A 56,272-nucleotide genomic window follows, 5' to 3' on the forward strand; every position below is an offset into this window, starting at 1 on the left:
GCGCGCGGTGAGGTGCTTCTCCAGGATCCGGGCCATCGTCACGTACTGGGTGAAGACCAGCACCGAACCGCCCTCGGCCAGGATCGTGTCGAGCAACTCGTCCAGCAGCGCGAGCTTGCCCGAGCGGTGCGCGATCCGGGACGGCCCCTGCGTCACGTCCTCCTTCGGGCCGTGCTCCTTCAAGTACTGCGCCGGGTGGTTGCAGATCTGCTTGAGCGATGCCAGCAGCTTCATGATCATGCCGCGTCGCTCGATGCCCTCGCTCGCCTCGATCACGGCCATCGCCTCGTCCACCGCGGCCTGGTAGAGCGAGGCCTGCTCCCGGGTGAGGGAGACGGGGTGGTCGGTCTCGGTCTTCGGCGGCAGCTCGGGCGCGATCCCCGGGTCGGACTTCTTGCGCCGCAGCAGGAACGGCCGTACCAGCGCGGACAGCCGGGCGACCGCCGCCTCATTGCCCCCGTCCTCCTCCTGCTGGTGCTCCACCGGGCGGGCGTGGCGGGCCCGGAACGCGGTGAGCGGTCCGAGCAGCCCCGGCGTGGTCCAGTCGAGGAGGGCCCACAGCTCGGAGAGGTTGTTCTCCACCGGGGTACCCGTCAGCGCCACCCTGGCCGGCGCGGGGATGGTGCGCAGCGCCTTGGCGGTCGCCGAGTACGGGTTCTTCACGTGCTGGGCCTCATCCGCCACGACCATGCCCCAGCTCTGCTCCGCGAGCCGGGCGGCCGCCGCCCGCATGGTCCCGTACGTGGTGAGGACGAAGCCCCCCGCCAGGCCCTCCAGGCTGCGGCCCGCGCCGTGGAACCGGCGCACGGGCGTGCCGGGCGCGAACCGCTCGATCTCCCGCTGCCAGTTCCCCAGCAGGGACGCCGGGCACACGACGAGGGTCGGCTCGGGGCGGTCCCGATGCAGGTGGAGCGCGATCAGCGTGACCGTCTTGCCCAGGCCCATGTCATCGGCGAGGCAGCCGCCGAGGCCGAGCGAGGTCATCAGGTCCAGCCAGGCCAGACCCCGCGCCTGGTAGTCGCGCAGGGTGGCCTTCAGGCCGGCCGGCTGCGGCAGCGGTGCCAGCTCCCCCGTCAGCCGCTCGCGAAGGGCGGCCAGCGCCCCCACCGCAACCGCCTCCACCGGCTCGCCCTCGACCTCGGCCGTCCCGGTCAGTACGGCGGCCAGCGCGTCCACCGGGTCCAGGAGGCCCAGCTCCCGCTTGCGCGCCTTGCGCACCAGCTCCGGATCGACCCGCACCCACTGGTCACGCAGCCGCACCACGGGGCGGTGGGCCTGCGCGAGCGCGTCCATCTCCCCCGGGGTGAGGCGGTCGCCGCCCAGCGCCAGCTCCCAGGAGAAGGCGAAGAGCTGCTCGGCGTCGAAGAAGGCGGTGCCGTCGGTGGCGGAACCGGGTGCGGTGGACCGTACGACGGCGGTCGCCGAGAGCGTACGGGCCAGCTCGCGCGGCCAGTGGACCAGCACCCCGGCCGCGGCCAGCCGGGGCACGGCCGCGCCCAGCAGGTCCTCCAGCTCCGGGTCCGACAGGGCCAGAACATCGGGAACGGGCTGGTCCAGCAGGCGCAGCAGCGGCGGCCAGACGCGCGCGGCCCGGCGCAGCGCGAGCACGGCGTCGATCCGGGCACGCGGCCCGAACCCGGCGGCGGCCGCCCCCGCCCACAGCTGACCGGCGTCCGTGACCAGCGTCGGGTCGGCGAGGCTGTGCACCTGGACGACGGCCGCGCCGGCCCGGTGGGTGTCCTCGTCCTCCGCCTCGTCGAAGAGGCGCAGGGCGGAGAGGTCGAGCCGCAGCGAGATCCCGACCCCGGTGTCGGCTCCGGCGGCCACCTGCGCGGCCCAGTCCTGTATCCCGGGGACGCGCTGCGGCTCCTGCGCGGCGAACGGCAGCCCGGCCGCGAAGGGCGCCGCCGGGGTACGGGGCAGGCTGTCGGCGACGGCGTCGAGGAACGCCCGGACCAGCGCCTCCGGTTCGGGCAGCTGGAGCGGGCGGCGGCCGGCGAGCGGGGTGGCGTACCCCTCGTACGGAAGCGCGGCGGCGACCGCCCGGAGGTGGCCCACGTCCTGGGCGTCGAGCGGCCCGGCCCGCCAGGCGTCGATGCCGTCGGGGGTCAGCCCGGGAAGGAGCCGGCCGCGTGCGACGAGGGAGAGCGCCTGGATCGCGGTGGTGCCCCAGGCACGGGTGGCGGGGTGCGCGGCGGCGCTGCGCGCGGCCCGGACGAGCAGCGGCAGGGCGGCGGTCACGGTCAGGGTGACGGCGGGGACGGTCCGGCTGCGGACGCCGCCGCCGGAGCCGTGCGGGCGTACGACGGTCAGCGGTGCCGGTGTCCCGGCGGCGGGAAGCGGATCGTCGTCGGGAGCCCAGAAGGCGACGCGCCCCTCGCGGGGCACGGCGGCGGGGAGGAACACGGCGGCGTGCCGCAGCAGCGCCTGCTCGGACGGCTGCGCGAGCGCTTGTGCGGACGCTCGCGGTTGGGCTGTCATGGTCTCTCCCCCTCCCCCGGTTGATACGGATCCCCTCCGCCCCGAGTTTAGGCGCGGCCACTGACAGCGCCGCCCACCTGCGAAAACACCGGGGCCGGCACCCTCGCGCTCCGACCGGTCAGCGGGCCCAGCGGCCCTGTTCCGTCGCGTAGCCGTAGACGGGACGGTTCGTCGCGGCGCTCGTGCGCAGCGGACGGCCCCCGTCGTCGATGCGCAGGGTGCCGGAGCCTGCCGGTCCGCTCCAGCGCAGGTCGAGGGACCAGTCGCAGTCGCAGCCCGTCGTGACGGCCTCCACCCGCAGCACCACCGGCTCCGCCGCCGAGACCCGCAGCGGGAAGGCAGGGGCCGGGACCGGGTCCCCGGCGTCGTTTCCGGCGACGGGCCTGGCCAGCGGGCGCGGCGCGTCGAGGTTGACGGCGAAACCGGCCGGGGTGAGGCCCCCGCCGCAGCCCTGCGACATCTGGTAGACGTTCCAGGCCGGCGGGGTCCTGCGCGCGGCGACCCGCACCTCCAGGTCCTGGAGGACCACGCTGCCGGCGCCCGTGCCGTGCAGGGTCACCTCCACGATCTGCGTCCCGGCGTGCACGGCCGCGCGCGCTGCCGCCCAGGCCGGTGCGTCCGCCTCCACGGGCGGCGCGGGGACGGCCCGGGGGTCCTGTGCGGAGAGGTAGGCGTGGTCGCAGCCCGCGGTCCACACGTGCGTACGTACAGCCACCCGGAGCGGTACCGCCGCGGGCGCCGAGGACGCCGGCGGCGCGGACGCCCCCGGACCCGGACCCGGACCCGGACCCGGACCCGGACCCGGACCCGGACCCGCGCCAGGTTCCGCCCCCGGGTTCGACGCCGATGCCGTCGCGCCCGGCGGCGCGGTCCCCGGCGCGGTGCCCGTCCCCGGCCCCGTCGCACCCGCCGCCGGCCCCCCGGGCTGCGCGGACGCCGTCGGGCTCGCCCCCGGCCCGGCCGTCGCGGTGTGGCGCCCCGGCCCGGCCGCGGCCAGTACCGCCACCGCTACGGCGCCCGCCGTCAGCCCCGCCGCGGCGACCACGGCCTCGCGCCGCCGGTACCAGGGCCGCCGGGGCGCCGGCTCCCGGCCCGGCGCGGCGGGTCCGGCGACCGGCTCCACCTCCGCCTCCGCCACCGCCACCGGCGGCAGCGCCCGCGCCAGGGCCCGCCGCCGCGCGTCCGCGAGCAGCCACGCCCGGTGCAGCTCCACCGCCTCCTCCGGCGAGGCACCGCAGGCCCGGGCGAAGCGGTCCACGGCCGCGAACTCCGTCGGCACCGCCTCCCCGCTGCAGTAGCGGTGCAGGGTCGACGTACTCGTGTGCAGCCGGCGCGCGAGCGTCCCGTAACTCAGCCCCGCCCGTTCCTTCAGCTCCCGCATCTGCCGCGCGAACCCCTGCGTCTCCGTCGACCGCTCCGCCTCGCCCACGGCGTTCCCCCGTCCCGTGATTGCGTCCCATGCAGGGGGTGTTCCCCCAGGTGACAGCACGTACGGCCGTTCCAGTGTCCCGAATCCGCCGCAATCCGCGGTCCGACACCCCGGACCCGGGAAGGCTCTTCATGTGCACCGAATGCACCGAATGCACCGACCGCACCGACACCAACGGGGAGTACCGACCATGTTCCGACGCACCACCACCGCCACCACCACCACGGCCTTCGCCGCCCTCGCGGCGGCCGCCGCCCTCCTGCTCACCTCCGGGGCGGCCGCCACGGCCGCGAGCGCCCCCGGGTTCATCAACGGAACGGATCTGCCGCCGCACCCCACCTCGCCCTGGTACCCGGGCAAGGTCACCCAGGGCCTGCCCGAGTCCGCCCCGTTCTGCCTGGACGGCGTACTGCCGGCGCAGGGCAGCTGGCACCGCGCCTTCGGCACCGAGTACGACACCGGCGCCGTCCAGATCTCGGTGCGCGCCGCCTCCCCCGCGGCCGCCGCCAAGCTGGCCACCGCGCTGGAGCGCAAGGTCGCGGGCTGCGCCGCCGACTGGCTGCGCACGACCCCGGGCGGCACCGCCTCCTGGCAGGACTACGGCAGGCTCCCCGTCGAGGAGGGCGCGCACGTCTACGGGGTGCACACCTCGATCCCGGAATCCGAGCCCGGTGTCCACCTGTACGGAATCGGACGCGACGGCTCCACCGTGACCGTCGTGCAGTGGGGCCAGATGGGCAACCTCGCCGACGCCCCCGTCCCCGCGTTCAAGAAGACGACCACCACGGCCGTGAACAAGCTCAACCCGTAGCCCGCACGCCGGTGGGACCATGGACATGAGGCGAGCCGAGGCGAGGCGATGTCCATGCGTTCGGGAAACGAGCCGGTGACCGCCCGCAGTCCGCTGCGGCTGCGGTTCTGGCTGAGCCTGTGGGGGCTGATCTGGGCTGCCGCCGGGGCGGCCGCGTTCTCGCTGGTCGGCCGGCCCGGATGGGCCGCCGCCTGCGGGGCGCTCGCGCTGCTGGCGGCCGCGGACCTGGCCGTCGTACTCCGCCACATCCACCAGGGCCCGCACTACCAGCCCGGCCGCGACATCCCCCCGTACGAGCCTCCGCGCCGCGGCTAGGGGGTGCCGGGCGTCGCGACGCCACGGACATCCGTCAGACACCCCCTAGTGCCGCGGTGGGCGGTCAGTCGGCCGGGCCGTCAGTCCTCGAAGCGGGCCGCGGCCAGGTACTCCGGCTGGGGGTCCAGGGCGGCCGCCAGCCGGAAGTGCCTGCGCGCCTGGTCGGGCCGCCCCGAGCGCTCATGGGTACGGGCCAGTGCGAAGTGGGCGAACGCGTTGTCCGGCTCCCGCTCCAGTACGAGCTCGAACTCCAGCGCCGCCGGCCGCAGTTGGGCCGCGGCGAAGAAGGCGCGGGCCCGCAGCAGCCGGGCCGCCGTGTTCTCGGGATGCGCGGCTATGACCGAGTCGAGCAGTTTCACCGCGCCCCGCGGGTCGCGGGCGGCGAGCAGCTGCTCGGCGGCCCGGAAGTCGATGACGTGCGTCTCGGGGCTCGCGGAGCCGGACGGCCGGCCTTGCGGCGGGGGCGTGGTGTCGGACACGGTCTGTTCCTTCCCTCTACAGGCGCGTTCAACGCCCCTCACCCGGCCCGCTATTCCATGTGCACGTCAGCCCCCGGCGGCCCCCTGGGCACGCGCACGCTCCGTGAGCTCCGCCCACACCTTGCGCACCTGGGGTTCCAGCGCCGCCAGCGGCCCGTCGTTGTCGATCACGACCGTGGCCACTGCCAGTCGCTGCTCCCGCGTGGCCTGCGCGGCCATCCGGGCCCGCGCCTCCTCCTCGGCCATGCCGCGCAGGGCCGTGAGCCGTGCCAGCTGGGTCTCGGGGGCCGCGTCCACCACGACCACGAGGTCGTAGAGCGGCGCCAGCCCGTTCTCGGCGAGCAGCGGTACGTCGTGCACCACGATCGCCCCGGCCCCGGCGGCCGCCTCCAGCTCGGCGGAGCGGGCCCCGACCAGCGGGTGCACGATCGCGTTGAGGGTCTGGAGCTTCGCCGGGTCGGTGAAGACCACGGATCCCAGCTTCGGCCGGTCCAGCGTCCCCTCCGGGGTCAGCACGGACTCGCCGAAGGCCTCCACGACCGCCGCCAGCCCGGGCGTGCCCGGCTCCACGACCTCCCGCGCGATGCGGTCGGCGTCCACGACCACCGCTCCGTACCCGGCCAGCAGCCGCGAGACCTCGCTCTTGCCGGCACCGATTCCGCCTGTCAGGCCCACTTTCAGCATGGCCCGCAGCCTAGTGCTATCAACAGAAGGGTTCACAGCACCCGACGGGGAACGCTCAGCCCTCGCCCTCGCGCTCCGCCAGGAACCGCTCGAACTCGCGGCCGATCTCATCCGCCGAGGGAATCTCCGCGGGCTCCGCGATCATGTTGCCCCGGGTCTCGGCACCGGCCGCGGCGTCGTACTGGTGCTCCAGCCCCTGCACCAGGCTGACGAGCTCCTCGTCGCCCTCGCGGATCTGCCGGTCGATCTCCGTCTGGGTCCGGTGCGCCTCGGTCCGCAGCGCGTGCGCCACGGCCGGCAGGACCAGCCCGGTCGCCGCGGTGATCGCCTCCAGCACGGTCAGCGCCGCGTCCGGGTACGGCGAGCGGGCCACGTAGTGCGGTACGTGCGCGGCGACGCCCAGCACGTCGTGCCCGGCCTGGCCGAGGCGGAACTCGACCAGCGACTCCGCACTGCCCGGGACCTGCGCCTCGTCGAAGGGGCTGCGGTGGCCCGGCATGAGGTCGGTCCGGTTGCCGTGCGGGGTGATCCCGACGGGCCGGGTGTGCGGGACGCCCATCGGGATGCCGTGGAAGTTGACCGAGAGCCGGACGCCGAGGCGCTCGACGATCTGCCGGACGGCGACGGCGAAGCGCTCCCACTCCACGTCCGGCTCGGGGCCGGACAGCAGCAGGAAGGGCGCTCCGGTGGCGTCCTGTACGAGGCGCACCTCCAGGAGGGGCTCCTCGAACTCGGTCCAGTGGTCGCGCTGGAAGGTCAGCAGCGGGCGCCGGGCCCGGTAGTCCACGAGCCGGTCCGCGTCGAAACGGGCCACGACCTGGTGGGGCAGCGTGTCGAGCAGCCGCTCGACGATCTGCTCCCCGGCCTCACCTGCGTCGATGTACCCCTCGAAGTGGTAGAGCATGACCAGACCGGCCGAGTCCTGGGCCAGCGCCAGGTCGGCCACCGCCAGGCCCTTGGCGTCCCATTCGTACAAACCCTGTGGATCAAGCACCGTCACCACTCCTCCTCGCCGCGTTCTCTGCGAAGAACGTCCAAGACGGCGCCACCATTCCCCAGTTGGCGGCTTTCACCGGAACGCGATGACGGGAGCGGCCCCCGACAGCGCGGCCGGCGGCCCGGAGAACGCGGTAAAGCCCGCCCCCCGAAGGGGACGGGCCTTACCGTTCAACTCAGCTCAGCTCGGCTCACACCGGAGTGTGATGCGCGCTGCGATCAGCTCTGGCCGCCGGCCAGCTTCTCGCGGAGCGCAGCCAGGGCCTCGTCCGACGCCAGGGCGCCGGAGGTCTCGTCCGACTCCGAGGAGTACGAACCACCCGAGATGCCCGCACCGGCGTTGCCACCGGCGGCCGGGGCGGCAGCACCCTCGGCGGCAGCGGCCTCGTCGGCCTCGCGGCTCTTGATGACCTGCGCCTGGTGCTGCTCGAAGCGCTGCTGCGCCTCGGCGTACTGGGTCTCCCAGGCCTCGCGCTGCTTGTCGAAGCCCTCGAGCCAGTCGTTGGTCTCGGGGTCGAAGCCCTCGGGGTAGATGTAGTTGCCCTGGTCGTCGTAGGACGCGGCCATGCCGTACAGGGTCGGGTCGAACTCGACCGACGCCGGGTCGGCACCGAAGGACTCGTTGGCCTGCTTCAGCGACAGCGAGATCCGGCGACGCTCGAGGTCGATGTCGATGACCTTGACGAAGATCTCGTCGTTGACCTGGACGACCTGCTCCGGGATCTCCACGTGGCGCTCGGCCAGCTCGGAGATGTGGACCAGACCCTCGATGCCCTCGTCCACGCGGACGAACGCACCGAACGGAACCAGCTTGGTGACCTTACCCGGGACGACCTGACCGATCTGGTGGGTCCGGGCGAACTGCTGCCACGGGTCCTCCTGCGTCGCCTTCAGCGACAGGGAGACGCGCTCGCGGTCCATGTCAACGTCGAGAACCTCGACGGTGACCTCCTGGCCGACCTCGACAACCTCGGACGGGTGGTCGATGTGCTTCCAGGACAGCTCGGAGACGTGGACGAGACCGTCGACGCCACCCAGGTCCACGAAGGCACCGAAGTTGACGATCGAGGAAACGACGCCGGAGCGGACCTGACCCTTCTGCAGGGTGGTGAGGAACGTCTGGCGAACCTCGGACTGGGTCTGCTCGAGCCAGGCGCGGCGGGACAGGACCACGTTGTTGCGGTTCTTGTCCAGCTCGATGATCTTCGCCTCGAGCTCCTTGCCCACGTAGGGCTGGAGGTCGCGGACGCGACGCATCTCGACGAGAGAGGCCGGCAGGAAGCCACGGAGGCCGATGTCGAGGATGAGACCACCCTTGACGACCTCGATGACGGTACCGGTGACGATGCCGTCCTCTTCCTTGATCTTCTCGATGGTGCCCCAGGCACGCTCGTACTGAGCGCGCTTCTTCGAGAGGATCAGGCGGCCTTCCTTGTCCTCCTTCTGGAGAACCAGGGCCTCGATCTCGTCGCCGACCTTGACGACCTCGTTCGGGTCGACGTCGTGCTTGATCGAGAGCTCGCGGCTGGGGATGACGCCTTCGGTCTTGTAACCGATGTCGAGGAGAACCTCGTCCCGGTCAACCTTGACGATGACGCCGTCGACGATGTCGCCATCGTTGAAGTACTTGATCGTCTCGTCGATCGCCGCGAGGAACGCGTCCGCGTCGCCGATGTCGTTGACCGCAACCTGCGGGGTGGTGGCGGTGGTCTCGGTGCTGCTCGTCATGTGGGAAAGGGCTCCGGTTACGGACAGAAAGTCGTAGGTACTGCTACGCCGGGAGCCCTTATCGGCATCCACCGAAGACCGGACAGCCAAGGAGGCCCCCATCCGCGCAACGCAGAGGGGCCTCGAAAACCGAGGGGACATCAACAGATGCAAGCGCAGCCTGCTAGGTCTGAGGAGCACAGGCTCGCAGCGCAACTTGTAGCATACGGGGGCAGCCGGACAGGGTCAATGCGCGAAGGCGCACACCCCGGGCGGATCTCCGCATACCCGGCACAATTCGTGGGCGGGGAAGCCTTGATGGCCCCTCCAGCCCACTTCCGCAGACTTTCGCCAGACATTCGCAGACTACGACGACGGGCCCCATGAACCAAGAGGACTACGCCCCCGAAGACGCGTACGAAGCCGCAGGTGCCGCCGCGGACGACGCCGAGGCCACGCGGCGTGACGCGGGGGAAGCGGAGAGCAGCCGCGCCAGCCGGGGCTGGTGGGACCGCAACGCCGACGAGTACCAGAGCGAGCACGGCGCCTTCCTCGGCGACGACCGCTTCGTGTGGGGCCCCGAGGGCCTGGACGAGGAGGACGCGGCCCTCCTCGGCCCCGCCGCCTCGCTCAAGGACAAGGACGTCCTGGAAATCGGCGCCGGCGCCGCCCAGTGCTCGCGCTGGCTGGCGGCCCGGGGCGCCCGCCCCGTGGCCCTGGACCTCTCCCACCGCCAGCTCCAGCACGCCCTGCGCATCGGCGGCAGCGATGTGCCGAGGGCCCGGCTGGTCGAGGCCGACGCCGGCCGGCTGCCCTTCCGCGACGGCTCCTTCGACCTCGCCTGCTCCGCGTACGGCGCCGTCCCCTTCGTCTCCGACCCGGTCAACGTCATGCGCGAGGTGCACCGCGTGCTGCGTCCCGGCGGCCGCTGGGTCTTCTCCGTCACCCACCCCATCCGCTGGGCCTTCCCCGACGAGCCCGGTCCCGAGGGGCTGTCCGTCGCCGCTTCCTACTTCGACCGCACCCCGTACGTGGAGCAGGACGAGCAGGGCCGCGCGGTCTACGTCGAGCACCACCGCACCCTCGGCGACCGGGTCCGCGACGTGGTGGCCGGCGGTTTCCGCCTGCTCGACCTGGTCGAGCCGGAATGGCCCGAGTGGAACAGCCAGGAGTGGGGCGGCTGGTCCCCGCTGCGCGGCAACCTGATCCCCGGCACCGCGATCTTCGTCTGCGAGAGGGACTGAGCCCTTGATCCGACAGGCCGCCCTCGACGCCCTCCCCGTACGGGAAGCCGTGCCCGCGCTGGTCACGGCACTGGACGGGCACGGCACCGCGGTGCTGTGCGCACCGCCCGGCACCGGCAAGACCACACTGGTGCCGCTGGTGCTGGCGGGGCTGGTGGGCGGCGGGCCGCGCCGCCGGGTCGTCGTCGCCGAGCCCCGGCGGATCGCCGCCCGGGCCGCGGCGCGGCGGATGGCCTGGCTGCTGGGCGAGCAGGTCGGCGCCTCGGTGGGCTTCACCGTGCGCGGGGAGCGGGTGGCGGGCCCCGGCACGGTCGTGGAGGTGGTCACCACCGGTGTCCTGCTGCAGCGGCTCCAGCGCGACCAGGAGCTCGCCGGCGTGGACGTGGTGGTCCTGGACGAGTGCCACGAGCGGCACCTCGACGCCGACACGGTGGCCGCCTTCCTGCTGGACGTACGGGAGACCCTGCGCCCGGAGCTGCGCCTGGTGGCCGCTTCGGCGACGACCGACGCCGCCGGATGGGCGCGGGTCCTGGGCGGCGCGCCGGTGGTGGAGGCCGCGGGGGTCTCGTACCCGGTGGAGACCGTCTGGGCTCCGCCGGCCCGGCCGGTGCGGCCCCCGCACGGCATGCGGGTGGATCCGGCGCAGCTGGCGCACGTGGCGTCGGTGGTGCGGCGGGCGCTGGCGGAACGTTCCGGCGACGTCCTGTGCTTCCTGCCCGGGGTGGGCGAGATCGCCCGCGTCGCCGGGCAGCTGGGCGGGACGGACGCGGAGGTGCTCCAGGTGCACGGCCGGGCTCCGGCCGCCGTGCAGGACGCCGCGCTGGCCGCGGCCCCGCACCGGCGGGTGATCCTGGCGACGGCCGTCGCGGAGTCGAGCCTGACCGTGCCGGGCGTACGGGTCGTCGTGGACTCGGGGCTGGCGCGCGAACCCCGGATCGACCACGGCCGGGGGCTCGGTGCGCTCGCGACCGTACGGGCGTCCCGCGCGGCCGGACGCCAGCGGGCCGGGCGCGCCGGGCGCGAGGCGCCGGGGGCGGTGTACCGCTGCTGGAGCGAGGCCGAGGACCAGCGGCTGCCCGCCTTCCCCTCCCCGGAGATCCGCATGGCCGACCTGGCCCAGTTCGCGCTCCAGGCCGCCTGCTGGGGCGACCCGGACGCGGCCGGGCTGGCGCTGCTCGACCCGCCGCCGGCCGGGGCGATGGCCGCCGCCCGGGAGGTGCTGGTGGCCGTCGGCGCGGTCGACCCGTCCGGCCGGCCCACCCCGCGCGGCCTGCGCATGGCCCGGCTCGGGCTGCACCCGCGGCTGGCGCGTGCGCTGCTGGACGGCGCCGAAGCGCTGGGCGCGCGCCGGGCGGCCGAGGTGGTGGCCCTGCTGAGCGAGGAGCCGCCGCGGGAGTACGGCGACGACCTGGCCGCGGCCTGGCGCGCGGCCCGCCGCGGCGGCGACGGCTACGCCCCGCGCTGGCGCGCGGAAGCCCGCCGCCTGGAACGCGCGGCCACCGCCCCGGACCCCAGCGCCTCGAACGCCGGCGGGGCTGAGATTGCCGATGACCTCGCCGCCGGGCTCGTCGCCGCGCTCGCGTTCCCGGAGCGGGTGGCCAGGGCCAAGAGCGAGACGGCCTTCCTCATGGCCTCCGGGACCGCGGCCGAACTCCCCGAGGGGTCGCCGCTGCGCCGCGCGCCGTGGCTGGCCGTGGCCGTGGCCGACAGGCCCCCGCACTCCGCCTCCGCGAGGATCCGGCTGGCCTGCGCCATCGACGAGGACACCGCCCTGGCGGCAGCCGCCCACCTGCGGAGCCGGGGCGAAGAGGTGCACTGGGAGGACGGGGACCTCGTCGCCCGCTCCGTGGAGCGCCTGGGGGCCGTCGAGCTCGCCGTGCGCCCGCTGCGCGACCCCGACCCGGCGATGGTCCGGGCCGCCCTGCTCGACGGCCTGCTCGCGGAGGGGCTCGGCCTGCTGCGCTGGTCCCCCGATGCGCAGGCGCTGCGGGCCCGGCTGGGGTTCCTGCACCGCACGCTGGGCGGCGCGTGGCCCGACGTACAGGACGACCGGGCGCTGGTGGAGCGCGCGGACGACTGGCTGGAGCCCGAGCTGTCGCGGGCCCGGCGCCGCGGCGACCTCGGGCGGATCGATGCCGGGCAGGCCCTGAACCGGCTGCTGCCCTGGGCCACCGGCGAGGCCGCCCGCCTCGACGAGCTGGCTCCGGAGCGGCTGGAGGTGCCCAGCGGCTCCCGGATCAGGGTGGACTACACCGCCGACCAGCCGGTGCTCGCGGTGAAGCTGCAGGAGCTGTTCGGGCTGGCCGAGACCCCGCGGGTGGCGGGGGTGCCCGTACTCGTGCACCTGCTGTCGCCCGCCGGGCGGCCCGCTGCCGTCACCGCGGACCTCGCCTCCTTCTGGCAGGGCGGCTACCGCGCGGTGCGGGCCGAGCTGCGCGGCCGCTACCCCAAGCACCCGTGGCCGGAGGACCCGGCGACCGCCGAGCCCACCCGGCACACCAACGCCAGGCTCAGGCGCTGAGCGCCGGCCCGCCCTCGCCGGGGGCGGGCCGGCGGCCGCGCGCTTCCAGCCACAGCGCGAGGCCGAGGAGCACGAGCCCGCCGGCGGCGAGGCCGATCGGCGCGTAGGTGTGCAGCGCGAGGACCTTCGTACGGTTCGACCTGACCAGGTCGAGGGTGTATTCGGCGTAGTCCTCGCGCATCTTCACGTGCCCGGCGAAGACGGTGAGCTTGCCGTCGGGTCCCCCGGCGGCGATTCCGCCGCGCATCTCCTGATGGATGACCTGCTCGGCGTTGACGGGCGCCCCCGTCACCGGGTCGACCCAGAACATCGCCTTGACCGTGTACCAGAGGCTGGTGCCGGTGCTCTGCTCGAAGGTCTTCGCGTCGATGCCCTCGATCGGCATCTTCTTGGGCAGCGAGACCTTGGTCCAGGGGACGGTCTGCTCGAAGTAGTAGACCTCCATGTCCTTGAAGTCGCGCGGCCCCACGAAGTGGATGGGCAGGGAGGTGCGGGTCTGCGCGTCGAAGTAGAGGTAGTCGCGCGGCTCGGTGAAGAACGGCCACTTGAACTCGATGCCCTCGCGCTTGACCGGGTCCCCGTCCACCATTTCGCCGGTGGCGTGCACCGGGTCCTGGGTGTGGGCGTCGAAGATGTAGCGCTCGGGTATCTGGGAGACCATCTTCCCGTCGGGCCCCATGATGTGGGACAGCGTGTCCCAGACGACGACGTCCTTGCCGGCGCTGGCCTCGATCTCCTTCGACGCCTCGACGTTGCCCTTGAGCGTCTGGACGATGGTGACCTTGTCGACCTTCTTCGGCTCCATGCCGGCGGTGTAGTCGAGGAGGGTCGCGTCCTTGGCCTCCAGGACCATCTCCTGGTACTGGCTCGGCGGGATCTTCGCCAGTCGCGGGTACGCGTACCAGCGCAGCAGCGGTGCGAGGGCTGCGCAGAACACGGCTGCGGCAAGCAGGACGAGGCTCGCTCTGCGTCGCATGGCCGGGCCTCCTCTACTTTCCGGGCGCGGCGGGCGCGGTGGTGAGCAGTGGCTTGGGGGAGGTCTTGCCTTCCGGCACCCCGAACGCCGTGATGGCGAAGACGAGGGCCAGCGCGGCGGCCAGCCCGATGGCGGCGGCGACGAGTGCGCGCATGCCGGGGCCTCCGATATCTGATGGGGTGTCAGGGAGGAGGCACCGTAGCAACGCGCGGGTGAGATGAGAACCGTTTGACTACGGGGTTTCCGCGGCCGGGGACGGGGAGGCGGAGGTGGAGGGCCGGATGCCCGCCGAGGCCGAGCCCGAGGGGGTGGGCTCGGCGGTGGGTGTGGGGGTCGGGCTGGGCGTGGGGGTCGCGGTCGGGCTGGGCGTGGGGGTCGCAGTCGGGCTGGGCGTGGCGGTCGGGCTGGGCGTGGCGGTCGGGGTCGGCTCGGGGGTCGGGCTCGGCGTCGGCGTCGGCGTCGGCGTCGGCGTCGGCGTCGGCGTCGGCGTGGGAGTCGGCGTGGGAGTCGGCGTCGGCTCGGGCGAAGGGGCCGGGGTCGGCGTCGGCGTCGGCTCCGGGGTGGGGGCCGGCTTCGCGGGCGCCGCCGCCGGGGCGCCCGTGCCGCCGCCGTCCGGGACCTCGTACGTCCCCTTCAGGTAGTACGTGAACCAGGCCCGCACCGTCCTCAGGTACGGGCCGGACCGGTTGTACGACAGCACGGCCCGGTCCAGGTCCGCGTCCACCCGCAGGTCGCGGCTGCCCGCGCAGAGGTACCGGCCGGCGGCGAGCGCCGCGTCGTGCACGTTGTTCGGGTCGCGCCGGCCGTCGCCGTTCCCGTCCTGGCCCCAGGCCGCCCACGTGGACGGGATGAACTGCATCGGCCCGACCGCCCGGTCGTACCTGGCGTCGCCGTCGTAGGCGCCGCCGTCGGTGTCCGCGATGTTCGCGAAGCCGTTCCCGTCGAGTACGGGTCCCAGGATCGGCCGCAGCGTGGCGCCCGCGGCGTCCACCCGGCCGCCGCGGGCCTGCCCGGACTCGACCCGGCCGATCGCCGCGAGCAGTTGCCAGCGCAGCCCGCATCCCGGGTCGCTCGCCCCGACCGTCCGCTCGGCCCGGCGGTAGGCCGCAAGGACGCTCGCCGGTATGCCCTGCGCTCCCTCCGGCGAGCCCATGGCCACGGGCTCGTTGCCCGCCGCCGGACCGGTGGCGGCCTCGGCGGCGGCCTGTGCCGACTGCTGCGGCGGCGGCTCGGGACTGGCCAGCGGCGGAAGCGCGGCGAAGTAGGAGGAGTCCCCTCCGGACCCTCCGGACGCCCCGGACCCCCCGGGCGGGGTCGGCACGACGGTCGGCCCGGACCGCGCGCCGCCCTCGCCGGCCGCCGACAGCCGTTCCCCGCGTCCGCCGCCGGGCCCCTGCGAGGCGCCCGCCGCCGCGACCACCAGGGCCGACAGCAGGGCGACCGCCCCGCCCTTGCGCAACCCGCGTCCGATCCGTCCAGGTATCCGTGCCGTTGTACGAGCCGACATGGGTCGGGCCCCTCCCCCTCGACGTCCGCGTGACCCTACGTCAGCTCCCTGCGCACCACACCGACCGCGCCGCGGAATTCACCACTTCCGCACGTCCTGCGCAGGTCACGCATACTGGGCCCGCACGCAGAGCGAGGAGACCGACCATGCCGTTCACACTGAGCCACGCGGCCGCCGTGCTGCCCGGGATCCGGCGCACCGGCCGCGGCCGCGGGGCGCTGGTGGCCTCGGCCCTGGTCATGGGCTCCTTCGCGCCGGACTCCTTCTACTTCCTGGACGCGGTGGTCTCGGGCGTCATGCACTACGGGGAGTTCACGCACTCCCCCGTCGGCATCGTCACCGCCGACGCGCTGCTGACCGCGGCCCTCGTGGCCTTCTGGCTGCTGCTGCGCGAACCGCTGACCGCGCTGCTGCCGAGGTCCTGGCGGGGCAGGGTGTACGGCTTCGTACGCGGCGAGGACTGGCGGCGCGAGCGGCAACTGCCCTCGCTGGCGCTCTGGTTCTACCTTTCCGCGGTCGTGGGCTCCCTCACCCACGTGGTGTGGGACAGCTTCACGCACCTGGACCGGTACGGGACGAACGCGGTGCCCGAACTGTCCGCGTACTACGGGGGCTTCCCCCTCTACACCTATCTCCAGTACGGCAGTTCCGCCCTGGCCGCCGGTGTCCTGCTGTGGTTCACCGCGACCGCGCTGAGCCGCCGGCCCGCCACGGACGCCCCCGGGGCCGTCCCCGTGCTCAGCCGGGCCGAGCTGTGGGGTGCGCTGGCGCTGGCCGTCGTGTGCGTGGGGACCGGGGTCACGATGCGGGTGGTCCGCTTCTACACGTTCTTCGACCGGGTCGACACCCCGCTCGACCTCGTCCCGACGGTCTGCTTCGGCGCGGGCGGCGGCCTGTGCGTGGCACTGCTGCTGTACGGGTTCCTCGTACGGCTGCGCCACCGGCACGACCGCCGCCGTACCGACGACGACGCGCGAACGCCCGTCCCCACCTCGTAGCGGGAACGGGCGCTGCGTGAGCCGTGCCTACGGGGATCAGTGCGCGGCGGACTCCCAGTCGGGGCCGACGCCGACCGAGACGTCCAGCGGGGCCCGGAGCTCGACGGCGGCGCCCATTTCGCGGCGCACCAGCTCCTCCACCTTCTTGCGCTCGCCGGGGGCGATCTCCAGCACGATTTCGTCGTGGACCTGGAGCAGCATCCGCGACTTCAGCCCGGCCTGCGCGATCGCCTTGTCGACGCGCAGCATCGCGACCTTGACGATGTCGGCGGCGGTGCCCTGGATCGGGGCGTTCAGCGCCATCCGCTCGGCGGCCTCGCGGCGCTGGCGGTTGTCGCTGTTGAGGTCGGGCAGGTACCGGCGGCGGCCGAAGACCGTCGCCGTGTAGCCGGTGGCCCGGGCTTCCTCCACGACGCGGCCCAGGTAGTCCCGGACCCCGCCGAACCGCTCGAAGAAGGTGTCCATCAGGCCGCGCGCCTCGGCGGGCTCGATGTTCAGCTGCTGGGCGAGGCCGAAGGCGGACAGCCCGTACGCCAGACCGTAGGACATCGCCTTGATCTTGCGGCGCATCTCCGCATCGACCGCGGACCGCTCGACCCCGAACACCTGGGAGGCGACGGTGGTGTGCAGGTCCTCACCGGACAGGAAGGCCTCGATCAGGCCCTCGTCCTCGGAGAGGTGGGCCATGACGCGCAGCTCGATCTGGCTGTAGTCGGCGGTCATGAGGGACTCGAAGCCCTCGCCGACGACGAACCCGCGGCGGATGGCGCGGCCCTCGTCGGTGCGCACCGGCACGTTCTGCAGGTTGGGGTCGGTGGAGGACAGGCGCCCGGTCGCGGCGACGGTCTGGCTGAAGCTGGTGTGCACCCGGCCGTCGGCGGCGATCGTCTTGACCAGGCCCTCGACGGTGACGCGCAGCTTGGCCTGCTCACGGTGCCGGAGCATGATCACCGGCAGTTCGTGGTCGGTCTGCGTGGCCAGCCAGGCCAGTGCGTCCGCGTCCGTGGTGTAGCCGGTCTTGGTCTTCTTCGTCTTCGGCAGGTCCAGCTCGCCGAAGAACACCTCCTGGAGCTGCTTGGGCGAGCCGAGGTTGAACTCGTGGCCGACGGCCGCGTGCGCTTCCTTGACCGCCTGCTGCACGGCGCCCGCGAACTGCTGCTCCATGCCTTCCAGGTGGTCGCGGTCGACGGCGATGCCGGCCCGCTCCAGCCTGGCCAGCAGTTCGGAGGTCGGCAGCTCCATGTCGTGCAGCAGCTCGGCGGCGCCGACCTCGGGCAGCTTGACCGCGAAGGCGTCGCCGAGGTCCAGGACCGCGCGGGCCTGCGCCATCAGGGCCTCCGCCTCGGCCGTGTCGTCGGCGCCGAAGGCGAGCTGGCCGTCGGCGGCGGCGGGCGCCAGCTCCCGGTGCAGGTATTCCATGGACAGGACGTCCAGGTCGAAGGAGCGGCGGCCCGGCTTGACGAGGTAGGCGGCGAGCGCCGTGTCCATGGTGACGCCGTCGAGGGACCAGCCGTGCTCGGGGAAGACCCGCATCAGGCCCTTGGCGTTGTGGGCCACCTTCGGCTTCGCCGGGTCGGCGGCCCAGGCCGCGAAGGCCCGGTCGTCGGCCTCGTCCAGCGCGGAGGGCTCGAACCAGGCGGCCGGCCCGGCAGCGGAGGCCAGCGCGATCTCGCTGACATTGCCCTGGCCCAGCGCCCAGCTGTCGACGGTGGAGATGCCCAGCGGGGCGCCCGCGTGGGCCGCGAGCCACGGCGCCAGCTCGCCGGCGCCCAGCACGGACCCGTCGAGCTCGACGGCGGCCGCCGCCGGAGCCGGCGCCGCCTCCTCGGAGGCGCCCGGGTCCACGGCCAGCAGCCGCTCGCGCAGCGAGGCGTTGCGGATCTCCAGCACGTCCAGCACGCCGGTGACGGCGGAGCGGTCGTACGGGGCGCGGGCCAGGTCCGCCGGGGTCTTGGGCAGCTCGACGTCCTTGACCATCTCGGTCAGCACGCGGTTGAGCTTCACGGCCTCCAGGTGGTCCCGGAAGTTCTGCCCGGCCTTGCCCTTGACCTCCTCGGCCCGCTCGACGAGCTCCGCGAACGACCCGAACTGGGTGATCCACTTGGCGGCGGTCTTCTCGCCGACGCCGGGGATGCCGGGGAGGTTGTCGGACGGGTCGCCGCGCAGCGCCGCGAAGTCCGGGTACTGCTGGGGGGTGAGGCCGTACTTCTCCTCGACCTTCTCCGGGGTGAAGCGGGTCAGCTCGGAGACGCCCTTGGTCGGGTAGAGCACGGTGGTGTGCTCGGAGACGAGCTGGAAGGAGTCGCGGTCGCCGGTGACGATCAGCACGTCGAAGCCGAGCGCCTCCGCCTGCGTCGCCAGCGTCGCGATCACGTCGTCGGCCTCGAAGCCGTCGACCGCGAAACGCGGCACGTGCATCGCGTCCAGGAGCTCACCGATCAGCTCGACCTGCCCCTTGAACTCGTCGGGGGTCTTGGAGCGGTTCGCCTTGTACTCCGGGAACTCGGTCGAGCGCCACGTCTTGCGGGACACGTCGAACGCCACCGCGAAGTGCGTGGGCGCCTCGTCGCGCAGCGTGTTCGCCAGCATCGACGCGAAGCCGTAGATGGCGTTGGTCGGCTGGCCGGTCGCGGTCGTGAAGTTCTCCGCGGGCAGCGCGAAGAACGCCCGGTACGCCAGGGAGTGCCCGTCCATGAGCATCAGGCGGGGGCGGTCCGCTGCGGTCGTCTGGTCGGTCTTCTTCGATGCTGAATCTGCCACGCCCCCGATCCTAGGCGGCACCGCTGACAATTCCGGCGTCGGCGATGTCCGAGGAGCGTGACAGGATCGGACGTGAACGCGAATGAGCGCAGCACCGCAGCTGCGAAGCCCGAAGGGGAGCGACATGGCCGCCAAGCCGCCCGCAGGTGATCCCGTACAGGACGCGCCGCAGGTCGCGCCCCCCAAGCACGCGGCGGCCGGCCTGCCCGCCATCGGGCACACGTTGAAGATCGCGCAGGAGCAGATGGGCCTGGTCCGCGCCACGCGGACCCTCCTCAAGGTCAACCAGAAGGACGGCTTCGACTGTCCGGGCTGTGCCTGGCCCGAGGGCGACAAGCGGCACACCGCCGAGTTCTGCGAGAACGGCGCCAAGGCCGTCGCCGAGGAGGCCACGCTGCGCCGGGTGACCCCGGAGTTCTTCGCCGCGCACCCGCTCGCCGACCTGGCCACGCGCTCCGGGTACTGGCTGGGGCAGCAGGGCCGGATCACGCAGCCCATGTACCTGCCCGAGGGCGCCGACCGCTACGAGGCGGTGAGCTGGGAGCGGGCCTTCGAGGTCATCGCTCAGGAGCTGCGCGCGCTCGGCTCCCCCGACGAGGCCCTCTTCTACACCTCGGGCCGTACGAGCAACGAAGCGGCGTTCCTCTTCCAGTTGTTCGCCCGGGAGTTCGGCACCAACAACCTGCCCGACTGCTCGAACATGTGCCACGAGTCCTCGGGCTCCGCCCTGACGGAGACGATCGGCATCGGCAAGGGCAGCGTCTCCCTCGAAGACCTCCACCAGGCCGACCTGATCATCGTCGCCGGACAGAACCCGGGCACCAACCACCCGCGCATGCTCTCCGCGCTGGAGCAGGCCAAGTCCGCCGGCGCGAAGATCATCTCGGTGAACCCGCTGCCCGAGGCCGGCATGGAGCGGTTCAAGAACCCGCAGACCCCCCTCGGCATGCTCAAGGGCACCGCCCTCAACGACCTGTTCCTGCAGATCCGCATCGGCGGCGACCAGGCCCTCTTCCGCCTGCTCAACAAGCTGGTCCTGGAGGCCGGCGCCACCGACGAGGCCTTCATCCGCGAGCACACCCACGGATACGAGGAGTTCGCGGCCGCCGCCAAGGAGGCCGACTGGGCCGACACCCTCACCGCGACCGGCCTGACCCGCCCCGAGATCGAGCGCGCCCTGGCCATGGTCCTGGCCTCGAAGCGCACCATCGTCTGCTGGGCCATGGGCCTCACCCAGCACAAGCACGCCGTCGCCACCATCCGCGAGGTGGTCAACCTCCTGCTGCTGCGCGGCAACATCGGCCGCCCCGGCGCCGGCGTCTGCCCCGTCCGCGGCCACTCCAACGTCCAGGGCGACCGCACCATGGGCATCTTCGAGCGCCCCGCCCCCGCGTTCCTCGACGCCCTCGACCGCGAGTTCAAGATCACCTCGCCGCGCGGGCACGGCTTCGACGTCGTCCGCTCCATCCAGGCCCTGCGCGACGGCGAGGCCAAGGTGCTCTTCGCCATGGGCGGCAACTTCGTCGGCGCCACCCCCGACACCGAGGTCACCGAGGCCGCCATCCGGCGTGCCTCCCTGACCGTGCACGTCTCCACCAAGCTCAACCGCTCGCACGCGGTCACCGGCCGGCGCGCCCTGATCCTGCCCACCCTGGGCCGCACCGACAAGGACGTCCAGGCCTCCGGCAAGCAGTTCGTCACCGTCGAGGACTCCATGGGCATGGTCCACGCCTCCCGCGGCAACCTCGCCCCCGCGAGCCCCCACCTGCTCTCCGAGCCCGCGATCGTGGCCCGCATGGCCCGCGCCGTCCTCGGCGCCGCCTCCGCCACCCCGTGGGAGGAGTTCGAGCGGGACTACGCGGCCATCCGCGACCGGATCTCCCGCGTCGTCCCCGGCTTCGAGGACTTCAACGCCCGCGTCGCCCGCCCCGGCGGCTTCCAGCTCCCGCACGGCCCGCGCGACGAGCGCCGCTTCCCCACGAAGACCGGCAAGGCGAACTTCACCGCCGCACCCGTGGAGTACCCCCGGATCCCCGAGGGCCGGCTGCTCCTGCAGACCCTGCGCAGCCACGACCAGTACAACACCACGATCTACGGCCTCGACGACCGCTACCGCGGGATCACCGGCGGCCGCCGGGTCGTCATGGTCAACCCCGAGGACGCGGCGGAGCTCGGGCTCGCCGACGGCTCGTACACCGACCTCGTCAGCGAGTGGAAGGACGGCGTGGAGCGGCGCGCCCCCGGCTTCCGTGTCGTGCACTACCCGACGGCGCGCGGCTGCGCGGCCGCGTACTACCCGGAGACCAACGTGCTGGTCCCCCTCGACTCCACCGCCGACACCAGCAATACCCCGGCGAGCAAGTCCGTCGTCGTGCGCTTCGAACCGGCCTGATAGAACGACTCCAGGACAATCAGGTTAACGATCGTTGACGAACGGAGCCGGCCCATGGGTCAGGAGCACGCTGTGAAGTTCCCGCAGGAGGTACTCGACGAGTACACGGCCATGGGCATCGACCTGCCCGCGCTGTTCTCGGCGGGCGCCCTCGGCGAGCGGATGGAAATCCGCATCCTGGAGGCCTCGGCCGACCGGGTCGTGGCCACCATGCCCGTCAAGGGCAACACCCAGCCCTACGGACTGCTGCACGGCGGGGCCTCCGCCGTACTGGCCGAAACCCTCGGGTCGGTCGGCGCCATGATGCACGGCGGCATCACCAAGATCGCCGTGGGCGTGGACCTGAACTGCACCCACCACCGGGGCGCCCGCTCCGGGCTCGTCACCGGCGTCGCGACCCCCGTCCACCGGGGCCGCTCGACCGCCACCTACGAGGTCGTCATCACCGACGAGCAGGACCGACGCCTGTGCACGGCCCGCCTCACCTGCCTGCTGCGCGACGCCGACGCCGCCGCCGGGGCCTGACCCGCACCGCCCCGGACAGGCCCGGCCGCACCCGCCGCAGGCCCGGACCCGCCCCCACGGGGCAGGGCCGGGCCTGCGCCGTTTCCCGCGGCCCCCGGGCCGCCCCCGGGCCGCCCCCGGGCCCCGCACCGCGCGCCAACCGCCCGGAATCCGCCAGTCCGCGCGCGTTCCGCCAGGGCTGTTGTGTCACCGATGGTGACGGCCTACCGTCCCCCCATGGGGACCACGCCACGCACCGCGATCCGGTACGGCACCGCCGCCCTCCTCGCCGCCCTCACCCTGGCCGGATGCTCCAACTCCGCCCCGCGCGCCTCCCCGGCCCCTTCGGCCTCCACGCCCACCCCCTCCTCACCTGCACAGATCTGCACGAGCCTGGTCTCGTACTGGGCGAAAGAGACCCTCAAGAGCACCAAGTGGTCCGGACTGGACTGGGAGCAGAAGGGCCTGTCCAACCAGCAGTACGCGATCCACGAGGAAGCCGTCGCCGCCGGCCGCGCCGAGGAGCGAACCAACGGACAGGACAAGGGACTTGAGGTGATCGACCGGCTCGTCGCGCAGCGCTGCGCCGAGCAGAACGGCGCCACCTGGAGCTCCGAGAACTGGCGGCCGCCGCAGTGAGCCGGGTGACCGGAATCGGATGCGCGGTGTCCGGGTTCCGGGCACCCGCCGGCGTACGGCCCAGCCGCAGGTCGTGGGCCCTTTCGCGACAAAACAAGATCCACCACGGCGTGGTGGATCAAGGGGAAAGATTACCCTCAGTAATGTCGGCGCGGGGCCGAATCCGCTTTTTCCCAGGTGGAATGCCACCCGCCGGGTTCTTTCGGACACGCCCTGCGACATTTTGCCCACTTCGATCAATGACAGGACCATGAGGGCCTCAAGCCCCTTAGAGGAACGGGGATTTCTCAGCATGTGGTCAATCCCGCTAGGTCGCTAAAAGCCCGATCTGTCCGCACTCCCACCGCACATTCTTGGCCTTGGCATAACAAGAGCGTCACATCCTCCTTTCCCCGCTCCCCGCATTCACCACCTCGGGCCTAGAGTCACGGCCAGTCACCGCGCCGCAAGGTGCGACCCAGCACGGCCGTGGACCTCCCAGTGCGGCCCGGCGAACTATCGGCACCTCACCTGAGGCGTGCCGCGCCAGGGAAAGGAAGAATCGTGCGACACCGTTCTTTGCTCGTCCTCACCACCGTGATCACCACCGGTGCACTGACCCTCACCGCCTGCGGTTCGCGCGACGAGGCGAAGCCGGGGGACAAGACCGACGGAGCCAAGACCGTCGTCGTCATCGGCGTGGACGCCCCCCTCACCGGCTCGCTCTCCGCGCTCGGCCAGGGCATCAAGAACTCGGTCGACCTCGCGGCCAAGACGGCCAACAAGAACAACGAGGTCCCCGGCATCGAGTTCAAGGTCGAGGCCCTCGACGACCAGGCCGTCCCGGCCTCCGGCCAGGCCAACGCCACCAAGCTCGTCGGCAACAAGGACGTCATCGGCGTCGTCGGCCCGCTGAACTCCGGCGTCGCCCAGCAGATGCAGGGCGTCTTCGCCTCCGCCAACCTGGCGCAGGTCTCGCCCGCCAACACCAACCCCTCGCTCAGCCAGGGCGACAACTGGGGCAAGGGCGAGTACAAGCGCCCCTTCAAGACCTACTTCCGCACCGCCGCCACCGACGTGGTCCAGGGCAAGTTCGCCGCCCAGTACCTCTACAAGGACGCCGGCAAGAAGAAGGTCTTCGTCGTCGACGACAAGCAGACCTACGGCGCCGGCCTGGCCGCGATCTTCTCCGACGAGTTCAAGAAGCTCGGCGGCGAGGTCGTCGACACCGACCACGTCACCGTGAAGGAGACCGACTTCTCCTCCACCGCCGACAAGGTCAAGGCCTCCGGCGCCGACTCCGTCTACTTCGGCGGCCAGTACCCCGAGGGCGGCCTCCTCGCCGACCAGATCAAGAAGACCGGCGCCAAGATCCCGCTCATGGGCGGCGACGGCATCCAGGACCCCGCCTTCATCACCGCCTCCGGTGAGGCCAACGAGGGCGACCTCTCCACCTCCATCGGCTACCCGGTCGAGAAGCTGCCCACCGCCAAGCAGTTCATCACGGACTACCAGGCCGGCGGCTACAAGGACCCGTACGCGGCCTACGGCGGCTACTCCTACGACGCCGGCTGGGCCGTCATCCAGGCCGTCAAGGCCGTCGTCGCCGCCAACGGTGGCAAGCTCCCCGCCGACGGCGGCCGCGCCGCTGTCGTCGAGGCCCTCGGCAAGGTTTCCTTCGAAGGCGTGACCGGCAAGGTCGCCTTCGACCAGTACGGCGACACCACCAACAAGCAGCTCACCGTCTACAAGGTCGAGAACGGCAAGTGGGTCGACGTCAAGAGCGACACCTTCAACCAGTAGGACCCCGGTAGTACCCAGTAGCACCCGAAACACCTGAACCACACCGCGCGAGGGCGCAAACAGCGCCCTCGCGCGGAGTCTTATCCGACACGCTCATCGGAGGCCCTGCGGTGCACGAACTGCCGCAACAGCTGGCCAACGGCCTGGCCCTCGGTGCCCTGTATGGCCTCATCGCCATCGGGTACACCATGGTCTACGGCATCGTCCAGCTCATCAACTTCGCCCACGGCGAGATCTTCATGATCGGCGGCTTCGGCGCGCTCACCGCCTACACCGCCCTCCCGACCGGCACCTCCCTGCTGATCGCGATCCCCGTCATGATCGTCGGAGGCGCACTCGCCTCCGTCGCCGTAGCCACCGCAGCCGAACGCTTCGCCTACCGCCCGCTGCGCAGCGCACCCCGGCTCGCCCCCCTCATCACCGCAATCGGCCTCTCGATCGCGCTCCAGCAACTCGTCTGGCAGTTCTACCCGGACGCCAAGAAGGCCGTCAGCTTCCCCGAGTTCAAGGGCGAAGCCTTCAAGATCACCGACAGCCTCGCCATCCAGCGCGCCGACGCCTTCGTCCTCGTCCTCGCCCCGCTCTGCATGCTCGCCCTCGGCGTCTTCGTCTCGAAGAGCCGCAGCGGCCGCGCCATGCAGGCCACCGCACAGGACCCCGACACCGCGAAGCTGATGGGCATCAACACCGACCGCATCATCGTCATGGCCTTCGCCATCGGTGCCGCGTTCGCCGCCGTCGCCGCCGTCGCCTACGGCGTCGACAAGGGCCAGATCAACTTCGAAATGGGCTTCATCCTCGGCCTCAAGGCCTTCACCGCAGCCGTCCTCGGCGGCATCGGAAACATCTACGGCGCCATGGTCGGCGGCGTCGTCCTCGGCCTCGCCGAGGCCCTCTCGATCGCCTACATCGAAGAGATCCCCGGCATGCAGCAGCTCGGCGGTGGAGCCTGGTCCAACGTCTGGGCCTTCGTACTCCTCATCGTCGTCCTCCTCGTGCGGCCACAAGGCCTGCTCGGCGAGCGCGTCGCGGATCGGGCGTGAGAACCATGACCACCAACACCACCCCGCAGACCGCCCCCGCCAAGCAGGGCCCCGCCCCCGCCGCACTCCTCTACGCGGTCATCGGCGGCAGCCTCATCACCATCGTCAGCGCGTTCCTCGCCTGGACATGGACCCCCGCCTTCCCCGGCGACCTGACCTACTACGGCAGCCCCGCGCCCATCCAGGCCCTCAGCCTGCTGGCCGGCCTCCTGACCGCCGCCCACGCGCTCTCCGCACTCGGCATCAAGGGCTTCCGCTGGCTCACCCCCACCGGCGCCCGCAAGCCCGTCTGGATCCTCGCGCTCGGCACCCTCGCCGCCACCTGGTTCACGGTCATCGCCATCGCCGTCGTCCTCGACGGCGTGGTCCACCTGGAGCCCGGCGCCTACGTCGCCCTCGCCGGCTCGCTCATCGCGGCCCTCGCCGCGTACAAGCTCCCCGACGACAGCCACAAGGCGGCCCCCGCCAAGAAGCTGCCCTCCTGGGCCGAGATCCTCATCATCACCGGCGTCTTCGCCCTCGGCCTCTACGTCATCACCTTCGGCATCGACACCGATGACAAGGAACCGCAGCTCTTCGTCACCTACCTGCTCACCGTCGGCTTCGCGGCCTTCGCCCTGCTCAAGTCCGGTCTCCTCGACCGCTTCAGCACCATCACCGCGAACAACCGCCAGGTCACCCTCATCGGGACCGCGGCCGCCGCGATCGCCTTCCCCTTCATCCAGCAGAGCGGCGACACCTACACGCTCATCGCGGTCAACATCCTGATCTTCGCGACCGTCGCCCTCGGCCTCAACGTCGTCGTCGGCCTCGCCGGCCTCCTCGACCTCGGATACGTCGCCTTCCTCGGCGTCGGCGCCTACACCGCCGCCCTCGTCTCCGGAAGCACCGCCTCCGCCTTCGACATCCGCCTCCCCTTCTGGGCAGCGATGATCGTCGGCGCCCTCGCCTCGCTCATCTTCGGCGTGGTCATCGGCGCACCCACCCTGCGCCTGCGCGGCGACTACCTCGCCATCGTCACCCTCGGCTTCGGAGAAATCTTCCGCATCGCCATGGGCAACCTCGACGGCGACTCCGGCCCCGACATCACCAACGGCCCCAACGGCATCCCCAACATCCCCCACCTCGAAATCTTCGGGTGGAACTTCGGGGAGTCCCACGACGTCGGCGGCATCACCCTCGGCGCCTACGCCAACTACTACTTCCTGATGCTGCTCGTCATGGCCTTCGTCGTCCTGGTCTTCTCCAGGGCCGGCAACAGCCGCATCGGCCGCGCCTGGGTCGCCATCCGCGAAGACGAGACCGCCGCCGAAGCCATGGGCATCAACGGCTTCAAGGTCAAGCTCATCGCCTTCGCCCTCGGCGCCACCCTCGCCGGCCTCGCCGGCACCGTCCAAGCACACGTCAACAGCACGGTCGTCCCCGAGAACTACGTCTTCGCCGGGCCCGTCCCGCCGAACTCCGCGTTCCTCCTCGCCGCCGTCATCCTCGGCGGCATGGGCACCATCCGCGGCCCCATCCTCGGCGCCGCACTCCTCTTCCTCATCCCGGCGAAGCTGGCCTTCCTCCAGGACTACCAACTCCTCGCCTTCGGCATCGCCCTCATCCTGCTCATGCGCTTCCGCCCCGAAGGCCTCATCGCCAACAAGCGCGCGCAGCTCGAGTACCACGACGACACCGCTGACCAGGCCCCCACGGACCTGGCCACCGCCAAGGCGGGGGCGTAATTACGATGAACAACACCAACACCACCGACACCACCACGACGACCACCGTCCTCGAAGCCAGCGGCGTCACCATGCGCTTCGGCGGCCTCACCGCCGTCAAGGGCGTCGACCTCAAGGTCAACGCAGGCGAGATCGTCGGCCTCATCGGCCCCAACGGCGCCGGCAAGACCACCTTCTTCAACTGCCTCACCGGGCTGTACGTCCCCACCGAGGGAACCGTCAGCTACAAGGGCACCGTCCTGCCGCCCACACCCCACAAGGTCACCGCAGCAGGCGTCGCCCGCACCTTCCAGAACATCCGGCTCTTCCACAACATGACCGTGCTGGAGAACGTCCTCGTCGGACGCCACACCCGCACCAAGGAAGGCCTCTGGTCCGCCCTCCTGCGCGGCCCCGGCTTCAAGAAGGCCGAAGCCGCCAGCGAAGCACGAGCCATGGAACTCCTGGAGTTCATCGGCCTCAAGCACAAGGCCGGCCACCTCGCCAAGAACCTCCCCTACGGCGAGCAGCGCAAGCTCGAAATCGCCCGCGCCCTTGCCAGCGACCCCGGCCTCATCCTCCTGGACGAGCCCACCGCCGGCATGAACCCGCAGGAAACCCGCGCCGCAGAAGAGCTCATCTTCGCCATCCGCGACATGGGCATCGCCGTACTCGTCATCGAGCACGACATGCGCTTCATCTTCAACCTCTGCGACCGCGTCGCCTGCCTCGTCCAGGGCGAAAAGCTCATCGAAGGCACCGCCGCCGAGGTCCAGGGCGACGAGCGCGTCATCGCCGCCTACCTCGGCACCCCCTTCGAGGGCGCCCCGGGCGACGAAGAGGTCGCCGAGGTCGAGGCCGCCGAAGCCCACGCGGAGGCCGAAGCCGAAGCCGAAGCGGAAGCCCCCTCGGACAGCACCACCAGCACGGAAGGAGAGGCCAAGTGACCGCACTGCTCAAGGTCGAGGACCTCAAAGTCGCCTACGGCAAGATCGAAGCCGTCAAGGGCATCTCCTTCGAGGTCAACGAAGGTGAAATCGTCTGCCTCGTCGGCACCAACGGCGCCGGCAAGACCACCACCCTCCGCACCCTCTCCGGGCTCCTCAAGCCCACCGCGGGCAGCATCACCTTCGACGGCCAGCCCCTCGTCGGCGTCCCCGCACACAAGATCGTCGCCCTGAAGCTGGCCCACTCCCCCGAGGGACGCCACATCTTCCCCCGGCTGACGATCGCCGAGAACCTCCAGCTCGGCGCCTTCCTGCGCACCGACAAGGAAGGCATCGAGAAGGACATCCAGCGCGCCTACGACCTCTTCCCCATCCTGGGAGAGCGCCGCAAGCAGGCCGCCGGCACCCTCTCGGGCGGCGAACAGCAGATGCTCGCCATGGGCCGCGCCCTGATGTGCCAGCCCAAGCTGCTCATGCTGGACGAGCCCTCCATGGGCCTCTCCCCGCTGATGATGCAGAAGATCATGGCGACCATCGCCGAGCTCAAGGCGACCGGCACCACGATCCTGCTCGTCGAGCAGAACGCCCAGGCCGCGCTCTCGCTGGCCGACCAGGCCCACGTGATGGAGATCGGCAAGATCGTCCTCTCCGGCACCGGCCAGGAGCTCCTCCACAACGAGGACGTCCGCAAGGCGTACCTCGGCGAGGACTAGCACCGGGAAAACGTGTGAGGCCCGCCTCCCCTCGGGGGGAGGCGGGCCTCACGCACGTCCGGGGACCTGCGGCCTGCTGCGGCCTACTTGCCGCCGTCCTTCTTCTTCGCCTCGGCGTCCTCGATGACCACCTCGGCGACCTGCTGCATCGACATCCGGCGATCCATCGAAGACTTCTGGATCCACCGGAACGCGGCCGGCTCGGTCAGCCCGTACTGCGTCTGCAGAATGCTCTTGGCCCGGTCCACCAGCTTGCGCGTCTCCAGCCGCAGCGAGAGGTCCGCGACCTCCTTCTCCAGCGCCTTCAGCTCCGCGAAGCGGGACACGGCCATCTCGATCGCCGGCACCACGTCGCTCTTGCTGAACGGCTTCACCAGGTACGCCATGGCCCCGGCGTCCCGCGCCCGCTCGACCAGGTCGCGCTGCGAGAACGCGGTCAGCATGAGCACGGGGGCGATGGACTCCTCCGCGATCTTCTCGGCCGCGGAGATGCCGTCCAGGACCGGCATCTTCACGTCGAGGATGACCAGGTCGGGCCGGTGCTCGCGGGCGAGCTCGACGGCCTTCTGCCCGTCTCCGGCCTCGCCGACGACGGAGTACCCCTCTTCTTCGAGCATCTCCTTGAGGTCGAGACGGATGAGCGCCTCGTCCTCGGCGATGACGACCCGGGTCGTCAGCGGCGGAACGTGCGACTGGTCGGCGTCGGGCGTGGGCGTCGACTCGTGCTCGGCGGTCACTGCGGCTCCTCTTTGCGGGGCTGTGCTGCTTGGATGAGCCTACCTAGCAGCGCCACCGCATGGTCACCCGGTACACTCCGACGTGCGACCCTGCCGGGTTGGTGGAATGGCATACACGGATGTCTCAAACACATCTGCCCGTGAGGGCTTGCGGGTTCGAGTCCCGCACCCGGCACTTGTCCGAAAAGCGGACGTTCACCTTCGCGTGAACGTTCGCTTTTTGCTACACACAGCCATCCCGCGTCACTCAGAGTGGCGTCATGGAGTTCCATAGCGCTGAAGTACGACAAACGGCCGTCTCCCTGCTGCGCGGCGGCATGAGGAATGCGGATGTGGCCCGCCGACTGAACGTGCCGCTCGGCACGATCGGCTATTGGAAACACGTGGATCGCGCGAAGCGCGGCGAATGCCCCGGACGGCTCAGGCCTGATTGCCCCCGGTGCGACGGCAGCCCCCTCGACGAGCAGGCGTACGCCTACGCGCTGGGCCTCTACCTGGGCGACGGGCACATAAGCCACTACTCTCACCATCGCGTACCGACCCTCGCGATCACCTGCGGCGACAAGTGGCCGGGGCTCATGAACGCCGCCGAGGAGGCACTGCGGCGAGTGTTCCCGGCCAACCAGGTCTGCCGGTCGCGCAAAGTCGGGTGCCACGACGTCAAGGTGTACTCGAAGCACCTCGTATGCCTCTTCCCCCAACACGGGCCGGGCAGGAAGCACGAGCGGCGCATCACGCTCGAGATCTGGCAACAACAGATCCTGGAGGCCTACCCCTGGGAGTTCATCCGAGGGCTCATCCACTCCGACGGGTGCCGGATCACCAACTGGACCACCCGTCTCGTCGGAGGCGAGCCCAAGCGCTACGAGTACCCGCGGTACTTCTTCACCAACAAGTCCGACGACATCCGCAGGCTCTGCACCGACACGCTCACCAAGGTGGGGGTCCACTGGACCGTCCTGGCCCGGGGCAGCGATCCGTTCAACGTCTCCATCGCCCGGAAGGACTCCGTCGCCCTCATGGACGCCCACATCGGGCCGAAGTACTAGTTCGAGAGGTGGGTGACGGTCCCCGTGGCCGGGTCGTAGGTCATCAGCGGCGGCAGCTCGTGGTGGCGGGTGGCGGTCTCGGCGGTGAGGACGGCCGGGCGGCCGCAGACCGTGCCCAGTTCGGTCAGGAAGCGCACCACGTCGGCGACGTGCGCCCCGTCCTCGATGTCGTCGGGCCAGAGGGAGAATTCGATGCCGTCGACGGGCAGGTGGGCCGTGATCCGGGTCCGGCCCCAGCGGCTGGAGAGGCTCGCCGTATAGCGCTCGTCCATCGCGGCCAGCGCAGCCACGGCGGCGTTCCCGTCGACGTCCCGCCCCGCGTCGCCGTCGTGCCAGGTGAGCGCGTCGGCGGTGGCGCCGAGGTGGCGCAGGACCTGGTTCCAGTGGGTGTCGTCGGTGTCCTGGACGGTGATGTCGCGGAGGCTTCCGTCGACCCGGAAGACGTCGCACATCCAGGGTTCGGGCAGTCGGCAGGTGCCCGGGCGGTGTTCGCATGCGTGGTCGGTCATCCGGTCCGTCCTCGGGGTGTTCCCCGGTCTTCGTGCGATGACCGGATGGCCTCAGGTTAGGTTGCGGTCAAGACCGACATGGAAGAGGGGACCGCGTGATGAGTGAGAAGGCCCGGAAGCTGTTCGATGCGCTCGATCTGAACGAGGACGGTGAGCTGACCCGGGTGGAGGTGATTTCCGCGCTGCGGTCGAAGGGGCCGACGCTGGCTGCGCGTGGGGATCTGCCGTTCTGGGGTGTGGGGGACGTGGACGCGTCGTCGGCGCTGTTCGATGCGGCCGATGCGAACGGGGATGCGGTGTTGACCTTCGAGGAGTTCGCGGCCGTGGTCGATCGGCGCTTCGGCTGGTAGTGCGTGCGCGGGGTGTGGGGGGTGCGGGGTGCGGGGGGTGCGGGGGGACCGCGTCGGGCTGGTCGGGCTGCCCGACGCGGTGCGTCCCGTACGTGGGTCAGCGGACGGCGTCGCCGATGTGGTGGACGCGGACGAGGTTGGTGGATCCCGTGACGCCGGGGGGTGAGCCGGCGGTGATGACGACGATGTCGCCGGGGATGCAGCGGCCGATGCGCAGGAGTTCTTCCTCGACCTGGTCGACCATGGCGTCGGTGGAGTCGACGTGGGGGCCGAGGAAGGTTTCGACGCCCCAGGTGAGGTTGAGCTGGGAGCGGGTGGAGGCGTCGGGGGTGAAGGCGAGGAGGGGGATGGGTGAGCGGTAGCGGGAGAGCCGGCGGACGGTGTCTCCGCTCTGGGTGAAGGCGACGAGGAATTTGGCGCCGAGGAAGTCGCCCATTTCGGCGGCGGCGCGGGCGACGGCTCCGCCTTGGGTGCGGGGCTTGTTGCGGTCGGTCAGGGGTGGGAGGCCCTTGGCGAGGATGTCTTCTTCGGCGGCTTCGACGATGCGGGCCATGGTGCGGACGGTTTCGACGGGGTATTTGCCGACGCTGGTCTCGCCGGAGAGCATGACGGCGTCGGTGCCGTCGATGACGGCGTTGGCGACGTCGGAGGCTTCGGCGCGGGTGGGCCGGGAGTTGTCGATCATCGAGTCGAGCATCTGGGTGGCGACGATGACGGGTTTGGCGTTGCGCTTGGCGAGTTTGACGGCTCGCTTCTGGACGATGGGGACTTGTTCCAGGGGCATTTCGACGCCGAGGTCGCCGCGGGCGACCATGATGCCGTCGAAGGCGGCGACGATGTCGTCGATGTTCTCTACGGCCTGGGGCTTTTCGATCTTGGCGATGACGGGGAGGCGTCGGCCTTCTTCGTCCATGATGCGGTGGACGTCTTCGATGTCGCTGCCGCTGCGGACGAAGGAGAGGGCGATGACGTCGGCGCCGGTTCGCAGGGCCCAGCGGAGGTCTTCGATGTCTTTTTCGGAGAGCGCGGGTACGGAGACTGCGACGCCGGGGAGGTTGAGGCCCTTGTTGTCGGAGACCATGCCGCCTTCGACGACGATGGTGCGGACGCGGGGGCCGTCGACTGCTACGACCTGGAGGGTGACGCGGCCGTCGTCGACGAGGATGCGTTCGCCTGTGGTGACGTCTGCGGCGAGGCCCTTGTAGGTGGTGCCGCAGGTGTGGCGGTCGCCTTCGTGGTCTTCGACGGTGATGGTGAACTCGTCGCCGCGTTCAAGGAGTACGGGTCCTTCGCGGAAGCGGCCGAGGCGGATCTTCGGGCCTTGAAGGTCTGCGAGGATGCCGACGCTGCGGCCGGTTTCGTCGGAGGCTTTGCGTACGCGCTGGTAGCGCTCCTCGTGTTCGGCGTAGCTGCCGTGGCTGAGGTTGAAGCGGGCGATGTCCATTCCGGCTTCGACCAGGGCTTTGATCTGGTCGTATGAGTCGGTGGCGGGGCCCAGGGTACATACGATTTTCGCTCGTCGCATGGGGCGAGCGTATGCCCCTACCAGGCGGTAGGAAATTGGTTCCGGGTGTCCGCTCAACAACCTTTGGGAAAAAGGTTGTTGACAATTGTTGAATGTGCATGGGGGTGCTCTGATGAGCACCCCCGGGGTGCTGTTTTGTTCGGGCTTTCAGAGTGTGGGCGGGGTCATCGTGAAGCGGGCGTTGACCTGGGCGTAGACGGTCTGGCGCTGGGGTTCGAGGTCGAGGGGCGGGGGTCCGGCCTCCTCGGTGCCGCTGAAGGCCATGGTGCGCATTCCGCCGGCGGGGGCTGCTTGGAAGGGGAGGGCGTTCTCGGCGCCGAGGTCGGCGAGTTCGACGAGGGCGGCGAGGTCGGCGCCGAGGGCGGCGGCGTATTCGCGGGCGCGTTGGACGGCTTCGAGTACGGCTTGGCGGCGGGCTTCGCCGTGGGCGGGCGAGGTGGGGCGCAGGGCCCACCAGGGGCCGTCGACCTGGGTGAGTTCGAGGTCGGCGAGGCGGGTGGTGAGTTCGCCGAGGGTGGTGAAGTCGCTGAGTTCGGCGGTGATGTGGACGCGGCCGTGGTAGGCGCGGATGCGTTCGCCGCGGCCGTGGCGGGTGAGTTCGGGGCTGATGGAGAAGGCGCCGGTCTCGATCTTTTCGACGGGGTCGCCGTAGCTCTTGACGAGGTCGAGGACGGTGTTGTTGCGGCGGGTGAGGTCTTCGAGTGCGGTGCGGCGGTCGGTGCCGCGGGCGCTGACGGTGATGCCGATGCGGGCGATTTCGGGGTCGACTTCGAGGCGGGCTTCGCCGCGGACTGCGACGCGGGGTACTTCGGGGGTTCCGTAGGGCTGGTGCGATGTGTCCTGGGTCATGGCTTCACTCTCGCACCGTCGCCCGTTCGGGTGTGGTCATCGGATCGAAACCTGACGGGGGTGTTGCTGCTTGTTACCCGTGGGTCAGAATCTACGCGCGTTGTTCACGCCTCAAAAGGGGAGATGGCATGGCGTTCGACCGTAGGACTTTTCTGGGCACTTCGGCTGCGACCGGGGCGGCAGTGGCGTTGGCGGGGGCCACGAGCACCCCGGCCTCCGCGCAGCCGGTGTCGGGGGTTGCCGGGCCGCGTACGTACGCGTTCACGGTGATGGGTACGACCGATCTGCACGGAAATGTCTTCAACTGGGACTATTTCACGGACAAGGAGTTCGACGACAAGGCGCACAACGACGTCGGTCTGGCGAAGATCTCCACCCTGGTCAATCAGGTGCGGGCGGAGAAGGGGCGGCGCAATACGCTGCTGATCGATGCCGGTGACACCATTCAGGGCACGCAGTTGTCGTACTACTACGCGAAGGTGGACCCGATCACCGCGCGTCGGGGTCCGGTGCATCCGATGGCCCAGGCGATGAACGCGATCGGCTATGACGCGGCGGCGCTGGGCAATCACGAGTTCAATTACGGCATTCCGGTGTTGCGGAAGTTCGAGGAGCAGTGCGACTTCCCGTTGCTGGGGGCCAACGCGCTGGATGCGAAGACGCAGCGGCCGGCGTTCGCGCCGTACAGCATGCACCGGCTGCGCACCCCGCACGGGCGGGATGTGAAGGTGGCGGTGCTGGGGCTGACGAATCCCGGGATCGCGATCTGGGACAAGGCCAATGTGCAGGGGAAGATGACGTTCCCGGGGCTGGAGGAGCAGGCGGCGAAGTACGTTCCGCGGCTGCGCTCGATGGGTGCGGACGTGGTGATCGTGTCGGCGCACTCCGGGTCGAGCGGGACGTCCTCGTACGGGGACCAGCTGCCGTACATCGAGAACGCGGCGGCTCTGGTGGCGGAGCAGGTCCCGGGGATCGACGCGATCCTGGTGGGTCACGCGCACACGGAGATCCCGGAGTACCGGGTGAAGAACAAGGCGACGGGCAAGGACGTGGTCCTGTCGGAGCCGCTCAAGTGGGGTCAGCGCCTGACGCTGTTCGACTTCGAGCTGACGTGGGCCAAGGGCTGCTGGTCGGTGGCGAAGGTCTCGGCGCGGGTGCTGAACTCGAACACCGCGGCCGAGGACCCGAAGATCACGCGGCTGTTGTCGGACGAGCACGGCAAGGTCGTGGCGTACGTCAACCAGGTGATCGGGACGTCGACGCAGGCGATGACTTCGGCCGACGGTCCGGTCAAGGACGTGGCGATCATCGACCTGATCAACCATGTGCAGGCGGAGACGGTCAGGGGCGCGCTGGCGGGTACGGAGTGGGCGGCGCTTCCGGTGCTGTCGCAGGCGTCGTGCTTCTCGCGGACGGCGGCGATCCCGGCCGGCCGGGTGACCCTCAAGGACGCGGCGGGGCTGTACCCGTTCGAGAACACGCTGGAGGCGCGGCTGATGACGGGCGCGCAGGTGAAGGCGTATCTGGAGTACTCGGCGAGGTACTACGTGCGGACCGCGCCGGGTGATGTGGTGGATCCGGCGAAGCTGACGAACGCGGAGGGCACGCCGGACTACAACTACGACGCCGTGTACGGGCTGACGTACGACATCGACATCGCGCAGCCGGCGGGTTCGCGGATCACGGGGCTGTCCTTCCAGGGGAAGGCGGTGGATCCGGCGGCGCAGTTCGTGCTGGCGGTGAACAACTACCGGGCTTCGGGTGGCGGGAACTTCCCGCATGTGCCCCAGGCCCGGCAGGTGTGGGCGAATTCGGACGAGATACGTAACACGATCATCCAGTGGGTGAAGGCGAAGGGGACGATCGATCCGGCGCAGTTCGCGTCGGTGGACTGGCGTCTGACGCGGGCCGGGGTTCCGGTGTTCTAGGCGCGGCGCACGGCCGCGGCGCTACGGGTGCTCGACCAGCGGGAGCAGTTCGCCGGCCGGCCGGGGCCGGGTGTGTTCCCGCTGTTCGAGGCCGAAGGTGGTGAAGGCGGTGCGGGTGGGCTGGGGGTAGGGCTCCTTGCCCGTGAGGGTGTTCAGGATGGCGGCGCTGCGCCAGGCGGCGAGGCCGAGGTCGGGGGTTCCGACGCCGTGGGTGTGGCGTTCGCCGTTCTGGACGAAGATGCTGCCGGTGACGGCGGGGTCGGTGATCATCCGGTAGCGGTCGTCGATGCGGGGGCGGCCGGAGGAGTCCTTGCGCAGGTAGGGGTCGAGGCCTGCGAGGAGGCTGCCGAGGGGGCGTTCCTGGTAGCCGGTGGCGAGGACGACGGCGTCGGTGGTGAGGCGGGAGCGGGTGCCCTGTTCGACGTGTTCGAGGTGGAGTTCGACCTTGGTGGTGGCGACGCGGCCGGCGGTGCGGACGCTGACTCCGGGGGTGAGGACGGCGTCGGGCCAGCCGCCGTCGAGGGTGCGGCGGTAGAGCTCGTCGTGGATGGCGGCGATGGTGTCGGCGTCGATGCCTTTGTGGAGTTGCCATTGGGCGGGGACGAGCCGGTCGCGGACGGGTTCGGGCAGGGAGTGGAAGTAGCGGGTGTAGTCGGGGGTGAAGTGTTCCAGGCCGAGCTTGGAGTACTCCATGGGGGCGAAGGAGGGGGTGCGGGCGAGCCAGGTGAGGCGTTCGCGGCCGGCGGGGCGGGAGCGGAGCAGGTCGAGGAAGACCTCGGCGCCGGACTGGCCCGAGCCGATGACGGTGACGTGGTCGGCGCCGAGGATGCGCGGGCGGTTGTCCAGGTACTCGGCGGAGTGGATCACCGGGACGGTGGGGGCTTCGGCGAGGGGGCGCAGGGGTTCGGGGATGTAGGGCTGGGTGCCGACGCCGAGGGCGAGGTGGCGGGTGTGGGTGCGGCCGAGGGCTTCGGCTTCTCCGTCGGCGTCGAGTTGGGTGAAGTCGACTTCGAAGAGGTCGCGTTCGGGGTTCCAGCGCACGGCGTCGACCTGGTGGCCGAAGTGGAGTCCGGGGAGGCGGCCGGCGACCCAGCGGCAGTAGGCGTCGTACTCGGCGCGCTGGATGTGGAACTGCTCGGCGAAGTAGAAGGGGAAGAGTCGTTCCTTGTGCTTGAGGTAGCTGAGGAAGGACCAGGGGCTGGCGGGGTCGGCGAGGGTGACGAGGTCGGCGAGGAAGGGGACTTGGAGGGTGGCTCCTTCGATGAGGAGTCCGGGGTGCCAGCGGAAGTCGCGGCGCTGGTCGTAGAAGGCGGTGGCGAGTTCGCCCGCTCCTTGTTGGGGCAGCCCGTGGGCGAGGGCTGCGAGGGAGAGGTTGAAGGGGCCGATGCCGATTCCGACGAGGTCGTGGGGTGCATCGAGCTGGGCGGTCATCGGTGGGCGCTGCCTTCCAGGAGGTTCACGAGGGTGTCCAGGTCCCCTGCCGTGGTGTGGGGGTTGAGCAGGGTTGCTTTGAGCCACAGGCGGCCGTCGGCGGTGGCCCGGCCCAGGACGGCGCTGCCGTCGAGGAGGAGGGTGCGGCGCAGGGCGGCGAGCCGGGTGTCGTCGGCGTGGGTGGGGCGGAAGAGCACGGTGCTGATGGTGGGCGCCGCGTGGAGTTCGAAGGCGGGGTGTGCTTCGAGGAGGCGGGCGAGCTGGTCGGCCAGGTCGCAGGTGCGGTCGATGAGGTGGGTGAGGCCGTCGCGGCCGAGGGAGCGCAGGGTGGCTGCGATTTTGAAGGCGTCGGCGCGGCGGGTGGTGCGCAGGGAGCGGCCGAGGAGGTCGGGGAGGCCGGCTTCGGTGTCGTCGGGGGCGTTGAGGTAGTCGGCCTGGTGGGCGAGGGGGGCCAGCAGGGCGGTGTCGGGGACGGCGAGGAGTCCGGCGGCGACGGGCTGCCAGCCGAGTTTGTGCAGGTCGAGGGTGATGGAACGGGCGCGGGTGAGGCCGTTGAGTTTGGTGCGGTGGCGGGGGCTGAGGGCGAGGAGGCCGCCGTATGCGGCGTCGATGTGGAGGTCGGCGTTGCCGTGGCGGTCGCAGAGGTCGGCGATGTCGGTGAGGGGGTCGATGAGTCCGGCGTCGGTGGTGCCCGCGGTGGCGGTGACGAGGGTGGGGCCGGGGGTGGCGGCGAGGGCCTGGGCGAGGGCGGCGGGGTCGAGGGTGCCGGCGGGGGCGGCGACGGCTCGGGCGGGGGGCAGGCCGAGGAGCCAGGCGGCGCGGGGGATGGAGTGGTGGGCGTTGGTTCCGTGCAGGACGGTGAGGTGGGGGCCGTGGCGTTCGCGGGCGAGCAGGAGGGCCAGTTGGTTGGCTTCGGTGCCGCCGGTGGTGAGGATGGCGTCGGCGTGGGGGGTGGGGTAGAACTCGGCGGCCAGTGCGCGGGTGACCATGGCTTCGATCGCTGAGGCGGCGGGGGCCTGGTCCCAGGAGTCGAGGGAGGGGTTGAGGGCGCTGGCGGCGAGGTCGGCGGCGGCTGCGACGGCGAGCGGTGGGCAGTGCAGGTGTGCTGCGCACAGGGGGTCGGCGGGGTCGGCGGCGCCTGCGGCGAGGGTGTGCACGAGGGTGCGCAGTGCCTCGTGGTCGCCGTGTCCGTGGTCGGGGAGTACGGTGCCCAGCTCGGCCTGGATGCGGGCGGTGAGGGCGCCGGGGCCGCCGGCGGGCAGGGGTCCGCGGCGGGCGTGGGCTCCGCTGTGCAGGGCGTCGAGCACGGTGTCGAGCAGGGGGCGCAGGGCGTGGGCGCCCGCGCGGCCGCCGGCGAGCGGGGGCGGCGTGCCTGGGCCGGGCGGCGGCGCGGTCATGCGGTGTCCTCACGGGAACGGGGTGGCGGCGCGGTGCCGCCGGGTGGCGGGCGTTGCACCGCCGACGGGGCGGGCACCCGACCGGTACAACGATCAGACCCGAATGGGGTAACCGCCGGGGTTTGTCCGAATCGCTGTGCACCGGGCCCGCTCCCGTGACGCCGCCCCGCCCCGCGCCGAGCGCGGCCGGGGCGACGCCCTGGCCCTGCAGGTCGTCGCCCCGGCCGCTGTCGGGTCAGGCGGTGCGGACGCGCAGGGCTCGGGCCAGGTCGTCCAGGTGGTCCGCGAGCTTGCGCCGCAGTGCCGGGGTGAGGTCGGTGGCGGCCAGGCAGGCGTGGCCGGCCTGGAGGTTGGCCTCGTCCACCGCGTGGCCCGGGAAGGCCCAGCGGCCCGCGGCCTCGCCCATCGCGGGGCCGCGGCGGGCGGCGAGGGAGACGGCCTCGGGGTAGTACCGGGCGACGTAGTCCCGTACGAGGTCGGCCTGTTCGGGCTGCCAGAAGCCCTGGGCGGTGGCGGTGAAGAGGTAGTTGGACAGGGAGTCGTCGTGGAACAGCCGCTGCCAGGCGGCTTCCTTGGCCCGCGCGGTGGGGAGCGCGGCGCGGCAGCGGGCGGCGCCTTCCTCGCCGGTGGCGCTGGGGTCGGCGGCGAGGGCGGCGTCGATCTCGCTCTCGCCGACGGCGCCGAGGACGGCGAGCCGGGCGAGGATGCGCCAGCGCAGTTCGGGGTCGAGTTCGGGGCCGCCGGTGACGGCGCCGTCGGCGAGCCAGGCGGTGAGGGTGTCGGGCTGGGTGGCGCTGTCGATGAAGACGCGTACGGCGGCGAGGCGCATGCCCGGTTCCGCGCCGTCCTCGGTGCGCCGCATCAGGTCCCGGGCGATGGAGGTGATGACGGCGAGCGCCGCGGCCCGCTGCCCGGGGGCCACGTAGCGGTCGGCGACCTGGGTCCGGGCGAAGGTGAGTACGCCCTGGACGATGGCGAGGTCGGCCTCGGCGGGTACGTGGGCCTGGGCGGTGGCCAGGTACTCCTCGGGGTCGAGTTCGCCGTCGCGGACCATGTCGCGCAGGGAGTTCCAGACGACGGCGCGGGTCATGGGGCCTCCCCCGCTCGAAGAGCGTGGGGAGGGGTCGGCGATGCGGGACAGGCCGCGCAGGGCGGCTTCGAGGGATTGCTCGTCGAGGCGGATCTTGGCGTAGGTGAGGTCGCCGTCGTTGAGGACGAGGAGGGCGGGGCGGCGGCCGCCCACCGAGAGGACCTCGTCGCTCGGGACGTCGAGTTCGAGGGTCTCGCGCAGTTCGAGGGCGCCGTCGGGGGCGTGGTCGTGGAGGCTGGCGGCGATGCGGTGGGGGCGGCTGCCTCGGCGGTCGATGGTGAGGGTCCAGCCTGCGGCGGCGCCGGCCTCGCTCTCCTCGATGCGCGGGGTGAGGGTGTCGATGCCGGTGGTGCGCAGCCAGCTGTCGGCCCAGGCGTGGACGTCGCGGTCGGTGTGCGCGGCGAGGGAGTCGACGAAGTCGGCGAGGGAGGCGTTGGCGAACTTGTGGCGGGCGAAGTGGGTGTTGATGCCCGCGAGGAAGTCCTTCTCGCCGAGCCAGGCGACGAGCTGGCGCAGGGCGGAGGCGCCCTTGGCGTAGGAGATGCCGTCGAAGTTGAGGAGGGCGGAGGCGGTGTCGGGCACGGCGTCGGGGTCGGGCGCGACGGGGTGGGTGGAGGGGCGCTGGTCGGCGTCGTAGCCCCAGGACTTGCGGGTGACGGCGAAGTCGGTCCAGGTCTCGGTGAAGCGGGTGGCTTCGGTGAGGGTCTGGTAGCCCATGTATTCGGCGAAGGACTCGTTGAGCCAGATGTCGTCCCACCAGCGAAGGGTGACGAGGTCGCCGAACCACATGTGGGCCATTTCGTGGGCGATGACCATGGCGCGGGTCTGGCGCTCGGTGTCGGTGACGGCGGAGCGGTAGATGAACTCGTCGCGGAAGGTGACCAGGCCCGGGTTCTCCATGGCGCCGGCGTTGAACTCGGGGACGAACGCCTGGTCGTAGGAGTCGAAGGGGTAGGGCTCGGTGAACTTCTCGTGGTAGCGGTCGAAGCAGTCGGTGGTGATGGAGAGGATCTCCTGGGCGTCGGCGTCCATGTGGGGGCCGAGGGACTGCCGGCAGTGGATGCCGAAGGGCAGTCCGGCGTGCTCGGTGCGGATGCTGTGCCAGGGGCCGGCGGCGACGGCGGCGAGGTAGGTGGAGATGACGGGGGTGGCGGCGGACTGCCAGATGCCGGCGCCGTCGCTCTCGCGCTCGCCGGTGCGCGTGGTGACGCCGTTGGCGAGGACGGTCCAGTGCGCGGGGGCGGTGACGGTGAACTCGAAGACGGCCTTCAGGTCGGGCTGGTCGAAGGCCGGGAAGACCCGCTGGACGTCGTCCATGAACATCTGCGTGTAGACGTACGCCTCCCCGTCCGCGGGGTCGGTGAAGCGGTGCAGTCCTTCGCCGGTGCGGGAGTAGTGCATGCGGGCGTTGATCCGCAGCTCGTGGGTGCCTTCGGTGAGGCCCGTGAGCGGGAGGCGGTTCCCGGTGAGGGTGGCCGGGTCGACGGGGTTGCCGTCGAGTTCCGCGGAGTGCAGTTCGTCCGGCTTCAGTTCGACGAAGGTGTCGCCGGCGGTGCGCGTGGCGAACCGGATGACGGTGGTGGAGTCGAAGGTCTCCTCACCGCCGGTGAGGTCGAGGGCGACGGCGTAGTGCCGGACGTCGAGGAACTGGGCTCGGAGCTGCGCTTCGTTGCGCGTCAATGCGGACATGGGGCTCATGCTGCCGGAAAACGGCGCGGGGCCCCAGGGGACTACTCTTCGCCGGCGGCGATCGTCTCGTGGTGGCGGATGACCTCGGCGATGATGAAGTTGAGGAGCTTCTCGGCGAAGGCCGGGTCGAGTTTGGCGTTCTCGGCGAGCTCGCGCAGCCGGGCGATCTGCCGGGCCTCGCGGCTCGGGTCGGCGGCGGGCAGGTGGTGCTGGGCCTTGAGGTAGCCGACCTGCTGCGTGCACTTGAAGCGCTCGGCGAGCATGTGGATCACGGCCGCGTCGATGTTGTCGATGCTGTCCCGCAGGCGCACCAGCTCGGCGGCGGCGTTCTCGTCGATGTCGCTGTTGTTCATGGTCCCCGAGAATACGCGGAGGTCCGCGCTGGTTCCTCGGCCAGTCGGCCAGTGAGACGGAACCTGGCCGGAACCCGCCCCGGAGCGTGCGCTTCCCCCTCCTCCGCCGCCGGACAGGCCCTACAGCGGGAGGATCGCCGTGATGAGCCAGCCGCCTTCGGGGGCCGGGCCGGCGGTGAGGGAGCCGCCGAGGGCCTCGGCGCGCTCGGCCATGCCGGCGAGGCCGTAGCCGCCGCCGCGGGCCTGGTCGGAGAGTTTGGCGGGGCGGCCGCCGTCGTCGGCGACGCGGACCTCCAGGCCGGCGGGGACGGTACGCAGGCCGATCCGTACGGCGGTGGCGGTGGCGGCGTGCTTGCCGATGTTGGTGAGGGCTTCGAGGACGATGCGGTGGGCGGTGGCGGCGACGTGGGCGGGGAGCCGTTCGGCGAGGTCCTCCTGGATGTAGAGGACGACGGGCGGCCCGGTGACGGCGAAGCGCTGGGCGAGTACGCGGATGTCGGCGAGGCCGGCGACGGGGGCGGTCGCGGCGCCGGCGCCGTCGTTCTCGCGGAGGATCTTGACGAGGCGGCGCATGGAGCCGAGGGCCTCGTCGCCGGCGGTCTCGATGCGGCCGAAGATCTCCTCGGCGCGCTCGGCGGAGACCTTGGTGAACCGGGCGGCGCGTGCCTCGACGACGATGCCGGTGACGTGGTGGGCGACGAGGTCGTGGAGCTCGCGGGCCAGTTCCAGGCGTTCTGCGGTCCGTACGGCGCGCAGGTCGCGGACGCGCTGGACGGACTGGAGGCGCAGGAGGAGCGAGTACGCGCCGACGACGACGGTCAAAACGGAGAAGAGCAGCGTGAACCGGCCGGGGTCGGTGTCCCGGACGGGTACGGCCATGCAGCCGAGTCCGAGCAGCGGGCCGAGGACGGCGGCGGTGCGGGCGGGGGCGCGGAGCAGGACCTGGGAGAGCAGGACGAGGAGGGCGATGGCCTCACCGCCGCCCCAGACGACGATCGGGTGGTTGCCGAAGACGAGGAGGAGGGTCGCGGTCCAGGTGACGGTGGCGGCGAACCAGGCGCGGCCGAGGAGGGGGATGCCGGGCCAGGGCGCTGCGCTGAGGCAGACGAGGATGCCGGAGACCCACACGGCGGCGTGCGGCGCGCTGGGCTGGCGCGCGAGGACGACGCCTTCGAAGGTGACGAGCGCGAGAAGGACGAGGGAGAGCAGCAGCCGAATCCAGTCCGCGGCCTGCGGATGCCGCCGCGCCCACGTCGCGAGCGGACTCATCCGCCGGTCCCCCTGCGGGGGGCTGTGGAGGTACGGGCCACCGCGCCGCGGGTCCCCCTGCGGGGAGCTGCGGGGATACGAGCCACCCCGACGCGGACCGCACCTGCGGGGGCCGAGCCCGAGCGGGCAGCTGCCGGGCGGGGCGCCGCCGTACGGGCCGCACCCACGCGGGGCACACCTGCGGGGGCCGAGCCCGGGCGGGGCGCCGCCGTACGGGCCGCACCCACGCGGGGCGCACCTGCGGGGGCCGAGCCCGGGCGGGCAGCTGCCGGGCGGGCCGAGCCCGGGCGGGGCGCCGCCGCACGGGCCGCATCCACGCGGGGCGCACCTGCGGGGGCCGAGCCGGGGCGGGCAGCTGCCGGGCGGGCCGAGCCCGGGCGGGGCGCCGCCGTACGGGCCGCACCCACGCGGGGCGCGCCCACTGGGGCCGAGCCGGGGCGGGCCCAGCCGAGTCGGGCCACTGCCGGTCGGGCTGCCGCGGCGCGGGCCGCACCCGCGCGGGGCCGGCCGGGGCGGGTCGCGGCGCGCCCCGTTGCTGGGGCTTCGCCCGGGGCCCCGCGCCTCGGGCGCCGGCGGGGTCGGATTCGGCCGGCGCCGCCGGGCGCGCGGGCACGGCGGCGCCGGGGCAGGGGCCGGCCGGGAGCACCGGTGGGGGCGGGGGTCACGCCGGGCTGGCGGCCAGGCCGCTTTCCCAGGCCCAGGCGGCGATCTCGACGCGGTTGCGGGCGTCCAGCTTGGCCTGCACGTTGGCCAGGTGGGTCTTGACGGTGGAGAGGGAGACGAAGAGCTCGCCCGCGATCTCCGCGTTGGTCAGGCCGCGCGCGAGGCAGCGTACGACCTCGCGTTCCCGGTCGGTCAGGGGTTCGACGGGGCGGCGGGCGGCCTGGGCGGCGGGGATGCGGGGTGCCATTTCGCGCAGCAGCCGGACCGTGATGGCGGGAGAGACGAGCGAGTCGCCGACGGCCGCCGCCCGGACCGCTTCAACCAGCATGGCCGGGCTCGCGTCTTTCAGGAGGAAGCCGGACGCGCCACCGTGGAGTGCGGCGTGGACGTACTCGTCGAGGTCGAAGGTGGTGACGATGACGATGCGCGGGCTTTCCTGCCCGGAGAGCCGCCGGGTGACTTCGAGTCCGTCGAGCTTCGGCATGCGGATGTCGAGGAGGAGTACGTCCGGCCGGTGCGCGGCGACGGCCGCGAGCGCGGCTTCACCGTCGATGACGTCGGCGACGACCTCGATGTCCGGCTGGCTTTCGAGGATCATCCGGAATCCGGTCCTGACCATTTCCTGGTCGTCCGCGATGACCACTCTGATCGTCATGCGCTGCCTGCCCCACTGTCGCCCGCTGCCTGCGCTTCCCCACCCGGTGGGTTCTTCCCATGGGACCTGCGCGCGCGTCGGCCCGCAACCGCACCGCGGGCCGTCGGAGGGGTGTTGCGAGGCGGGGACAGCGGTGTTCCAGCCTCGCGGTACTGCATCAGACCCTACGTACGTTCGGGGCACGGCACCTCGTCCTTCCGGCCCGGATCTCGGGGGCCGGAAGGACGAGACGGGCTCAGAGGCCGGCGGCCGCGCTCTTGATCGCGGCGGCGAAGGTGGAGACCTCGGTGTAGACGCCGGGGTAGTCGGGCCGGGCGCAGCCCTCGCCCCAGCTGACTATGCCGACCTGGATCCAGGCGTTCGCGCTGTCGCGGCGGAACATCGGGCCGCCGGAGTCGCCCTGGCAGGTGTCGACGCCGCCCTGGTCCAGGAAGCCGGCGCAGATCTCCTCACTGGGGACGAGGGAGCTGCCGTACGCGCCCTGGCAGTCGGCGTCCGAGACGAAGGGGACGGTGGCCTTCTGCAGGTACCGCTGCTGGCCGCCGCCCTCGCGGGTGGCGCCCCAGCCGGCGACGGTGAAGGTTCCGTTGTCGTACTGCTTGGTCTCGGCGATCTTGAGGGTGGGCAGGTTGATCGGCTTGGCGAGCTTGATCAGGGCCCAGTCCTTGCCGGTGCCGTTGTAGCCGGGGGCCTGGAGCACCTTGGTGGACTTGACCTTGATGGCGCTGGAGCTGTTGAGGTCGACGACTCCGGCGGTGGCGGTGATGGTGGTGTTGTTGCCGGAGCGGCTGACGCAGTGCGCGGCGGTGAGGACGATCTGCTGGGTGTAGAGGGCGCCGCCGCAGCCCATGGAGAGCCTGACCATGAAGGGGAACTCGCCCTGGGCGGCGCGGGTGCCGCCGACGACGGGTACGGGGGATGCCGTGGCGCCCGCGGGCTGGAGGCTGACGGCCGCGAGGGCGACGGCTCCGACGGCGAGGGTGCGCTTGAGGAATCGGGCAAGGGTGGACACAGTCGACACACTGCCTTTCGTGGGGGGTTGGGCCGTGCGCGTCATCGGGTAAATGACGCGTCCATGTCACACCGCCCACGCGAGGGAGAACAAGAACGCGTTTTCGGACAACTTCGGGCGCCGGCGCCAGGGTTTGCCGCGGGGAGGCCCGTATGACGCAGAACAGCAGGCACAACAGCCCGATCCAGCACGGATTTCCACACCTGGACGCCGTACGCGCCTCGATCACCACACTGCTGCGGCGGCTCTCCTACGAGGGCGTCCTCGCCTACGCGGCCCCCTTCGACCCCGCCGACGCGGCCTTCGACGACACCGAGGACCTCCACCTCGGCGCGCACCGGGTGGCCTCCGCGATGGTCCGCGCGCTGCGGCTGCCCGACGCCCGCATGGTGGTCGGCTTCCGGCCGATGGCGGAGGCGGCGACCGTGGAACTGGCCGCCGGACCGGAGTACTTCATCGAGGTCAACGACCGCTTCCGCACCCACCGCCGCGACCTTGCCGCCGCGCTGGCCCACGAGGTCACGCACGTCCTGCTGCACCGGCTGGATCTGCGCCTGCCCACCACCGCGGCCGACGAGATCCTCACCGACACCGCCGCCGCCTACCTCGGCGCCGGCTGGCTGCTGCTCGACGCCTACCGCGAGGACGCGCTCACCCACCAGAAGCTCGGCTACCTCACCCCGGAGGAGTTCGGCTACGTCCTGGCCAAGCGCGGAAGCCTGTTCGGCGAGGACCTCTCCGCCTGGTTCACCAGCCCGCAGGCGTACGAGGCCTACGTGCGCGGCCGCGCACTGGCCGCCCGGGACCTGCGCCGGGCTCCGCTGGCCGCGGCAGGCCGCACCGAGCGCCGCCGCTACGCCAGGGACCGCCGGGCAGCCGCGACCGCCGGGTCCGCCGGGCCCGCCACCTCCGCCCCCGGGAGCGCAGCGGCGTACCGCTTCGAGGGGCACGGCGCCGGCCTGCGGGTGAGCTTCCCCTGCCCGGTGTGCGAGCAGCGCCTGCGCCTGCCGGTGCGCGGCCCCGTCCGGGCCCGGTGCGGGCTGTGCCGCACCGTCCTGGAATGCGATACGTAGCGGGGGTTCACCACCCGGCCACGAAAAGTTACTTACCAGCCAGTAGACATGGGGGCGATCACTGTCCACTCTGGTCGCGTACATGCCAATGTGACCGAGGAGCGTCCCCCCATGCGCAGCACCCGCCGCACCCGTTCGACCCGCACCGCCACCGCCGTGGCCGCCGCGACCGCCGTCCTGGCGCTGGTCCCGGCCGCCGCCGCCCAGGCCGCCCCCGCCGCCACGCCTGCCGGGGTGAGCGCGAGCGCATCCGCCCCCGGCGGCAATGCCGCGATCCTCGGCATCGACTACGCCACCTGGCAGCGCGACGTCGCCACCGTCATCGACGCGGCGCGCCCCGCGATCGAGGCGCGCATCGCCGCCGCGCCGGCCGGTGAGCGGCCCGCGATCGTCCTCGACATCGACAACTCGTCGCTGGAGACGGACTTCCACTGGTTCTGGACCTTCCCGACCCCCGCGATCGCCAAGGTGCGCGAGCTGACCCGGTACGCGAACGACCGCGGGGTGGCGATCTTCTTCGTCACCGCCCGGCCCGGGATCGTGTACTCCCTGACCGAGCGCAACCTCAAGGCCGTCGGCTACCCGGTCTCGGGGCTCTACGTCCGGGACCTGCCCGCGCTGTTCGGCCAGGTCAGCGCGTACAAGACGGCCAAGCGGGCCGAGATCGAGGCGCGCGGCTACACGATCATCGCGAACATCGGCAACAACGAGAGCGACCTCGTCGGCGGCCACGCCGAACGCACCGTCAAGCTCCCGGACTACGGCGGCAAGCTCTCCTGAACGCACTCCCGCGCAGACACCTCCGGGTTACTGCGGTTCAGTGAGTGGACGCAGTGGGTAGTGATACCTCATCGCACGAGTCAGGGATCCGGGCCCGACCCCTCGCCAGGGGGCCGGGCCCGGCGCCTTTCCCCCGGTTTCCCCCGGTCAGGCCGTCAGCGCGCCCCGTACACCGGGTGCGGCGGCTCGGCGGCCGCGAGGAGTTTCGCCGCCGCCTCCCCCGCCTCCGCCGGGGTCCACCGCGCGCCCCGGTCGGCGGTGGGGCCCGGGCGCCAGCCCTCCATCACCGTGATCCGGCCGCCCTCCGCCTCGAAGACCCGGCCGGTGACCCCGGCCGAGGCGTCGGAGCCGAGCCAGACCACCAGCGGGGACACGTTCTCCGGGGCCATCGCGTCGAACTCCCCCGCGGCCGGCGCCGTCATCGTCTGCGCGAAGGTCTGCTCGGTCATCCGGGTCCGCGCCGCCGGGGCGATGGCGTTGACCTGGACCCCGTAGCGGCCCATCTCGGCGGCGGCGACCAGGGTCATGCCGAGGATGCCCGCCTTGGCCGCGCTGTAGTTGCCCTGTCCCACGGAGCCCAGCAGCCCTGCCCCGGAGGAGGTGTTGACGACCCGGGCCGCCGCCTGGCGGCCCGCCTTCGCCTCCGCCCGCCACCAGGCCGCCGCGTGCTTCAGCGGCAGGAAGTGCCCCTTGAGGTGGACCCGCATCACCGCGTCCCAGTCGTCCTCGTCGAGGTTGACGAGCATCCGGTCGCGCAGGAAGCCCGCGTTGTTGACCAGGGTGTCGAGCCGGCCGTAGGCGTCGAGGGCCGCCGCCACGAGGGAGGCCGCGCCCTCGGTCGTCGCGATGTCCCCGCCGTGCGCCACGGCCTCGCCGCCCAGCGCCCGGATCTCGGCGACGACCTGCGCCGCCGGGCCGTCCGGGCCCGGCAGCCCGTCGAGGCCGACGCCGAGGTCGTTGACGACGACCCGGGCCCCCTGCGCCGCGAAGGCCAGGGCGTGGGCCCGGCCCAGCCCCCGCCCCGCGCCCGTCACGATGACCACCCGGCCTTCAGCAATGCCCATGTCAGCTCTCCCTGTTCACAGTTGCCGCATCCAAAAACGCCGGGCGCTCCCCGCCCCCGTGCACCAGCAGGCTCGCCCCGCTCACGTACGCCGCCCGGTCGGAGGCGAGGAACACCGCCGCGTCGCCGACGTCGGAGGGCTCGGCCAGCCGCCCCAGCGGGACGGTCGCGCCGACCGCCGCGATGCCCGCCTCGTCCCCGTAGTGCAGGTGGGACAGCTCGGTCCGCACCATGCCCAGGACCAGCGAGTTCACCCGTACCTCGGGGGCCCACTCCACGGCCATGGAGCGGGCCAGGTTCTCCAGGGCCGCCTTCGCCGCCCCGTACGCCGCCGTGCCCGGCGAGGGCCGGGTGCCGCTGACGCTGCCGATCATCACGACCGAGCCGCCCGCCTCGCGCAGCCACGGGTAGGCGGCCAGCGAGGCCGTCATCGGGGCGAGCAGGTTGAGCTCGACGACCCGTGCGTGCCGCTCCGCCCCGCCCTCCCCCAGGAGCCGGTACGGGGTCCCGCCCGCGTTGTTCACCAGGCAGTCGAGCCGCCCGTACCGGGTCCGTACGGCCTCGAAGAACCCCTGCACGGCGGCCGGGTCGCGCAGGTCGACGGCCGTGAAGGAGGCTTCGCGGCCCCCGGCGGCCACCGGCGCGTCCGGTGGCCGCCGGGCGCAGACCACGACCTGGGCCCCCGCCGCGAGGAACGACTTCGCGATCCCGGCGCCGACGCCCCGGGTTCCGCCGGTGACGACGACAACCCTCCCGTTGAGCTCCATCGGCTGCTACCTTCCTCACCTAACAAATGTTTGGTGGAAAGGTAGCTGATCCGCTCATGGGTGTCTCCACCTCCAGCCCCGACAAGGGCATCGCACTCGTCACAGTCGACTTCCCGCCCGTCAACGCGCTCCCCGTACAGGGCTGGTACGACCTCGCCGACGCGCTGCGCGCGGCCGGCCGCGACCCCGAGACCCGGTGCGTCGTCCTGGCCGCCGAGGGCCGCGGCTTCAACGCCGGCGTCGACATCAAGGAGATGCAGCGCGACACCGGCCACGCCTCGCTGATCGGTGCCAACCGGGGCTGCTACGAGGCCTTCGCCGCCGTCTACGAGTGCGAGGTGCCGGTCGTCGCGGCCGTGAACGGGTTCTGCCTGGGCGGCGGCATCGGCCTGGTCGGCAACGCCGACGCCATCGTGGCCTCCGACGACGCGACCTTCGGGCTGCCCGAGCTGGACCGGGGCGCGCTCGGCGCGGCCACCCACCTGGCCCGCCTGGTCCCCCAGCACCTGATGCGCACCCTCTACTACACCTCGCGCACCGCGACCGCCGCCGAACTGCACGCCCACGGCTCGGTGTGGAAGGTGGTCCCGCGCGCGGAACTGCGCCCCGCCGCCCTGGAGCTCGCCGCCGAGATCGCGAAGAAGGACGGCTACCTGCTGAGGCTGGCCAAGGCGGCCATCAACGGCATCGACCCCGTCGACGTACGCCGCAGCTACCGCTTCGAGCAGGGGTTCACCTTCGAGGCCAACCTCAGCGGCGTCGCCGACCGGGTCCGCGACACCTTCGGGAAGGGACAGGGAGGAACGGCATGACGGACAAGAGCATGACCCCCGAAGAGGTGGTCGGGCAGTTGCGCAGCGGGATGACCATCGGCATCGGCGGCTGGGGGTCCCGGCGCAAGCCCATGGCCCTGGTGCGGGCACTGCTCCGCTCCGAGATCACCGATCTCACCGTGGTCTCCTACGGCGGCCCCGACGTCGGGCTGCTCGCCGCCGCGGGCCGGATCCGAAAGCTCGTCGCCCCCTTCGCGACGCTCGATTCCATCCCCCTGGAGCCGCACTTCCGGGCCGCCCGCGAGCGCGCCGCCTTCACCCTCACCGAGCTCGACGAGGCCATGTTCATGTGGGGCCTGCACGCCGCCGCGAACCGGCTCCCCTTCCTCCCCGTCCGCGCCGGCCTCGGCTCCGACGTCATGCGGGTCAACCCCGAGCTGCGCACCGTCACCTCCCCCTACGCCGACGGCGAGGAGTTCGTCGCCGTCCCGGCCCTGCGCCTGGACGCCGCCCTGGTCCACCTCAACCGCGCCGACCGGCTCGGCAACGCCCAGTACCTGGGCCCGGACCCGTACTTCGACGACCTGTTCTGCGAGGCCGCCGACGCCGCGTACGTCTCCTGCGAGCAGCTCGTGGAGACCGCCGAGCTTTCCAAGTCCGGCCCCCCGCAGTCCCTCCTGGTCAGCCGGCACTCCGTCACCGGGGTCGTCGAGACCCCGAACGGGGCGCACTTCACCTCCTGCGTCCCCGACTACGGGCGCGACGAGCCCTTCCAGAAGCTGTACGCGACCACCCCCTGGCCCGAGTTCGCCGAGCGCTTCCTGTCCGGCGCGGGCGAGCACGACTACCAACGGGCCGTCCGGGCCTGGCACGAGGAGCAGCAGTGACGAGCCGTGCGGAGTACTGCGTGATCGCCTGCGCCGAGGCCTGGCGCGACAACGGCGAGGTGCTCGCCAGCCCGATGGGCCTCGTGCCCTCCTTCGGGGCGCGGCTGGCCAAGCGGACCTTCTCCCCCGACCTGCTGCTGACCGACGGCGAGGCCATGCTCGTCGGGCTCGACGGCACGGCCGAGGGCTGGCTCCCGTACCGGCGCCACCTGACGATGGTCACCGGCGGGCGGCGGCACGTGATGATGGGCGCCAGCCAGATCGACCGGTTCGGCAACCAGAACATCTCCTGCATCGGGGACTGGGAGCGGCCGGCCCGTCAGCTCCTGGGGGTGCGCGGGGCTCCGGCGAACACCCTGAACAACCCGGTGAGCTACTGGATCCCCAAGCACTCCACCCGGGTCTTCGTCGAGCGCGTCGACATGGTCTGCGGGGTGGGCCACGACCGCGCGGAGGCGGCCGGGGTGACCCGCTTCCACCGGCTCCCGCGGGTGGTCAGCGATCTGGGCGTCTTCGACTTCTCCGGCCCCGGCCACTGCATGCGGCTCGCGTCCGTGCATCCGGGGGTCACGGTCGAGCAGGTCCGGGCGGCCACCGGTTTCGAACTGGCCGTCGCCGAGGAGGTCCCGTACACGCGCGAGCCGACCACCGAGGAGCTGCGGCTGATCCGCGAGGTCATCGACCCCAAGGGCCTGCGCGAGCGCGAAGTACGGGCCTGAGGCCATGGAGACGGCATTCACGAAACTGGTCGGGACCCGCTACCCGATCGTGCAGACGGGCATGGGCTGGGTCGCCGGCCCCCGGCTGGTGTCCGCGGCGGCGGGCGCGGGCGCGCTCGGCATCCTGGCCTCGGCCACGATGACCACGGAGCAGCTGCGCTCGGCGGTCCGGGAGGTCAAGTCCCGTACGGACGCCCCCTTCGGGGTCAATCTGCGCGCGGACGCCGGCGACGCCGCCGAGCGGGCGCAGCTGATCATCGACGAGGGCGTACGGGTCGCCTCCTTCGCCCTGGCCCCGTCCAAGGAGCTGATCGCACGGCTCAAGGACGCGGGCGTGGTCGTGATCCCGTCCATCGGGGCCCGGCGGCACGCGGAGAAGGTCGCGGCCTGGGGCGCCGACGCGGTGATCGTGCAGGGCGGCGAGGGCGGCGGTCACACCGGCGACGTGGCCACGACCGTGCTGCTGCCCCAGGTGGTGGACGCGGTGGACATCCCGGTGGTCGCGGCCGGCGGGTTCTGCGACGGGCGCGGCCTGGTCGCGGCGCTCTCGTACGGGGCCGCCGGCATCGCGATGGGCACGCGGTTCCTGCTGACCTCCGACTCCACCGTCCCGGACGCGGTCAAGGCCGAGTACCTCAGGGCCACGGTCAAGGACGTGATGGTGACGACGGCCGTGGACGGCCTGCCGCACCGGATGCTGCGCAGCGAACTGGTCGAGTCGCTGGAGCGGGCGGGCCGCGCCCGGGCGCTGGTCCGCGCGGTGCGGCACGCGGCCGGCTTCCGCAGGATCTCCGGGCTGACCTGGTCGCGGATGGTCCGCGAGGGTCTGGCGATGAAGCACGGCAAGGACCTGTCGTGGAGCCAGGTGCTGCTTGCCGCGAACACCCCGATGCTCCTCAAGGCGTCCATGGTCGAGGGCCGTACGGACCTCGGCGTCATGGCATCGGGCCAGGTCGCGGGGGTGATCGAGGATCTGCCTTCCTGTGCGGAGCTCGTCAGCCGCGTCATGGCCGAGGCACAACAGGCACTCGAAGCACTGCACGCGTTCCGCACCCTGCCACCAGCAGGGTGATCCACCTTCTCCTCCACAGGAGTTGCCACCGATGAGCCGTGTCCGAATCCGCCTGGCGACCGCGGTGCTCTCTTCCGCGCTCGCCATCGGGGCGCTGCCCGCCGCCGCGTACGCCGCGCCCGCGGCCGTGCCCGCCGCCGCCCGGCACCACCAACAAGCAGAAACGATTCGCCAGATCCCCCTCCAAGGCGCGGTCAACGTCCGCGACCTGGGCGGATACCGCACCTGGACCGGCGGTCAGGTCCGCCAGGGACTGGTCTACCGCTCCGACGCACTGAGCAAGCTGACCGCAGCGGACATCACCACCGTCTCCGGTCTGGGCCTCACGAAGGTCGTCGACTTCCGCATCCCGATGGAGCTCCAGTACGACGGCGCCGACCGGCTGCCGGCCGGCCTGGCCCCCACCTCCCGCCCGATCAGCGACCTCGGCCTGTACGGGACCCTGGTCGGGGCGATCTCCAGCGCCGACCCCGTGAAGCAGGAGCAGATGCTCGGCGGCGGCCGCGCCGAGGCCTACATGCGCGACATCTACCGCACCTTCGTGACCAGCCCCGAGAACCGGGCGCAGTTCGCGGCCACCGTGCGGGAGGCCGCGGACGAGCGGCAGGGACCGCTCCTCTACCACTGCACCTCCGGCAAGGACCGGACCGGGTGGATCAGCTACGTGCTGCTGCGCTCCCTGGCCGTCCCCGAGAGCGCGGCCGCGGGCGACTACCTGGCGTCGAACACCTTCCGCGCCGCCTACGACGCCCAGGTCCGGGCCGGGCTGAAGCAGTCCGGCCGGATGCAGAACCCGGACCTGCTGATCCCGCTCCAGGAGGTCCGCCAGGACTACCTGGACGCGGCGACCGCGCAGATCGAGGCCGACTACGGCAGCTTCTACGGCTACCTGACGAACGGCCTCGGCCTGGACCTGCGGACCCTGGCGAAGCTCCAGGCCAAGATGGTCCGCTGACCGTCCCCGCACACGCGAGAACGCCGGGCGGCGCATGTGCGCTGCCCGGCGTCCTCGTGTGTCTGCTACTGCCGCATGGCGTCAGGCCGAGCGGCGGCGGCCCTGGCCGGCCTGGCCGACCCGGCTGCGGGACGAAGCCCCGGCCGCACCGCCGGAGGGGGCGCCACCAGTACGACGGCCGCGCTCGCCGGAACCCGCGGCCCCGCCACCCTGGCCGCCCTGGCCCCGGCGGGCCTGGCCCGACCCGGACGCGGGGGCCTGGCCGGCGCTGCCGCCACCGGAGCGGCGGCCGCGGCCACCACCGGCGGCCGGGGCAGCGCCCGTACCGGAGCCCGTACGCGGACCGCCCGAGCGGCGGCGGGCGCCGCCGGATCCGCCACCGGCCTGGCCGGCGGAGCGCTGGCGCGGCGGGGTCGGCTGCGGCACGTCCAGGACCACGGGGATGCCCGAGGGCTCCTTGGCGCCGGTCAGCCGGGACAGCTCCTCGTCGGAGGACTTGATCTGCGCGGTGCGCGGGGAGATCCCGGCGTCCGACATCAGACGCGTCATGTCGCGCTTCTGGTCGGGCAGCACCAGGGTGACCACGCTGCCGGACTCGCCGGCGCGGGCGGTACGGCCGCCGCGGTGCAGGTAGTCCTTGTGGTCGGTGGGCGGGTCCACGTTGACGACGAGGTCGAGGTCGTCGATGTGGATGCCGCGGGCGGCCACGTTGGTGGCGACCAGCGCGGTGACCTCGCCCGTCTTGAACCAGTCCAGCGTGCGGTTGCGCTGCGGCTGCGAGCGCCCGCCGTGCAGACCGGAGGCGCGGACGCCGTCCGCGAGGAGCTTCTTGACCATGCGGTCGACCCCGCGCTTGGTGTCGACGAACATGATCACCCGGCCGTCGCGAGCGGCTATACGCGTCGCCACGGCCTTCTTGTCGGTCTCGTCCATGACGTACAGGACGTGGTGCTCCATGGTGGTGACCGCGCCGGCCGAGGGGTCGACGGAGTGGCCGACCGGGTCGGTCAGGAACATCTTGACGAGCTTGTCGATGTTCTTGTCGAGGGTCGCCGAGAACAGCATGGTCTGACCGTCGGCCTCGACCTGCTTGAGCAGCGCCGTGACCTGCGGCATGAAGCCCATGTCGGTCATCTGGTCGGCCTCGTCGAGGACCGTGATGGCGACCTGGGAGAGGTCGGCGTCACCGCGGTCGATGAGGTCCTTCAGACGGCCGGGGGTGGCGACGAGCACCTCGGCGCCGCGGCGCAGGGCGCCGGACTGCCGGTTGATCGACATGCCGCCGACGACGGTCGCGATGCGCAGGTTGACGGACGTGGCGTAGGGGGCCAGGGCGTCGGTGACCTGCTGCGCGAGCTCGCGGGTCGGTACGAGGACCAGCGCGAGGGGCTGCTTGGGCTGCGCGCGGCGGCCGGCGGTACGGGCCAGCAGGGCCAGGCCGAAGGCCAGGGTCTTGCCGGAGCCGGTACGGCCGCGGCCGAGCAGGTCACGGCCGGCGAGCGAGTTCGGCAGCGTCGCGGCCTGGATCGGGAACGGCTCGGTGACGCCCTGGGCGGCGAGGGTCTTCAGCAGCGCCTCGGGCATGTCCATGTCCTCGAACGCGGCGACCGGCGGCAGGGCCGGGGTCAGCGGTTCGGGCATGGTGAATTCTTGGGGCCTGGCCACGGGGGCGGACTTCTGCCGTCCCGCGCCAGCCTTCGGACGTCCCTGGGCCGCACCTCGACCCCGGGTGGGGCGGCGGCTGGGTCGTGCGGAGCTGGAGCTGGTCATGCGAGAAAGCCCTCCTGAAACCGGCAGGTAAAACAATTGGTCGAAACAGCAGACACGCCGGGGCCCGCACCTGTTCGGTGCGGACCCCGGCGTGTTGAATGCCTTAGGCGGGGAGGATGTTCTCCGCCTGGGGGCCCTTCTGGCCCTGGGTGACGTCGAAGGACACGCGCTGGCCCTCGTTGAGCTCACGGAAGCCCTGGGTGGCGATGTTCGAGTAGTGGGCGAAGACGTCCGGGCCGCCACCGTCCTGCTCGATGAAGCCGAAGCCCTTTTCCGAGTTGAACCACTTCACGGTGCCAAGTGCCATTTTAAATCTCCTGAATAGGCGGCAAAGGGCCCCATCCGGAGATTCCGGCAAAACAATAAAAGCGCCTGAGGAACATTCCCGTCAGGCGCACATAAAGTTCATGGGTACCACAACTGCAACGCCTCTAAGCTAGCACACGTCGGTCGGGGGCGGTGGCGGCGACCATGTGACCCGCACCTCGCCCCCACCCCGGCGGGGGCGGCGCGGCCCCCGGGAAGTCCCACCCCGCCCGAGCCGAGAACGCCCCCCTCCCCCGCCGGGGCGGTGTCCACCCGGCGCACAGATTCACCCGGACGGCGCAGCCGGGGCTACAGGCGCTCGACGATCGTCACGTTGGCCTGGCCGCCGCCCTCGCACATGGTCCCCTCCCCCACGGCCCCCTCGCACCGCTCGGCCCGGGGGCCTCACGGGCTTCGGCGACCTGCGCCGGCCGCCGGCCGCCGGGCGTCGCTCCAGGCCGGGGCTACAGGCGCTCGATGATCGTCACGTTGGCCTGGCCGCCGCCCTCGCACATGGTCTGGAGGCCGTAGCGGCCGCCCGTTCGTTCCAGTTCGTGCAGCAGCGTCGTCATCAGCTTCACGCCCGTCGCGCCCAGCGGGTGGCCGAGGGCGATCGCGCCGCCGTTGACGTTCACCCGCTCCGGGTCCGCGCCCGTCTCCTTCAGCCAGGCCAGGACCACCGGGGCGAAGGCCTCGTTGATCTCCACCAGGTCGATGTCGGCCAGGGACATGCCCGTCTTCTTCAGCGCGTACGCCGTGGCCGGGATCGGCGCCGACAGCATGCGGATCGGGTCCTCGCCGCGCACCGAGAGGTGGTGGATGCGGGCGCGCGGGCGCAGGCCGTGCTCTCGTACCGCCCGCTCGGAGGCCAGCAGCATCGCCGCCGCACCGTCCGAGACCTGGGAGGAGACCGCCGCCGTGATGGTGCCGCCTTCGAGGACCGGCTTCAGGGTCGCCATCTTTTCGA

49 protein-coding genes and 1 tRNA gene (1 of these 50 cut by a window edge) are annotated in these 56,272 nt (G+C 72.0%); 24 read left to right on the plus strand and 26 right to left on the minus strand.

Annotation, left to right across the window (positions count from 1 at the left end):
• A partial coding sequence (locus ACZ7GJ_RS29545; protein ID WP_470755965.1) for a DEAD/DEAH box helicase occupies positions 1-2,481 on the minus strand: 2,481 nt, incomplete at its 3' end.
• Between the two features lie 118 nt (positions 2,482-2,599).
• Positions 2,600-3,910: a helix-turn-helix domain-containing protein gene (locus ACZ7GJ_RS29550; RefSeq protein WP_470755966.1), complete on the minus strand. Its 1,311-nt coding sequence runs from the start codon at positions 3,908-3,910 to the stop codon at positions 2,600-2,602.
• Between the two features lie 190 nt (positions 3,911-4,100).
• Here ACZ7GJ_RS29550 and ACZ7GJ_RS29555 point away from each other — a divergent pair, with 190 nt between their 5' ends.
• Together ACZ7GJ_RS29555 and ACZ7GJ_RS29560 are read left to right on the plus strand one after the other, a co-directional pair.
• The gene (locus ACZ7GJ_RS29555) at positions 4,101-4,721 is read left to right on the plus strand and encodes a hypothetical protein (RefSeq protein ID WP_470755967.1); all 621 of its coding nucleotides are present in this window, start codon (positions 4,101-4,103) and stop codon (positions 4,719-4,721) included.
• A gap of 54 nt (positions 4,722-4,775) precedes the next feature.
• Positions 4,776-5,036 (plus strand): DUF6343 family protein, encoded by a 261-nt coding sequence (locus ACZ7GJ_RS29560; RefSeq protein ID WP_470755968.1) that lies wholly within the window; start codon positions 4,776-4,778, stop codon positions 5,034-5,036.
• Between the two features lie 80 nt (positions 5,037-5,116).
• Here the strand turns inward: ACZ7GJ_RS29560 and ACZ7GJ_RS29565 are convergent, their stop codons facing one another.
• The 4 genes from ACZ7GJ_RS29565 to rpsA form a co-directional block, all read right to left on the minus strand.
• A complete protein-coding gene (locus tag ACZ7GJ_RS29565) occupies positions 5,117-5,515 on the minus strand; it encodes a tetratricopeptide repeat protein (RefSeq protein ID WP_470755969.1) in 399 nt (132 codons plus the stop codon).
• A gap of 66 nt (positions 5,516-5,581) precedes the next feature.
• Entirely contained in the window at positions 5,582-6,199 is a 618-nt protein-coding gene (gene coaE / locus ACZ7GJ_RS29570; protein ID WP_470755970.1) for a dephospho-CoA kinase, read from the minus strand.
• A 55-nt stretch (positions 6,200-6,254) separates the two neighbouring features.
• Positions 6,255-7,193: a PAC2 family protein gene (locus tag ACZ7GJ_RS29575; protein ID WP_365923708.1), complete on the minus strand. Its 939-nt coding sequence runs from the start codon at positions 7,191-7,193 to the stop codon at positions 6,255-6,257.
• Between the two features lie 221 nt (positions 7,194-7,414).
• A complete protein-coding gene (gene rpsA / locus ACZ7GJ_RS29580; protein ID WP_033222162.1) occupies positions 7,415-8,923 on the minus strand; it encodes a 30S ribosomal protein S1 in 1,509 nt (502 codons plus the stop codon).
• Positions 8,924-9,285: 362 nt separating this feature from the next.
• On the opposite strand from rpsA, the gene ACZ7GJ_RS29585 reads away from it, so the two are divergent.
• Together ACZ7GJ_RS29585 and hrpB are read left to right on the plus strand one after the other, a co-directional pair.
• The gene (locus ACZ7GJ_RS29585) at positions 9,286-10,146 is read left to right on the plus strand and encodes a class I SAM-dependent methyltransferase (protein ID WP_470755971.1); all 861 of its coding nucleotides are present in this window, start codon (positions 9,286-9,288) and stop codon (positions 10,144-10,146) included.
• A 4-nt stretch (positions 10,147-10,150) separates the two neighbouring features.
• Positions 10,151-12,667 (plus strand): ATP-dependent helicase HrpB, encoded by a 2,517-nt coding sequence (gene hrpB, locus ACZ7GJ_RS29590; RefSeq protein ID WP_470755972.1) that lies wholly within the window; start codon positions 10,151-10,153, stop codon positions 12,665-12,667.
• Here hrpB and pgfA read toward each other — a convergent pair.
• The 3 genes from pgfA to ACZ7GJ_RS29605 all read right to left on the minus strand — a co-directional run bounded on the left by pgfA (position 12,657) and on the right by ACZ7GJ_RS29605 (position 15,150).
• The gene (pgfA, locus tag ACZ7GJ_RS29595) at positions 12,657-13,643 is read right to left on the minus strand and encodes a cell envelope lipid trafficking protein PgfA (protein ID WP_470755973.1); all 987 of its coding nucleotides are present in this window, start codon (positions 13,641-13,643) and stop codon (positions 12,657-12,659) included. The genes hrpB and pgfA overlap by 11 nt on opposite strands.
• Positions 13,644-13,656: 13 nt before the next feature.
• Positions 13,657-13,797, minus strand: coding sequence for an SPW_0924 family protein (locus ACZ7GJ_RS29600; protein ID WP_365923716.1), 141 nt, complete (start codon positions 13,795-13,797; stop codon positions 13,657-13,659).
• Between the two features lie 78 nt (positions 13,798-13,875).
• Complete coding sequence (locus ACZ7GJ_RS29605; protein ID WP_470755974.1) at positions 13,876-15,150, minus strand: lytic transglycosylase domain-containing protein; 1,275 nt, start codon at positions 15,148-15,150, stop codon at positions 13,876-13,878.
• 146 nt (positions 15,151-15,296) lie between these two features.
• Between ACZ7GJ_RS29605 and ACZ7GJ_RS29610 the strand changes: the two genes are divergently transcribed.
• Entirely contained in the window at positions 15,297-16,148 is an 852-nt protein-coding gene (locus ACZ7GJ_RS29610; RefSeq protein ID WP_470755975.1) for a DUF4184 family protein, read from the plus strand.
• A gap of 36 nt (positions 16,149-16,184) precedes the next feature.
• Here the strand turns inward: ACZ7GJ_RS29610 and polA are convergent, their stop codons facing one another.
• Positions 16,185-18,908 (minus strand): DNA polymerase I, encoded by a 2,724-nt coding sequence (gene polA / locus ACZ7GJ_RS29615; RefSeq protein ID WP_470755976.1) that lies wholly within the window; start codon positions 18,906-18,908, stop codon positions 16,185-16,187.
• Positions 18,909-19,032: 124 nt separating this feature from the next.
• On the opposite strand from polA, the gene ACZ7GJ_RS29620 reads away from it, so the two are divergent.
• From ACZ7GJ_RS29620 to ACZ7GJ_RS29655, 8 genes are all read left to right on the plus strand, one after another.
• Positions 19,033-21,300, plus strand: coding sequence for an FdhF/YdeP family oxidoreductase (locus ACZ7GJ_RS29620; RefSeq protein WP_470755977.1), 2,268 nt, complete (start codon positions 19,033-19,035; stop codon positions 21,298-21,300).
• Positions 21,301-21,354: 54 nt separating this feature from the next.
• Entirely contained in the window at positions 21,355-21,825 is a 471-nt protein-coding gene (locus tag ACZ7GJ_RS29625; protein WP_470755978.1) for a PaaI family thioesterase, read from the plus strand.
• Between the two features lie 216 nt (positions 21,826-22,041).
• The gene (locus ACZ7GJ_RS29630; protein ID WP_470755979.1) at positions 22,042-22,443 is read left to right on the plus strand and encodes a hypothetical protein; all 402 of its coding nucleotides are present in this window, start codon (positions 22,042-22,044) and stop codon (positions 22,441-22,443) included.
• A 543-nt stretch (positions 22,444-22,986) separates the two neighbouring features.
• Complete coding sequence (locus ACZ7GJ_RS29635; protein ID WP_470755980.1) at positions 22,987-24,225, plus strand: branched-chain amino acid ABC transporter substrate-binding protein; 1,239 nt, start codon at positions 22,987-22,989, stop codon at positions 24,223-24,225.
• A 110-nt stretch (positions 24,226-24,335) separates the two neighbouring features.
• Positions 24,336-25,268, plus strand: a complete 933-nt coding sequence (locus ACZ7GJ_RS29640) for a branched-chain amino acid ABC transporter permease (protein WP_470755981.1) — start codon at positions 24,336-24,338, stop codon at positions 25,266-25,268.
• A gap of 5 nt (positions 25,269-25,273) precedes the next feature.
• Positions 25,274-26,995: a branched-chain amino acid ABC transporter permease gene (locus tag ACZ7GJ_RS29645; RefSeq protein ID WP_470756041.1), complete on the plus strand. Its 1,722-nt coding sequence runs from the start codon at positions 25,274-25,276 to the stop codon at positions 26,993-26,995.
• A gap of 5 nt (positions 26,996-27,000) precedes the next feature.
• Positions 27,001-27,921 carry an ABC transporter ATP-binding protein gene (locus ACZ7GJ_RS29650; protein ID WP_470755982.1) on the plus strand — a complete coding sequence of 307 codons (921 nt, stop codon included), beginning with the start codon at positions 27,001-27,003 and terminating at the stop codon, positions 27,919-27,921.
• The gene (locus tag ACZ7GJ_RS29655; protein ID WP_470755983.1) at positions 27,918-28,634 is read left to right on the plus strand and encodes an ABC transporter ATP-binding protein; all 717 of its coding nucleotides are present in this window, start codon (positions 27,918-27,920) and stop codon (positions 28,632-28,634) included. The genes ACZ7GJ_RS29650 and ACZ7GJ_RS29655 overlap by 4 nt, the downstream gene beginning before the upstream one ends.
• 83 nt (positions 28,635-28,717) lie before the next feature.
• Here ACZ7GJ_RS29655 and ACZ7GJ_RS29660 read toward each other — a convergent pair whose 3' ends face one another.
• Positions 28,718-29,371 carry an ANTAR domain-containing response regulator gene (locus ACZ7GJ_RS29660; protein ID WP_365923738.1) on the minus strand — a complete coding sequence of 218 codons (654 nt, stop codon included), beginning with the start codon at positions 29,369-29,371 and terminating at the stop codon, positions 28,718-28,720.
• A 92-nt stretch (positions 29,372-29,463) separates the two neighbouring features.
• Between ACZ7GJ_RS29660 and ACZ7GJ_RS29665 the strand changes: the two genes are divergently transcribed.
• Both ACZ7GJ_RS29665 and ACZ7GJ_RS29670 read left to right on the plus strand, forming a co-directional pair.
• A tRNA-Leu gene (locus ACZ7GJ_RS29665) sits at positions 29,464-29,546 on the plus strand.
• A gap of 85 nt (positions 29,547-29,631) precedes the next feature.
• Positions 29,632-30,420, plus strand: coding sequence for a transposase (locus ACZ7GJ_RS29670; RefSeq protein ID WP_470755984.1), 789 nt, complete (start codon positions 29,632-29,634; stop codon positions 30,418-30,420).
• Here ACZ7GJ_RS29670 and ACZ7GJ_RS29675 read toward each other — a convergent pair.
• On the minus strand, positions 30,417-30,929 hold the full coding sequence (locus ACZ7GJ_RS29675) for a hypothetical protein (RefSeq protein ID WP_470755985.1): 513 nt from the start codon (positions 30,927-30,929) through the stop codon (positions 30,417-30,419). The genes ACZ7GJ_RS29670 and ACZ7GJ_RS29675 overlap by 4 nt on opposite strands.
• A gap of 98 nt (positions 30,930-31,027) precedes the next feature.
• Here ACZ7GJ_RS29675 and ACZ7GJ_RS29680 point away from each other — a divergent pair, with 98 nt between their 5' ends.
• Positions 31,028-31,279: an EF-hand domain-containing protein gene (locus ACZ7GJ_RS29680; RefSeq protein WP_365923744.1), complete on the plus strand. Its 252-nt coding sequence runs from the start codon at positions 31,028-31,030 to the stop codon at positions 31,277-31,279.
• 97 nt (positions 31,280-31,376) lie between these two features.
• On the opposite strand, the gene pyk is transcribed toward ACZ7GJ_RS29680, so the two are convergent.
• Positions 31,377-32,804 carry a pyruvate kinase gene (gene pyk, locus ACZ7GJ_RS29685; protein WP_470755986.1) on the minus strand — a complete coding sequence of 476 codons (1,428 nt, stop codon included), beginning with the start codon at positions 32,802-32,804 and terminating at the stop codon, positions 31,377-31,379.
• A 147-nt stretch (positions 32,805-32,951) separates the two neighbouring features.
• Positions 32,952-33,653, minus strand: a complete 702-nt coding sequence (locus ACZ7GJ_RS29690) for an SIMPL domain-containing protein (RefSeq protein WP_470755987.1) — start codon at positions 33,651-33,653, stop codon at positions 32,952-32,954.
• Between the two features lie 128 nt (positions 33,654-33,781).
• Between ACZ7GJ_RS29690 and ACZ7GJ_RS29695 the strand changes: the two genes are divergently transcribed.
• On the plus strand, positions 33,782-35,581 hold the full coding sequence (locus tag ACZ7GJ_RS29695) for a bifunctional metallophosphatase/5'-nucleotidase (protein ID WP_470756042.1): 1,800 nt from the start codon (positions 33,782-33,784) through the stop codon (positions 35,579-35,581).
• A 21-nt stretch (positions 35,582-35,602) separates the two neighbouring features.
• On the opposite strand, the gene ACZ7GJ_RS29700 is transcribed toward ACZ7GJ_RS29695, so the two are convergent.
• The 7 genes from ACZ7GJ_RS29700 to ACZ7GJ_RS29730 form a co-directional block, all read right to left on the minus strand.
• Positions 35,603-37,012 (minus strand): lysine N(6)-hydroxylase/L-ornithine N(5)-oxygenase family protein, encoded by a 1,410-nt coding sequence (locus ACZ7GJ_RS29700; protein WP_470755988.1) that lies wholly within the window; start codon positions 37,010-37,012, stop codon positions 35,603-35,605.
• Positions 37,009-38,409, minus strand: a complete 1,401-nt coding sequence (locus ACZ7GJ_RS29705; protein ID WP_470755989.1) for a pyridoxal phosphate-dependent decarboxylase family protein — start codon at positions 38,407-38,409, stop codon at positions 37,009-37,011. Before ACZ7GJ_RS29705 ends, ACZ7GJ_RS29700 begins: the two co-directional genes overlap by 4 nt.
• A 235-nt stretch (positions 38,410-38,644) precedes the next feature.
• A complete protein-coding gene (pepN, locus tag ACZ7GJ_RS29710) occupies positions 38,645-41,188 on the minus strand; it encodes an aminopeptidase N (RefSeq protein ID WP_470755990.1) in 2,544 nt (847 codons plus the stop codon).
• Between the two features lie 41 nt (positions 41,189-41,229).
• Positions 41,230-41,541, minus strand: a complete 312-nt coding sequence (locus tag ACZ7GJ_RS29715; protein ID WP_365923758.1) for a chorismate mutase — start codon at positions 41,539-41,541, stop codon at positions 41,230-41,232.
• A 120-nt stretch (positions 41,542-41,661) separates the two neighbouring features.
• The gene (locus ACZ7GJ_RS29720; RefSeq protein ID WP_470755991.1) at positions 41,662-42,810 is read right to left on the minus strand and encodes a sensor histidine kinase; all 1,149 of its coding nucleotides are present in this window, start codon (positions 42,808-42,810) and stop codon (positions 41,662-41,664) included.
• A 661-nt stretch (positions 42,811-43,471) separates the two neighbouring features.
• Positions 43,472-44,128 carry a response regulator transcription factor gene (locus ACZ7GJ_RS29725; RefSeq protein WP_365923762.1) on the minus strand — a complete coding sequence of 219 codons (657 nt, stop codon included), beginning with the start codon at positions 44,126-44,128 and terminating at the stop codon, positions 43,472-43,474.
• 235 nt (positions 44,129-44,363) lie between these two features.
• The gene (locus ACZ7GJ_RS29730; protein ID WP_470755992.1) at positions 44,364-45,185 is read right to left on the minus strand and encodes a serine protease; all 822 of its coding nucleotides are present in this window, start codon (positions 45,183-45,185) and stop codon (positions 44,364-44,366) included.
• A gap of 107 nt (positions 45,186-45,292) precedes the next feature.
• On the opposite strand from ACZ7GJ_RS29730, the gene ACZ7GJ_RS29735 reads away from it, so the two are divergent.
• The gene (locus ACZ7GJ_RS29735) at positions 45,293-46,213 is read left to right on the plus strand and encodes a hypothetical protein (protein ID WP_470755993.1); all 921 of its coding nucleotides are present in this window, start codon (positions 45,293-45,295) and stop codon (positions 46,211-46,213) included.
• Positions 46,214-46,324: 111 nt separating this feature from the next.
• On the plus strand, positions 46,325-46,993 hold the full coding sequence (locus ACZ7GJ_RS29740; RefSeq protein WP_470755994.1) for an HAD family acid phosphatase: 669 nt from the start codon (positions 46,325-46,327) through the stop codon (positions 46,991-46,993).
• Positions 46,994-47,148: 155 nt separating this feature from the next.
• Here the strand turns inward: ACZ7GJ_RS29740 and ACZ7GJ_RS29745 are convergent, their stop codons facing one another.
• The gene (locus ACZ7GJ_RS29745; protein ID WP_470755995.1) at positions 47,149-48,057 is read right to left on the minus strand and encodes an SDR family oxidoreductase; all 909 of its coding nucleotides are present in this window, start codon (positions 48,055-48,057) and stop codon (positions 47,149-47,151) included.
• 1 nt (position 48,058) lies between these two features.
• The gene (locus ACZ7GJ_RS29750) at positions 48,059-48,823 is read right to left on the minus strand and encodes an SDR family oxidoreductase (protein ID WP_470755996.1); all 765 of its coding nucleotides are present in this window, start codon (positions 48,821-48,823) and stop codon (positions 48,059-48,061) included.
• 56 nt (positions 48,824-48,879) lie between these two features.
• On the opposite strand from ACZ7GJ_RS29750, the gene ACZ7GJ_RS29755 reads away from it, so the two are divergent.
• The 5 genes from ACZ7GJ_RS29755 to ACZ7GJ_RS29775 are packed head-to-tail and all read left to right on the plus strand — an operon-like array spanning position 48,880 to position 53,229.
• Positions 48,880-49,635, plus strand: a complete 756-nt coding sequence (locus ACZ7GJ_RS29755; protein ID WP_470755997.1) for an enoyl-CoA hydratase family protein — start codon at positions 48,880-48,882, stop codon at positions 49,633-49,635.
• Positions 49,632-50,483, plus strand: coding sequence for a CoA transferase subunit A (locus tag ACZ7GJ_RS29760; RefSeq protein ID WP_470755998.1), 852 nt, complete (start codon positions 49,632-49,634; stop codon positions 50,481-50,483). Before ACZ7GJ_RS29755 ends, ACZ7GJ_RS29760 begins: the two co-directional genes overlap by 4 nt.
• On the plus strand, positions 50,480-51,202 hold the full coding sequence (locus ACZ7GJ_RS29765; protein ID WP_470755999.1) for a CoA-transferase subunit beta: 723 nt from the start codon (positions 50,480-50,482) through the stop codon (positions 51,200-51,202). The genes ACZ7GJ_RS29760 and ACZ7GJ_RS29765 overlap by 4 nt, the downstream gene beginning before the upstream one ends.
• Before the next feature lie 4 nt (positions 51,203-51,206).
• Positions 51,207-52,274 carry an NAD(P)H-dependent flavin oxidoreductase gene (locus tag ACZ7GJ_RS29770; protein ID WP_470756000.1) on the plus strand — a complete coding sequence of 356 codons (1,068 nt, stop codon included), beginning with the start codon at positions 51,207-51,209 and terminating at the stop codon, positions 52,272-52,274.
• Positions 52,275-52,305: 31 nt separating this feature from the next.
• Positions 52,306-53,229, plus strand: a complete 924-nt coding sequence (locus tag ACZ7GJ_RS29775; protein WP_470756001.1) for a tyrosine-protein phosphatase — start codon at positions 52,306-52,308, stop codon at positions 53,227-53,229.
• Positions 53,230-53,310: 81 nt separating this feature from the next.
• Here the strand turns inward: ACZ7GJ_RS29775 and ACZ7GJ_RS29780 are convergent, their stop codons facing one another.
• From ACZ7GJ_RS29780 to ACZ7GJ_RS29790, 3 genes are all read right to left on the minus strand, one after another.
• A complete protein-coding gene (locus ACZ7GJ_RS29780) occupies positions 53,311-54,999 on the minus strand; it encodes a DEAD/DEAH box helicase (RefSeq protein ID WP_470756002.1) in 1,689 nt (562 codons plus the stop codon).
• A 103-nt stretch (positions 55,000-55,102) separates the two neighbouring features.
• A complete protein-coding gene (locus tag ACZ7GJ_RS29785) occupies positions 55,103-55,306 on the minus strand; it encodes a cold-shock protein (protein ID WP_112447913.1) in 204 nt (67 codons plus the stop codon).
• 463 nt (positions 55,307-55,769) lie between these two features.
• A protein-coding gene (locus ACZ7GJ_RS29790; protein WP_470756003.1) for an acetyl-CoA C-acetyltransferase crosses the window boundary here: on the minus strand, positions 55,770-56,272 show its 3' end. It continues 655 nt past the right edge of the window; the window shows 503 of its 1,158 coding nt (coding positions 656-1,158); its start codon lies off the right edge, out of view — the gene reads right to left on this strand; the stop codon is at positions 55,770-55,772.

The organism is Streptomyces sp. NPDC037242, from assembly GCF_055604165.1.

Coding starts and splice junctions, on each gene's coding strand:
- ACZ7GJ_RS29555 (WP_470755967.1), top strand. CDS start 4,101: ATGTTCCGACGCACCACCACCGCCACCACCACCACGGCCTTCGCCGCC.
- ACZ7GJ_RS29560 (WP_470755968.1), top strand. CDS start 4,776: ATGCGTTCGGGAAACGAGCCGGTGACCGCCCGCAGTCCGCTGCGGCTG.
- coaE (WP_470755970.1), bottom strand. CDS start 6,199: ATGCTGAAAGTGGGCCTGACAGGCGGAATCGGTGCCGGCAAGAGCGAG.
- rpsA (WP_033222162.1), bottom strand. CDS start 8,923: ATGACGAGCAGCACCGAGACCACCGCCACCACCCCGCAGGTTGCGGTC.
- ACZ7GJ_RS29585 (WP_470755971.1), top strand. CDS start 9,286: ATGAACCAAGAGGACTACGCCCCCGAAGACGCGTACGAAGCCGCAGGT.
- pgfA (WP_470755973.1), bottom strand. CDS start 13,643: ATGCGACGCAGAGCGAGCCTCGTCCTGCTTGCCGCAGCCGTGTTCTGC.
- ACZ7GJ_RS29600 (WP_365923716.1), bottom strand. CDS start 13,797: ATGCGCGCACTCGTCGCCGCCGCCATCGGGCTGGCCGCCGCGCTGGCC.
- ACZ7GJ_RS29605 (WP_470755974.1), bottom strand. CDS start 15,150: ATGTCGGCTCGTACAACGGCACGGATACCTGGACGGATCGGACGCGGG.
- ACZ7GJ_RS29610 (WP_470755975.1), top strand. CDS start 15,297: ATGCCGTTCACACTGAGCCACGCGGCCGCCGTGCTGCCCGGGATCCGG.
- ACZ7GJ_RS29620 (WP_470755977.1), top strand. CDS start 19,033: ATGGCCGCCAAGCCGCCCGCAGGTGATCCCGTACAGGACGCGCCGCAG.
- ACZ7GJ_RS29625 (WP_470755978.1), top strand. CDS start 21,355: ATGGGTCAGGAGCACGCTGTGAAGTTCCCGCAGGAGGTACTCGACGAG.
- ACZ7GJ_RS29630 (WP_470755979.1), top strand. CDS start 22,042: ATGGGGACCACGCCACGCACCGCGATCCGGTACGGCACCGCCGCCCTC.
- ACZ7GJ_RS29645 (WP_470756041.1), top strand. CDS start 25,274: ATGACCACCAACACCACCCCGCAGACCGCCCCCGCCAAGCAGGGCCCC.
- ACZ7GJ_RS29650 (WP_470755982.1), top strand. CDS start 27,001: ATGAACAACACCAACACCACCGACACCACCACGACGACCACCGTCCTC.
- ACZ7GJ_RS29670 (WP_470755984.1), top strand. CDS start 29,632: ATGGAGTTCCATAGCGCTGAAGTACGACAAACGGCCGTCTCCCTGCTG.
- ACZ7GJ_RS29675 (WP_470755985.1), bottom strand. CDS start 30,929: ATGACCGACCACGCATGCGAACACCGCCCGGGCACCTGCCGACTGCCC.
- ACZ7GJ_RS29680 (WP_365923744.1), top strand. CDS start 31,028: ATGAGTGAGAAGGCCCGGAAGCTGTTCGATGCGCTCGATCTGAACGAG.
- pyk (WP_470755986.1), bottom strand. CDS start 32,804: ATGCGACGAGCGAAAATCGTATGTACCCTGGGCCCCGCCACCGACTCA.
- ACZ7GJ_RS29690 (WP_470755987.1), bottom strand. CDS start 33,653: ATGACCCAGGACACATCGCACCAGCCCTACGGAACCCCCGAAGTACCC.
- ACZ7GJ_RS29695 (WP_470756042.1), top strand. CDS start 33,782: ATGGCGTTCGACCGTAGGACTTTTCTGGGCACTTCGGCTGCGACCGGG.
- ACZ7GJ_RS29700 (WP_470755988.1), bottom strand. CDS start 37,012: ATGACCGCCCAGCTCGATGCACCCCACGACCTCGTCGGAATCGGCATC.
- ACZ7GJ_RS29705 (WP_470755989.1), bottom strand. CDS start 38,409: ATGACCGCGCCGCCGCCCGGCCCAGGCACGCCGCCCCCGCTCGCCGGC.
- pepN (WP_470755990.1), bottom strand. CDS start 41,188: ATGTCCGCATTGACGCGCAACGAAGCGCAGCTCCGAGCCCAGTTCCTC.
- ACZ7GJ_RS29715 (WP_365923758.1), bottom strand. CDS start 41,541: ATGAACAACAGCGACATCGACGAGAACGCCGCCGCCGAGCTGGTGCGC.
- ACZ7GJ_RS29720 (WP_470755991.1), bottom strand. CDS start 42,810: ATGAGTCCGCTCGCGACGTGGGCGCGGCGGCATCCGCAGGCCGCGGAC.
- ACZ7GJ_RS29725 (WP_365923762.1), bottom strand. CDS start 44,128: ATGACGATCAGAGTGGTCATCGCGGACGACCAGGAAATGGTCAGGACC.
- ACZ7GJ_RS29730 (WP_470755992.1), bottom strand. CDS start 45,185: ATGACGCGCACGGCCCAACCCCCCACGAAAGGCAGTGTGTCGACTGTG.
- ACZ7GJ_RS29735 (WP_470755993.1), top strand. CDS start 45,293: ATGACGCAGAACAGCAGGCACAACAGCCCGATCCAGCACGGATTTCCA.
- ACZ7GJ_RS29740 (WP_470755994.1), top strand. CDS start 46,325: ATGCGCAGCACCCGCCGCACCCGTTCGACCCGCACCGCCACCGCCGTG.
- ACZ7GJ_RS29745 (WP_470755995.1), bottom strand. CDS start 48,057: ATGGGCATTGCTGAAGGCCGGGTGGTCATCGTGACGGGCGCGGGGCGG.
- ACZ7GJ_RS29750 (WP_470755996.1), bottom strand. CDS start 48,823: ATGGAGCTCAACGGGAGGGTTGTCGTCGTCACCGGCGGAACCCGGGGC.
- ACZ7GJ_RS29755 (WP_470755997.1), top strand. CDS start 48,880: ATGGGTGTCTCCACCTCCAGCCCCGACAAGGGCATCGCACTCGTCACA.
- ACZ7GJ_RS29760 (WP_470755998.1), top strand. CDS start 49,632: ATGACGGACAAGAGCATGACCCCCGAAGAGGTGGTCGGGCAGTTGCGC.
- ACZ7GJ_RS29770 (WP_470756000.1), top strand. CDS start 51,207: ATGGAGACGGCATTCACGAAACTGGTCGGGACCCGCTACCCGATCGTG.
- ACZ7GJ_RS29775 (WP_470756001.1), top strand. CDS start 52,306: ATGAGCCGTGTCCGAATCCGCCTGGCGACCGCGGTGCTCTCTTCCGCG.
- ACZ7GJ_RS29780 (WP_470756002.1), bottom strand. CDS start 54,999: ATGACCAGCTCCAGCTCCGCACGACCCAGCCGCCGCCCCACCCGGGGT.
- ACZ7GJ_RS29785 (WP_112447913.1), bottom strand. CDS start 55,306: ATGGCACTTGGCACCGTGAAGTGGTTCAACTCGGAAAAGGGCTTCGGC.